This is a genomic window from Streptosporangium sp. NPDC048047 (assembly GCF_040653115.1).
Classification (GTDB): Bacteria; Actinomycetota; Actinomycetes; order Streptosporangiales; family Streptosporangiaceae; genus Streptosporangium.
This window is the reverse complement of record NZ_JBEZNH010000014.1, coordinates 1-55723: the sequence shown is the minus strand read 5'-3', so window position 1 is coordinate 55723 and position 55723 is coordinate 1. Positions and strand designations below refer to the sequence as shown.

At 74.0% G+C, this 55723-nt stretch carries 54 protein-coding genes (1 of these 54 cut by a window edge); 19 read left to right on the top strand and 35 right to left on the bottom strand.

The annotated features are described in order from the left end of the window. The 8 genes from allB to AB0D67_RS15020 all read right to left on the bottom strand — a co-directional run. Nucleotides 1–667, bottom strand: partial view of an allantoinase AllB gene (allB, locus tag AB0D67_RS15055; RefSeq protein ID WP_362934493.1) — the start only. The gene continues 707 nt to the left of window position 1, outside the view; 667 of the gene's 1374 nt are visible here — the first part of the coding sequence; the start codon lies at nt 665–667; the stop codon falls past the left edge of the window. Nucleotides 668–800: 133 nt separating this feature from the next. Next, nucleotides 801–1982 (bottom strand): glycerate kinase, encoded by a 1182-nt coding sequence (locus AB0D67_RS15050; RefSeq protein ID WP_362934490.1) that lies wholly within the window; start codon nt 1980–1982, stop codon nt 801–803. A gap of 139 nt (nt 1983–2121) precedes the next feature. Continuing rightward, nucleotides 2122–3510, bottom strand: coding sequence for an 8-oxoguanine deaminase (locus AB0D67_RS15045; protein WP_362934487.1), 1389 nt, complete (start codon nt 3508–3510; stop codon nt 2122–2124). After that, a complete protein-coding gene (locus AB0D67_RS15040) occupies nt 3507–3980 on the bottom strand; it encodes a (2Fe-2S)-binding protein (RefSeq protein WP_362934484.1) in 474 nt (157 codons plus the stop codon). Before AB0D67_RS15040 ends, AB0D67_RS15045 begins: the two co-directional genes overlap by 4 nt. Then, nucleotides 3980–4840, bottom strand: coding sequence for an FAD binding domain-containing protein (locus tag AB0D67_RS15035; RefSeq protein ID WP_362934481.1), 861 nt, complete (start codon nt 4838–4840; stop codon nt 3980–3982). Before AB0D67_RS15035 ends, AB0D67_RS15040 begins: the two co-directional genes overlap by 1 nt. Nucleotides 4841–4842: 2 nt before the next feature. Then, a complete protein-coding gene (gene pucL / locus AB0D67_RS15030; RefSeq protein WP_362934478.1) occupies nt 4843–5805 on the bottom strand; it encodes a factor-independent urate hydroxylase in 963 nt (320 codons plus the stop codon). 8 nt (nt 5806–5813) lie between these two features. Beyond that, entirely contained in the window at nt 5814–6128 is a 315-nt protein-coding gene (gene uraH / locus AB0D67_RS15025; RefSeq protein ID WP_362934475.1) for a hydroxyisourate hydrolase, read from the bottom strand. A gap of 109 nt (nt 6129–6237) precedes the next feature. Further along, nucleotides 6238–6888: a 2-oxo-4-hydroxy-4-carboxy-5-ureidoimidazoline decarboxylase gene (locus tag AB0D67_RS15020; RefSeq protein ID WP_362934472.1), complete on the bottom strand. Its 651-nt coding sequence runs from the start codon at nt 6886–6888 to the stop codon at nt 6238–6240. Nucleotides 6889–7041: 153 nt separating this feature from the next. Between AB0D67_RS15020 and AB0D67_RS15015 the strand changes: the two genes are divergently transcribed. Continuing rightward, on the top strand, nt 7042–7890 hold the full coding sequence (locus AB0D67_RS15015) for a deoxyribonuclease IV (protein WP_362934469.1): 849 nt from the start codon (nt 7042–7044) through the stop codon (nt 7888–7890). 560 nt (nt 7891–8450) lie between these two features. On the opposite strand, the gene AB0D67_RS15010 is transcribed toward AB0D67_RS15015, so the two are convergent. The 3 genes from AB0D67_RS15010 to AB0D67_RS15000 all read right to left on the bottom strand — a co-directional run bounded on the left by AB0D67_RS15010 (nt 8451) and on the right by AB0D67_RS15000 (nt 11199). Continuing rightward, a complete protein-coding gene (locus AB0D67_RS15010; protein ID WP_362934466.1) occupies nt 8451–9218 on the bottom strand; it encodes a LytTR family DNA-binding domain-containing protein in 768 nt (255 codons plus the stop codon). Between the two features lie 93 nt (nt 9219–9311). After that, a complete protein-coding gene (locus AB0D67_RS15005; RefSeq protein ID WP_362934463.1) occupies nt 9312–10529 on the bottom strand; it encodes a histidine kinase in 1218 nt (405 codons plus the stop codon). Between the two features lie 49 nt (nt 10530–10578). Beyond that, the gene (locus AB0D67_RS15000) at nt 10579–11199 is read right to left on the bottom strand and encodes a molybdopterin-dependent oxidoreductase (RefSeq protein WP_362934773.1); all 621 of its coding nucleotides are present in this window, start codon (nt 11197–11199) and stop codon (nt 10579–10581) included. 436 nt (nt 11200–11635) lie between these two features. On the opposite strand from AB0D67_RS15000, the gene aroF reads away from it, so the two are divergent. Further along, nucleotides 11636–12673 carry a 3-deoxy-7-phosphoheptulonate synthase gene (gene aroF / locus AB0D67_RS14995; protein WP_362934460.1) on the top strand — a complete coding sequence of 346 codons (1038 nt, stop codon included), beginning with the start codon at nt 11636–11638 and terminating at the stop codon, nt 12671–12673. Nucleotides 12674–12702: 29 nt separating this feature from the next. Here the strand turns inward: aroF and thiI are convergent, their stop codons facing one another. Together thiI and AB0D67_RS14985 are read right to left on the bottom strand one after the other, a co-directional pair. Continuing rightward, nucleotides 12703–13905, bottom strand: coding sequence for a tRNA uracil 4-sulfurtransferase ThiI (gene thiI, locus AB0D67_RS14990; RefSeq protein ID WP_362934457.1), 1203 nt, complete (start codon nt 13903–13905; stop codon nt 12703–12705). Between the two features lie 512 nt (nt 13906–14417). Continuing rightward, a complete protein-coding gene (locus tag AB0D67_RS14985; RefSeq protein ID WP_362934454.1) occupies nt 14418–14660 on the bottom strand; it encodes a hypothetical protein in 243 nt (80 codons plus the stop codon). 77 nt (nt 14661–14737) lie between these two features. Between AB0D67_RS14985 and AB0D67_RS14980 the strand changes: the two genes are divergently transcribed. Beyond that, nucleotides 14738–14911 carry a hypothetical protein gene (locus AB0D67_RS14980; RefSeq protein WP_362934451.1) on the top strand — a complete coding sequence of 58 codons (174 nt, stop codon included), beginning with the start codon at nt 14738–14740 and terminating at the stop codon, nt 14909–14911. A gap of 609 nt (nt 14912–15520) precedes the next feature. Here the strand turns inward: AB0D67_RS14980 and AB0D67_RS14975 are convergent. The 3 genes from AB0D67_RS14975 to AB0D67_RS14965 form a co-directional block, all read right to left on the bottom strand. Then, the gene (locus AB0D67_RS14975; protein WP_362934448.1) at nt 15521–16546 is read right to left on the bottom strand and encodes a 6-phosphofructokinase; all 1026 of its coding nucleotides are present in this window, start codon (nt 16544–16546) and stop codon (nt 15521–15523) included. A 374-nt stretch (nt 16547–16920) separates the two neighbouring features. Further along, nucleotides 16921–18465 carry a N,N-dimethylformamidase beta subunit family domain-containing protein gene (locus tag AB0D67_RS14970; RefSeq protein WP_362934445.1) on the bottom strand — a complete coding sequence of 515 codons (1545 nt, stop codon included), beginning with the start codon at nt 18463–18465 and terminating at the stop codon, nt 16921–16923. Nucleotides 18466–18540: 75 nt separating this feature from the next. Then, the gene (locus AB0D67_RS14965; protein WP_362934442.1) at nt 18541–19530 is read right to left on the bottom strand and encodes a beta-propeller fold lactonase family protein; all 990 of its coding nucleotides are present in this window, start codon (nt 19528–19530) and stop codon (nt 18541–18543) included. A 186-nt stretch (nt 19531–19716) separates the two neighbouring features. On the opposite strand from AB0D67_RS14965, the gene AB0D67_RS14960 reads away from it, so the two are divergent. Together AB0D67_RS14960 and AB0D67_RS14955 are read left to right on the top strand one after the other, a co-directional pair. Continuing rightward, nucleotides 19717–20628 (top strand): helix-turn-helix domain-containing GNAT family N-acetyltransferase, encoded by a 912-nt coding sequence (locus AB0D67_RS14960; RefSeq protein ID WP_362934439.1) that lies wholly within the window; start codon nt 19717–19719, stop codon nt 20626–20628. A 374-nt stretch (nt 20629–21002) separates the two neighbouring features. Then, the gene (locus AB0D67_RS14955; protein ID WP_362934436.1) at nt 21003–24284 is read left to right on the top strand and encodes a P-loop NTPase fold protein; all 3282 of its coding nucleotides are present in this window, start codon (nt 21003–21005) and stop codon (nt 24282–24284) included. A gap of 166 nt (nt 24285–24450) precedes the next feature. Here the strand turns inward: AB0D67_RS14955 and AB0D67_RS14950 are convergent, their stop codons facing one another. Next, a complete protein-coding gene (locus tag AB0D67_RS14950) occupies nt 24451–24654 on the bottom strand; it encodes a DUF6203 family protein (protein ID WP_362934433.1) in 204 nt (67 codons plus the stop codon). A gap of 188 nt (nt 24655–24842) precedes the next feature. On the opposite strand from AB0D67_RS14950, the gene AB0D67_RS14945 reads away from it, so the two are divergent. From AB0D67_RS14945 to AB0D67_RS14930, 4 genes are all read left to right on the top strand, one after another. Then, nucleotides 24843–25268 carry a YciI family protein gene (locus tag AB0D67_RS14945; protein WP_362934429.1) on the top strand — a complete coding sequence of 142 codons (426 nt, stop codon included), beginning with the start codon at nt 24843–24845 and terminating at the stop codon, nt 25266–25268. Nucleotides 25269–25358: 90 nt separating this feature from the next. Further along, complete coding sequence (locus AB0D67_RS14940) at nt 25359–26600, top strand: DUF6596 domain-containing protein (protein ID WP_362934426.1); 1242 nt, start codon at nt 25359–25361, stop codon at nt 26598–26600. A 186-nt stretch (nt 26601–26786) separates the two neighbouring features. After that, a complete protein-coding gene (locus tag AB0D67_RS14935; protein ID WP_362934423.1) occupies nt 26787–27455 on the top strand; it encodes a DUF998 domain-containing protein in 669 nt (222 codons plus the stop codon). A 235-nt stretch (nt 27456–27690) separates the two neighbouring features. Then, on the top strand, nt 27691–28500 hold the full coding sequence (locus tag AB0D67_RS14930; protein ID WP_362934420.1) for an endonuclease/exonuclease/phosphatase family protein: 810 nt from the start codon (nt 27691–27693) through the stop codon (nt 28498–28500). A gap of 219 nt (nt 28501–28719) precedes the next feature. Here the strand turns inward: AB0D67_RS14930 and AB0D67_RS14925 are convergent, their stop codons facing one another. Continuing rightward, nucleotides 28720–29262: a GNAT family protein gene (locus AB0D67_RS14925; RefSeq protein ID WP_362934417.1), complete on the bottom strand. Its 543-nt coding sequence runs from the start codon at nt 29260–29262 to the stop codon at nt 28720–28722. A 75-nt stretch (nt 29263–29337) separates the two neighbouring features. Here AB0D67_RS14925 and AB0D67_RS14920 point away from each other — a divergent pair, with 75 nt between their 5' ends. Next, nucleotides 29338–29820, top strand: coding sequence for a hypothetical protein (locus AB0D67_RS14920; protein ID WP_362934414.1), 483 nt, complete (start codon nt 29338–29340; stop codon nt 29818–29820). A 48-nt stretch (nt 29821–29868) separates the two neighbouring features. On the opposite strand, the gene AB0D67_RS14915 is transcribed toward AB0D67_RS14920, so the two are convergent. Further along, nucleotides 29869–30966: a Scr1 family TA system antitoxin-like transcriptional regulator gene (locus AB0D67_RS14915; protein ID WP_362934411.1), complete on the bottom strand. Its 1098-nt coding sequence runs from the start codon at nt 30964–30966 to the stop codon at nt 29869–29871. 340 nt (nt 30967–31306) lie between these two features. On the opposite strand from AB0D67_RS14915, the gene AB0D67_RS14910 reads away from it, so the two are divergent. Further along, nucleotides 31307–31510 carry a hypothetical protein gene (locus tag AB0D67_RS14910; protein ID WP_362934408.1) on the top strand — a complete coding sequence of 68 codons (204 nt, stop codon included), beginning with the start codon at nt 31307–31309 and terminating at the stop codon, nt 31508–31510. Between the two features lie 25 nt (nt 31511–31535). Here the strand turns inward: AB0D67_RS14910 and AB0D67_RS14905 are convergent, their stop codons facing one another. Together AB0D67_RS14905 and AB0D67_RS14900 are read right to left on the bottom strand one after the other, a co-directional pair. Continuing rightward, nucleotides 31536–32252, bottom strand: a complete 717-nt coding sequence (locus tag AB0D67_RS14905) for a hypothetical protein (protein ID WP_362934405.1) — start codon at nt 32250–32252, stop codon at nt 31536–31538. A gap of 275 nt (nt 32253–32527) precedes the next feature. Continuing rightward, nucleotides 32528–32995: a DNA starvation/stationary phase protection protein gene (locus AB0D67_RS14900; protein ID WP_362934402.1), complete on the bottom strand. Its 468-nt coding sequence runs from the start codon at nt 32993–32995 to the stop codon at nt 32528–32530. Nucleotides 32996–33104: 109 nt separating this feature from the next. Here AB0D67_RS14900 and AB0D67_RS14895 point away from each other — a divergent pair, with 109 nt between their 5' ends. From AB0D67_RS14895 to AB0D67_RS14875, 5 genes are all read left to right on the top strand, one after another. After that, nucleotides 33105–33968: a MerR family transcriptional regulator gene (locus AB0D67_RS14895; RefSeq protein WP_362934399.1), complete on the top strand. Its 864-nt coding sequence runs from the start codon at nt 33105–33107 to the stop codon at nt 33966–33968. Then, complete coding sequence (locus AB0D67_RS14890) at nt 33965–36655, top strand: VIT domain-containing protein (RefSeq protein ID WP_362934396.1); 2691 nt, start codon at nt 33965–33967, stop codon at nt 36653–36655. Before AB0D67_RS14895 ends, AB0D67_RS14890 begins: the two co-directional genes overlap by 4 nt. 90 nt (nt 36656–36745) lie before the next feature. Continuing rightward, complete coding sequence (locus AB0D67_RS14885) at nt 36746–38374, top strand: DUF885 domain-containing protein (protein WP_362934393.1); 1629 nt, start codon at nt 36746–36748, stop codon at nt 38372–38374. Nucleotides 38375–38540: 166 nt separating this feature from the next. Continuing rightward, nucleotides 38541–39404: a homocysteine S-methyltransferase gene (mmuM, locus tag AB0D67_RS14880; protein ID WP_362934390.1), complete on the top strand. Its 864-nt coding sequence runs from the start codon at nt 38541–38543 to the stop codon at nt 39402–39404. A 217-nt stretch (nt 39405–39621) separates the two neighbouring features. Further along, entirely contained in the window at nt 39622–40593 is a 972-nt protein-coding gene (locus tag AB0D67_RS14875) for an acetylxylan esterase (RefSeq protein WP_362934387.1), read from the top strand. 69 nt (nt 40594–40662) lie between these two features. On the opposite strand, the gene crcB is transcribed toward AB0D67_RS14875, so the two are convergent. The 3 genes from crcB to AB0D67_RS14860 all read right to left on the bottom strand — a co-directional run bounded on the left by crcB (nt 40663) and on the right by AB0D67_RS14860 (nt 42407). Beyond that, nucleotides 40663–41037 (bottom strand): fluoride efflux transporter CrcB, encoded by a 375-nt coding sequence (gene crcB, locus AB0D67_RS14870; RefSeq protein ID WP_362934384.1) that lies wholly within the window; start codon nt 41035–41037, stop codon nt 40663–40665. Beyond that, nucleotides 41034–41483 (bottom strand): CrcB family protein, encoded by a 450-nt coding sequence (locus tag AB0D67_RS14865; protein ID WP_362934381.1) that lies wholly within the window; start codon nt 41481–41483, stop codon nt 41034–41036. Before AB0D67_RS14865 ends, crcB begins: the two co-directional genes overlap by 4 nt. Nucleotides 41484–41588: 105 nt before the next feature. After that, nucleotides 41589–42407: a lysophospholipid acyltransferase family protein gene (locus AB0D67_RS14860; RefSeq protein ID WP_362934378.1), complete on the bottom strand. Its 819-nt coding sequence runs from the start codon at nt 42405–42407 to the stop codon at nt 41589–41591. 149 nt (nt 42408–42556) lie between these two features. Between AB0D67_RS14860 and AB0D67_RS14855 the strand changes: the two genes are divergently transcribed. Both AB0D67_RS14855 and AB0D67_RS14850 read left to right on the top strand, forming a co-directional pair. Further along, nucleotides 42557–43321 (top strand): alpha/beta fold hydrolase, encoded by a 765-nt coding sequence (locus tag AB0D67_RS14855; RefSeq protein ID WP_362934375.1) that lies wholly within the window; start codon nt 42557–42559, stop codon nt 43319–43321. 66 nt (nt 43322–43387) lie between these two features. After that, nucleotides 43388–43876 carry a hypothetical protein gene (locus tag AB0D67_RS14850; RefSeq protein ID WP_362934372.1) on the top strand — a complete coding sequence of 163 codons (489 nt, stop codon included), beginning with the start codon at nt 43388–43390 and terminating at the stop codon, nt 43874–43876. A 108-nt stretch (nt 43877–43984) separates the two neighbouring features. On the opposite strand, the gene AB0D67_RS14845 is transcribed toward AB0D67_RS14850, so the two are convergent. From AB0D67_RS14845 to AB0D67_RS14810, 8 genes are all read right to left on the bottom strand, one after another. Further along, entirely contained in the window at nt 43985–45118 is a 1134-nt protein-coding gene (locus AB0D67_RS14845; RefSeq protein WP_362934369.1) for a hypothetical protein, read from the bottom strand. An 80-nt stretch (nt 45119–45198) separates the two neighbouring features. Further along, nucleotides 45199–45906: an endonuclease/exonuclease/phosphatase family protein gene (locus tag AB0D67_RS14840; protein ID WP_362934366.1), complete on the bottom strand. Its 708-nt coding sequence runs from the start codon at nt 45904–45906 to the stop codon at nt 45199–45201. After that, on the bottom strand, nt 45903–46028 hold the full coding sequence (locus AB0D67_RS14835) for a hypothetical protein (RefSeq protein WP_362934363.1): 126 nt from the start codon (nt 46026–46028) through the stop codon (nt 45903–45905). The genes AB0D67_RS14840 and AB0D67_RS14835 overlap by 4 nt, the downstream gene beginning before the upstream one ends. Nucleotides 46029–46088: 60 nt before the next feature. Beyond that, complete coding sequence (locus AB0D67_RS14830) at nt 46089–47033, bottom strand: ROK family glucokinase (protein ID WP_362934360.1); 945 nt, start codon at nt 47031–47033, stop codon at nt 46089–46091. Nucleotides 47034–47084: 51 nt separating this feature from the next. Further along, on the bottom strand, nt 47085–47711 hold the full coding sequence (locus AB0D67_RS14825) for a hypothetical protein (protein ID WP_362934357.1): 627 nt from the start codon (nt 47709–47711) through the stop codon (nt 47085–47087). 67 nt (nt 47712–47778) lie between these two features. Then, nucleotides 47779–48948 carry an ArsA family ATPase gene (locus AB0D67_RS14820; protein ID WP_362934354.1) on the bottom strand — a complete coding sequence of 390 codons (1170 nt, stop codon included), beginning with the start codon at nt 48946–48948 and terminating at the stop codon, nt 47779–47781. Nucleotides 48949–49084: 136 nt separating this feature from the next. Beyond that, nucleotides 49085–49522 carry an SRPBCC family protein gene (locus AB0D67_RS14815; protein ID WP_362934351.1) on the bottom strand — a complete coding sequence of 146 codons (438 nt, stop codon included), beginning with the start codon at nt 49520–49522 and terminating at the stop codon, nt 49085–49087. A 52-nt stretch (nt 49523–49574) separates the two neighbouring features. Continuing rightward, the gene (locus tag AB0D67_RS14810) at nt 49575–50342 is read right to left on the bottom strand and encodes a metallophosphoesterase (RefSeq protein WP_362934348.1); all 768 of its coding nucleotides are present in this window, start codon (nt 50340–50342) and stop codon (nt 49575–49577) included. A gap of 200 nt (nt 50343–50542) precedes the next feature. On the opposite strand from AB0D67_RS14810, the gene AB0D67_RS14805 reads away from it, so the two are divergent. Next, nucleotides 50543–52336 carry a long-chain fatty acid--CoA ligase gene (locus AB0D67_RS14805; RefSeq protein ID WP_362934345.1) on the top strand — a complete coding sequence of 598 codons (1794 nt, stop codon included), beginning with the start codon at nt 50543–50545 and terminating at the stop codon, nt 52334–52336. Between the two features lie 48 nt (nt 52337–52384). On the opposite strand, the gene AB0D67_RS14800 is transcribed toward AB0D67_RS14805, so the two are convergent. The 3 genes from AB0D67_RS14800 to AB0D67_RS14790 are packed head-to-tail and all read right to left on the bottom strand — an operon-like array spanning nt 52385 to nt 55610. Next, on the bottom strand, nt 52385–53491 hold the full coding sequence (locus AB0D67_RS14800) for a glycosyltransferase family 4 protein (protein WP_362934342.1): 1107 nt from the start codon (nt 53489–53491) through the stop codon (nt 52385–52387). Next, nucleotides 53488–54825 (bottom strand): M48 family metallopeptidase, encoded by a 1338-nt coding sequence (locus tag AB0D67_RS14795; protein ID WP_362934339.1) that lies wholly within the window; start codon nt 54823–54825, stop codon nt 53488–53490. The genes AB0D67_RS14800 and AB0D67_RS14795 overlap by 4 nt, the downstream gene beginning before the upstream one ends. Beyond that, entirely contained in the window at nt 54822–55610 is a 789-nt protein-coding gene (locus tag AB0D67_RS14790) for a hypothetical protein (protein WP_362934336.1), read from the bottom strand. The genes AB0D67_RS14795 and AB0D67_RS14790 overlap by 4 nt, the downstream gene beginning before the upstream one ends. Nucleotides 55611–55723: the final 113 nt, after the last annotated feature.

Here is a 55723-nt window from a genome sequence, read left to right as displayed (position 1 = left end):
CCGCCCGGCTTTCGGCCTCGCCGGGCCGGGAGCCGAGGAAGTCGGCGTAGCCGGGTCCCGAGGGGTCGGCGAGCAGCGCCGGATCCTCGGCGTGGACGATCAGCAGGCCGTCGAAGGAGGCGATCTCCGTCATGGCCCGCCGCAGCCCCTCGTCGTCGAGCGGCGGGAACTCCTCCACGCCCGACGGCGACAGGAAGCACTTGAAGCCGAACACCCCGGCCTCGTGCAGCGGCCGCAGGGCGGCGGCGTTCCCGGGGACCGCGCCGCCCCAGAAGCCGACGTCCACCGCGCACCGGCCCTCGGCGGCCCGCCTCTTGACGTCGAGCGCGGCCACGTCCACGGTCGGCGGCAGCGAGTTGAGCGGCATGTCCACGATCGTGGTGACGCCGCCGGCCGCGGCGGCCCGGGTGGCCGACGCGAAGCCCTCCCAGTGGGTACGGCCGGGCTCGTTGACGTGCACGTGGGTGTCCACCAGGCCCGGCAGCAGCGCGACGTCGCCGAGGTCGGCCCGTTCGGCGGCGTCCGGGGGCGCGTCGTGGGGGTGCAGGCCGGTGATCCTGCCGTCCCGTACGGCGACGGCCGCCGGGGCCTCGCCGCCGGGCAGCACCACCCGGCGGGACCGGACCACCAGGTCCGGCCGCCGGCCGTCCGCTCCCCACCTGGTCACGGGCCGTCCTCCTCTTCCGTCAACGGCGCTCCCCGGCTGCTCCCCGGCTCTCGTCACAGGCGTTCCCCGGCTCCTGCGGACTCCCGGCTCTCGTCACAGGCGTTCCCCGGCTCCTGCGGACTCCCGGATCCGGTCACAGGCGTTCCGCGGCGATCCGGCGCGCGAGGCGCTCCAGCAGGGGGCCCGCCTGCGCCATGCACACCTCGGGGTCGGGTTCGAGGTCGGTGAGGGCGTAGGCGGCCGAGATGCCCGCCGCGGCCAGTTCCTCGTCGCCCAGCGACCGGCGGCCGCACACCGCGACGACCGGGATCCCCGCCTTGGCCGCCGCCGCCGCGACGCCCGCCGGGGCCTTGCCGCGCAGGGTCTGCTCGTCCAGCGACCCCTCCCCGGTGACCACCAGGCGGGCGCCGGGGAGCCGGTCGTGGAAGCGCAGCAGGTCGAGCAGGTACTCGATGCCGGGCCGCAGGTCCGCCCCGAGGAAGGCCAGGGCGGCGAAGCCCACTCCCCCGGCGGCGCCCGCGCCCGGCCGGGCCGCCACGCCCATGGCGCGCACGACGCCGTCGTGCTCGGCGGCGCCGCCCAGGCCGTGGGTGTGCGCGGCGACCGCGGCGAGCCGCCCCAGCGCCTTCTCCAGCAGCGCGACATCCTCGGGCCCCGCGCCCTTCTGCGGGCCGTACACGGCGGCGGCGCCGTGCGGGCCGAGCAGCGGGTTGTCCACGTCGCTGGCGATCACGTACTCCACGCCGCCGGACGGGCCGAGCCCGGACGCCTCGAACCCGGAGTCGTCGATCCTGTCGAGGTCCGCCAGGGCCGCGCCGCCCGGGGGCAGCTCCCGCCCCTCGGCGTCCAGGAACCGGACGCCGAGCGCCGCCATCATGCCGGTGCCGCCGTCGGTGCAGGCGCTGCCGCCCAGTCCGAGCACGACGCGCCGCGCGCCGCGCCGTACGGCGTGGGCGATCAGCTCGCCGGTTCCCCGGCTGGTCGCGGTGAGCGCCCGCGGGCCGCCGGGCAGGCGGCGCAGCCCGGACGCCTCGGCCAGCTCGACCACGGCCGTCGCCGTCCCGGCGTCCTCACGCCAGGCGTAGGCGGCGAGGACCGGCTCCCCCGTGGGCCCGGTGACCTCGGTCTCGACGCGGCCGAACCCGGCGGCGACGGCCGCGTCCACGGTGCCGTCACCGCCGTCGGCCACCGGCACCGCGACCGTGGCGACGTCAGGGCCGAACCCGGCGGCGACCCGCGCCGCGACCTCGGCCGCGGTCAGCGACCCCTTGAACTTGTCCGGGGCGATGACGACATGTCTCGACGAATAAGACAACCCTGCTCCTTGGTGTGCGGCGGGCCGGCGCGGTCCGCCCGGCGCACCCGGGCGGCACCGGCCCGGGTCCGGTGAGGTGGGTCACCATCATCACATCATCTCGGAAAAGGGTTTCCAGACGTCCCGGGTCGTGCGGCCGTCACGGACCGGAGGCCGGGAGGGAGACGCCCCGCGCGGCGGCCAGGCGCATGAGGCGGCGGTGGGCCTCGGCGCCCGCCCGGCCCAGCTCGTCCTGCGGCGCCGTGCGCAGCTCGTCGTCCGCCACGACCGTCTCACCGCCGACCAGGAGCCGGACCAGCGGCGGCTGCCGGGTCCCGAGGACCAGGGCGTGCACCGGATCGGCGACGGCCCCGGCGAAGGAGTCGATCCGCCACAGCGCGATGTCGGCGAGCTTTCCCGGCTCCAGGGAGCCGAGTTCCGCCTCGCGTCCGAGGTTGCGCGCCCCGCCGAGGGTGGCGGCCGAAAGGGCCTGCCGGGCGGTCAGCGCCTCAGGGCCGTGCCTCGCCCGCTGGAAGAGCAGCGTCTGGCGCATCTCCCCGGCCATCGAGGTCAGCTCGGCCGAGGCGCTGCCGTCCACCCCGAGGCCGACGTTCGCTCCGCGGCGGAGCAGCTCGGAGACCCGGGCGATCCCCGCGCCGAGCCGTCCGTTGGAGCTGGGGCAGTGCGCGACGCCGGTGCCGGTGCGGGCGAGCCGGTCGATGTCGGCGTCGCTCAGGTGGACGGCGTGGGCGAACCACACGTCCGGGCCGAGCCAGCCGAGCTTCTCCATGTGGTCCACCGGGCGCACGCCGTACCGGGCCAGGCAGTGCTCCTCCTCGTCGAGGGTCTCGGCGAGGTGGGTGTGCAGACGCACACCCCTGTCCCTGGCCAGCGCGGCGGACTCGGTCATCAGCTCCGTGCTGACCGAGAACGGCGAGCAGGGCGCGACCGCCACCCGCAGCTTCGAGGAGAAGGAGGGGTCGTGGTGGGCGTCGATCGCCTCGGTGGTCGCGGCGAGGATGGTGTCGAGGTCCTCCACCACGTCGTCCGGCGGCAGGCCGCCGTCGGAGGCTCCGCGGTCCATGGAGCCCCGGGCGGGGTGGAAGCGGACGCCGACCGCGCGGGCCGCGTCGATCTCGGCGGCGAGCAGGTCGCCGCGCCCGGCGGGGAAGACGTAGTGGTGGTCGGAGGACGTGGTGCAGCCGGACAGCGCGAGGTGGGCCAGGCCGGCGCCGGCGGCTCCCCTGACGACCTCGGCGTCCATCGCCGCCCAGACGGGGTAGAGCGCCACCAGCCACTGGAACAGCGTGGCGTCCCGGGCGAACCCCTGGGAGGCCCACTGGTAGAGGTGGTGGTGGGTGTTGACCAGGCCCGGCGTGGCCAGGCAGCCGGTGCCGTCGACACGACGCGCGCCGGGGAGGTCCGGCGCCGGTCCCGGGCCGATCGCCTCGATCCGGTCGCCCCGGACGACGATGTGGCCCGAGGGGATCTCCGGGCCGGTCACCGGGACGAGATAGGCGTTCTCGATCACCAGCGCGTGGCCGGTCACCGGGCCTCCGCCTTCCGGGTGGCGGCGAGCCGTACCGCGTCGAGGATCTTCTCGTAGCCGGTGCACCGGCACAGGTTGCCCGCCAGCGCCTCGCGGATCTGGGCGTCGGTGGGGCGGGGCGTCCGGTTCAGCAGGTCGTGGGCCTGCACGACGAGGCCGGGGGTGCAGAAGCCGCACTGTACGGCGCCGCACTCGGTGAACGCCTCCTGCACCGGGTCGAGCCGGCCGTCCCCGGCCAGCCCCTCGACCGTGCGGACCTCGCGGCCCTCCGCCTGCCCGGCCGCGACCAGGCAGGCGCAGACGGGCAGACCGTCGAGGTAGACCGTGCAGGAGCCGCACTCGCCCTGCTCGCAGGCGTTCTTGGAGCCGGGCAGCCCCAGCCGCTCGCGCAGGACGTACAGCAGGCTCTCGCCCTCCCATACGTCGTCGGCCGTACGGCGCCGGCCGTTGACGGTGAGGCTGACGCGCATCAGCCCTCCTTCCACAGATCGTGCCAGGCCCAGGTCAGGGTGCGGCGCGCCAGCACGGCGACGGCGTGCCTGCGGTAGTCCGCGGTGCCGCGCACGTCGTCGATGGGCGAGGCGGCCTCCGCGGCCAGCTCGCCGAAGCGCCGGGGCAGCCCGGGGTCGAGCCGGCCGGTGTCCCAGTCGAGCTCGGCCGCGAGGAACTCCTCCGCCGCGACCGCCCGGCGCGGGGTGGGGGCGGCCGACCCGACGCCGGTCCCGGCCCGCCGCTCGGCGGGGTGCAGGGCCAGCGCGAACGAGCAGACCGCGATCACCATGGCGTTGCGGGTGCCGACCTTGGAGAAGTACTGCGGGCCGCCCGCCGGACGCGTCCAGAACGCCCGGATCAGCTCGTCGGCTTCCAGTGCGCTGCGCTTGACGCCGAGGTAGAACTCCCCGGCCGGGATCATCCGTACCCCGCGGGCGGCCGACTCGACCTCGATCTCGGCGCCGGCGGCGAGCAGCGGCGGGTGGCCGTCCCCGGCGGGCGAGGCCGCGCCGAGGTTGCCGCCCACGGTGCCCCGGTTGCGGATCTGCGGCGAGCCGACCGTGCGGGCGGCCTGCGCCAGCCCGGGAAGCCGGTCCCCCAGCTCGTCGATCAGCCGCGCGTACGTCACGCCCGAGCCGACCCGGAGCCGCCCGTCCTCCTCGGCGCTCCACTCGCCGAGCGCGGCCACCCGGTTCAGGTCGAGCAGCGCGTCGGGCCGGCGGACGTCGAAGTTGAGCTCGACCATCACGTCGGTGCCGCCCTGGACGGGCACGGCCCCGGGCCGCTCCGCCTTGGCCTCCAGCGCCTCGGCCCAGGTCGCGGGTCTCAGGAAGTCCATCGTCACTCCCACGCGAAGCGGGCGTCGGGGGCCGCGTCGTCGAGGACCGTGCCCTCGATCAGCCCGTAGGGGCGGTCGGCGGCGTGGAAGACCTCGCCCGGGTTGTCCAGCCCGAACGGGGTCAGGTCCACCGCGAAGTGGTGCCGGTTGGGCATCGCCAGCCGTACCTCGCAGATCCCGGGGCACGTCCGGAGCACCAGGTCGCCCATCGCGTAGAGGGTCTGCTGCAGCGACAGGCTGTAGGTCCCGGCGAACGCCTCCAGCAGGCGGCTCCGCACCTCCTCGTACGACTCGCCGAACCCGTACGGCCGGGGCGGCCCTGACGCGCCGGATGACCCGGACGGTTCGGGCGGATCGGGCGGTTCGGGCGGCCCGGCGGATCGGAAGCCGTCCGGCAGGTGCCGCCAGCGGGCCGAGACCTCGGTGGCGAGGACGCGGTCCCGGGTGGGCGGCAGGGTGGTGTACTCGTCCTGGATGAAGCCGTGGAACTCCGAGCCGGTGGAGTTCAGCACCACCAGGTCCCGCAGGCCGGAGACCACGGTGGAGGAGCCGTCGCGGTCGTGGTGGACGACGCAGGTGCGCGTCTCCCGCCCCGAGCGGACGAAGGAGTGCCGCTCGTCCCGGCCGTCCGGCGGGGGGATGCGGTCCCAGAAATACTCCTCGATCTCCACCCGGGCGTGGTGGATCGAGGGGTGGGAGTCCACGTGGTGGCGGGCCAGCAGCAGCGCGAAGTCCTCGATCTGGTCCACGCCGTGCTTCCTGGCGAAGGCGTAGACGATGTTCTTCTGCGTGTCGGTCGGCAGGACCGCGGAGTTGTCCCCGGTCAGGTGGGCGTCCTCCATGGCCCCGGAGAGGGACGTGCGGACGTTGAGGTCCTTGAGGTGGTGGACGGCGCCGTCCCTGACGACGCGGACCAGGCGGATCTCCGCCTTGCCGTAACGGTTGGGTCCCAGCACGACCGCCATGCCCCGTCTCAGCTCCCTCGGTACGTCGAATAGGCGAACGGGCTCAGCAGCAGGGGGACGTGGTGGTGCTCGGCGGGGTCGGCGACGGTGAAGTCGACCGTCACCTCCGGGTAGAAGGTCGCGATCCCCTGGGCGGCGAAGTACTCGCCGGTGGCGAAGACCAGCCGGTGGGCGCCCGTCTCGGTCGTCTCCCAGCCGCCGATCCGGCCGTCGGCGCCGGTGACGCCCTCGGCCAGCACCTTCCCGCCGTGCTCCAGCCGTACGGGGACGCCCGGGGCGGGCCGGCCGATCGATGCGTCCAGGAGGTGGGTGGACAGGCTCACGTGCTCTCCTCTCCCGTGTCCGGGTGGTTTCCCGTGCCGGAGTCTCCGGGTCCTCCGGATCCTCCCGATCCGGCCGCCCGGTGGGCGCCCGTCCGGGGACGTCCGGCCGTCACGCCGTTCCCTCCGGGCCCTCCAGCAGCCGCGCCACGCGCAGCCGGGCGATCCCGGCCAGCTCGGCCCGGACGACGTCCCGCTCGGTCCCCTCGTCGTTGCGCAGCCGTTCCCGCAGGCGGTCCAGCATCTCCCCGGCGGTCAGGCCGGCGGCGCGGACCAGGTAGACGTGGCCGAAGCGCGCCTCGTAGGCGCGGTTGCCCTCGGCCAGCGCGGCGAGCACGGCGGGGTCCGCCCCGGCGACCCCGGACTGCTCCCGCCGCGACCAGGACGCCTCCCGCCCGCCCGCACCGGAACCGGACGCTCCGGGGCCGGACGCTCCGGGGCCGGACGCGCCGGAACCGGCCGCATCGGGGCCGGTCACGCCGGGACCGGGCGCGCCGGGCGCGGCTCCGTCGTCGCGGGGCGGCTCGCCGATCCTGGGGTGGGCGGCCAGCGCCGTCAGCACCTCCGGCCAGCTCAGGCCGAGCACGGCCGCCTCGACCGCCGACTCCAGCGCGGCGAGGTCGCGGCAGGGGCGCCGGGCGGCCACCTCCCGCGCGAAGACCGGGGACGCGCAGCACGACAGCAGCCCGGCCTCGGCCTCGGCGGCTCCGAGCGCGTTGAACCCGGCGAGTCCCGCCTCGGCGGGGGCGTCGATGTTCGGCATGTGAGCAGTACACACAGTGCCGCCGCGCCGGTCCAGCAGCGGGAACTCCCAACCGGGCCAAAGGTTGGTCCCGGATTTTCGTGTCATGCTCCAAAACGCCGACGACGGAGGCGGCCGGGAAACGTCGGGGCCGGCGCATAAACTGACGGCACCATGTCTTCTCTCTCCCTCATCGGCGGACACGTCTCCGTCACCGGCGGCCTGGGCAAGGGCGGCCTGAAGTGCGCCGCCGACATCGGCGCCGAAATGATCCAGGTGTTCGTCACCAACCCGCGGGGCTGGGCGCTCGCCGACGGCGACCCCGCACAGGACGCCCTGCTCCGCGAGTCGGGCATGCTGTCCTTCGTCCACCTTCCCTACCTCGTCAACATGGGCACGCCGAGCGCCGAGACCCTGGAGAAGTCCACGACCGTCGTCCGGCACGGTCTCCGGCGGGCGTACGCGATCGGCGCCCCCGGCGTGGTGGTCCACACCGGCTCGGCGGTCAGCCAGCCGCGCGACGACGCCATGCGCCAGCTCCACGAGCACCTGCTCCCCCTGCTCGACGAGATCCCCGAGGACGGCCCCGACCTGCTGCTGGAGCCGATGGCCGGGCAGGGCGCGATGCTGTGCGCGACCGTTCAGGACCTGGAGGCCTATCTCGCGGCCCTCGACTGGCATCCCAAGGCGGGCGTCTGCTTCGACACCTGCCACGCCTTCGCCGCGGGCCACGACCTCTCGACCGCCGAGGGGGTCGCCGAAACGCTCGACGCGCTGCACGCGATCGCCCCCGGGCGGCTCCGGCTGATCCACGTCAACGACTCGAAGGACCCCCACGGGTCGAAGAGGGACCGCCACGAGAACATCGGCGCGGGTCACATCGGCATCGACCCGTTCGCCGTCCTGATGCGCCATCCGGTCGCGGCGGGCATCCCGCTGTGCGTGGAGACCCCGGGCGGCCCGGAGAAGCACCGCGAGGACATCGAGCTGCTGAAGAAGCTCCGCGACACGCCCGGCGCCTGACGCCCGCCGTCCCCTCCGGGCCGCCGCGCCCCCCGTGGCGCGGCGGCCCCCGCCGCCCGCGTCACCCCCCGTGGCGCGGCGGCTCCCGCGCCGCCGGGCGGGTCGTGCCCGCCGGCGGGGCGGAACGGGACGCCCGTTCCCGCGATCCGGCCGCCCCCGCGGACCGGATCACGGCTCCCCGCCGCCTCAGGGCGGCGCGGGCGTCCCGTCACACCGGAGCCGGCCGGGCCCTCCCCCGATGTCGGAGCCCGGCGCGGGTGGCCGCAGGAATCGGCCACCCGGAAATCCCGTCGCGTCAGACCACGTCAGGGGCCTTGCAGGCCCCTCGTCCCCCCGCTGACCCGGCGGTTTCGGCTCTCCGGTGTGTGAGAACACTAGAGCGGCGCCCCGGCGGGTGAACCGGGGTTCCCGCGCAGCGCGGTCAGCGGCGCGTAGTTGTCGCCGTACGGAGGGTGGCGGCGCGACGAGCGGCGTCCGGGAGACGACGAGCGGTCGCCGGAGACCCCGTGAACCCCATCCGCACCATGAGACACATGAGCATCGAGCGCCCGGACTCACGATCAGCCGACCGCGCCGGAGGGCACCGGCCGGTCCTGGAACTGGCGGACGAGCCGCTCGCGGACCTGCCGGGTATGGCGGCGGCTGACCGGCAGGGTCTCCTCGCCCACCTGGAGCACCACCCGGCCGCCGTCGAAGCGCAGCTCGCTGACGTGCCGCGCCGAGACCAGCGTGCTGCGGTGGACGCGGATGAAGCCCGAGGCGGCCCAGCGCCGCTCCAGCGCGGCCAGCGACATCCGTACGAGGTAGGCGCCGTCCACGGTGTGCAGCCGGACGTAGTCACCTTTGGCCTCGGCGAACCGGACGGTCTGCCGGGCGACGAACCTGGTCCGCCCGCCCAGCTCCACCGGGATGACGTCCTCGGCGGGCGGCTCCGCCTGGGCGGGCTGCGGGGACGCCGCGGACTCCAGGCGGCGCACGGCCTCGGCCAGCCGGTCGGCCCGCACCGGCTTGAGGAGGTAGTCGACCGCCTCCACCTCGAACGCCTGGAGCGCGCAGTCCTCGTGGGCGGTGACGAACACCAGGCGGGGCGGGTTGGGGAAGGCGCCGATGAGCCGGGCCAGGTCGAACCCGCCGAGACCGGGCATCCGGACGTCGAGGAACACCCCGTCGAGCCGCGCCCCGGAGCCGACCATCTGCACCATGTCCTGGAGCGCGGTGACCCCGCCCTCGGCGGTGGAGACGTGCTCGATGCGGGGGTCCTGGCGCAGGAGGTAGGCCAGCTCCTCCAGCGCGGGGACCTCGTCGTCGACGGCCAGGACTCGCAGCATGCCCCCACGCTGCTCCCGAACCGCGCTCACCGCAAGAGACATGTCAACTTTAGGTAATGCTATGACTACAAATAGCTATTGGAGGCGAGCGGCTCAGGAGACGAGCTTGGGGACGCGCAGCCGGACGGTCGTCCCCGCGCCCGGCGCGGTCTCCAGGACCAGCCCGTACTCCTCACCGTAGATGCGGCGGAGCCGCACGTCCACGTTGGACAGGCCGATGCCGCCCTCGCCGCGCCGGTCGTCCCGCCCGGCGCCCGGAATCGTCCCGGCTCCGGCGCCCAGGAGCGTCCTGGCGCGCTCCGGATCCATCCCGAGGCCGTCGTCGGCCACGCTGATGTGCGCCTCCCGCCCGGCGTCCACGGCCACCACCCGCACCCGCCCCGCACCGCCGCACAGGGCGGTGCCGTGCTTGATGGCGTTCTCCACCAGCGGCTGCACGCACAGGAACGGGACCGGCACCGACAGCACCTCGGGGGCGACCTCGACGGTGAAGTGGAGCCGGTCGCCGAACCTGGCCCGTTCCAGCTGCAGGTAGCGGTCCACGCAGTGCAGCTCGTCGGCCAGGGTGGTGAGGTCGCCGCCGCTGCGCAGCGCGTACCGGGTGAAGTCGGCGAAGTCGACCAGCAGCTCGCGGGCGTGCTCGGGGTCGGTGCGCACGAAGGAGGCGATGGTGGTCAGGCAGTTGTAGACGAAGTGCGGGGAGATCTGCGCGCGCAGCGCCCGCGTCTCCGCCTCCGTCGCGCGCCGCCGGGAGGAGTCCAGCTCGGCCAGCTCCAGCTGGGCGGAGACCCAGCGGGCCAGCTCGGCGACGGTCCGGACCGGCGGCTCGCCCGCCCCGGCGCCGTAGGCGGCCAGCGCGCCCACCACCCGGCCGTCCACCGTCAGCGGCGCGACCGCCGCCCCCCGTACGGCGCAGCCCGGCGTGCCGCAGGCCGCGGCGTCCCCCGCCACGGCGAGCGGACGGCCGGCGGCGAGCGCGGCGCGGGCGTGCCGGACCGCGTGGCCGCGGTGGCAGCCGGCCGCGCCGTCCCAGGCGAGGACCTCCTCGGTGTCGATCACCGCGACGGCGTCGGCGCCCAGCAGGGCGCGCAGATGGCGGACCGACTCCCGGGCGGAGCCGCGGCTCAGGCCGGTCCGCAGTGACGGGGCCGCCCGGGCCGCGACGCGCAGGGTGGCGAAGGTGGCCGCCGCCGCGTCCGTCGCCTCCTCCGGTGGCCCCTGCGGGTTCCGGCGGGTGGCCGCCCACCGGGACAGGACGAACCCGAGGAGCACACTGGCGGCGCACAGGAGCGCCCAGCCGCTGGTCGACATGACGCAAACCGTAGTCAAACCATTACGGTCCATCACGGGAAAACCTGGATCAGGGGGGACCTTCGCCTGGTTCCTCCTGATACGAGTAGCGCTGCTCGCTCCAGGGGTCGGCGACGTTGTGATAGCCGCGGTCCTCCCAGAAGCCGCGCCGGTCCTCGACCATGTACTCCACGGCCCGCACCCACTTGACGCTCTTCCACGCGTACAGGTGCGGGACGACGAGCCGGACCGGGAAGCCGCGCTCGGGGGACAGGGGCGCGCCGTCCAGCTCCAGCGCGAAGAGCGTGTGGTCGCGGGTGAAGTCGGCCATCCGTACGTTGGCGCCGTAGCCGTACTCGGCCCAGATCATCACGTGCCTGGCCTCGGGCGCCGGCGGGGCCAGCTCCAGCAGCGTCGCGGCGGCCACCCCGCCCCACTCGTTGCCCATGATCGAGAACTTGGTGACGCAGTGGAAGTCGGCGAGGACCGTGGCGCGGGGCAGCTCGGAGAACTGCGGCCAGGTGAACCGGTGCTGATCCCCGGAGGCGGTCGCCCCCATGACCTGGAACGCCCACGTCGCCGGGCGGAACGTCGGCACCCTGCCGTAGTGGATCACCGGACGGCCCCGGGGGACGTACTGCCCCGGAGGCAGGCGAGGTTCCTCCCGTGGAGGTTCGGACTGCTCCACCATCATTCCCCTCGCCTTCCCCGACGGCACGGGGTAATCCTGCCACCGCGCCTCCGGCGGCCTTCCGGTGCCCCCTCCCGCGGTCGGCGGCGCGGACCGGCGGCACGGCGCGGGGCGAGGCGGCACGGCGGCACGACGCGAGGCGGCGCGGGGCGAGGCGGAGGATCACCGGGGCGGCCGGTCCACGGCGCGGGGATGACGGTCCGCGGCGCCGGACGCCGGCCGTGCGCTAGTATTGCCCGCGATGCGTACTGCGTTCTGGTTTTGGTATGGCGACGGACCCGTAGGTCGGACCGATCGCCACCGGATGCTGCGCTGACATCCAGGCGAACGAAGGCCCCGGGTCCACCAAGGACCCGGGGCCTTCGCTTTCCCCGGGGCCCCTCGGAGGATCTCCCGCCGGCCTTCGGCGAACTTCCAAAGGTTCCTAAGGAGAGACATGGTCATCGTCATGAGCCCCGGCGCGACCCCCTCGGACATCGAGGCGATCGTGGAGACCATCGGCACGGCGGGCGGCGAGGCGTTCGTCAGCCGGGGCGTGAACCGCACGATCATCGGCCTGGTGGGCGACATCGTCCGGTTCGAGGCCCTCGACCTGCGCGCCATACCCGGGGTGGCCGACGTGATGCGGGTGAGCACGCCGTACAAGCTGGTCAGCCGGGAGAACCATCCGGAGCGGTCCACGGTCCGGGTCGGCGGCGTGCCCATCGGCCCCGGCACGGTGACCCTCATCGCCGGTCCGTGCGCGGTGGAGACACCCGAGCAGACCCTCCAGGCCGCCGAGATGGCGAAGGCGGCCGGCGCGACCCTGCTGCGGGGCGGCGCCTACAAGCCCCGCACCTCCCCCTACGCCTTCCAGGGTCTCGGCGAGGCGGGACTGCGCATCCTGGCCGACGTGCGCGAGGAGACGGGCCTGCCGGTGGTGACCGAGGTCGTCGACGCCCACGACGTCGACCTGGTCGCCTCCTACGCCGACATGCTCCAGGTCGGCACCCGCAACGCGCAGAACTTCGCCCTTCTGCAGGCGGTCGGCGGGGCGGGCAGGCCGGTCATGCTCAAGCGCGGCATGAACGCCACCATCGAGGAGTGGCTGATGGCGGCCGAGTACATCGCCCAGCGCGGCAACCTCGACGTCGTGCTGTGCGAACGCGGGATCCGCACGTTCGAGACCGCCACCCGCAACACCCTGGACGTCTCGGCCGTGCCGGTCGCCCAGCGACTGTCGCACCTGCCGGTGATCGTCGACCCGTCCCACTCCGGCGGCCGGCGCGACCTGGTGCTCCCGCTCGCCCGCGCCGCCATCGCGGTCGGCGCCGACGGAGTGATCGTCGACGTCCACCCGCACCCGGAGCAGGCGCTCTGCGACGGGCCCCAGGCGCTGGTGGACGGCGACCTCACCGAACTGGCCGACGTCATGCGACGCTTCCCGGCGCTGCTGGGCAAGACGGCCGCCGGTGAGCTGCTGACGCCCGCCTGACCCCGCCCTCCGCGCCCCGCCGGACCGGCTCAGCCCTCGATCTTGTACTCCTGGAGGGAACCGGCGAGCTGTACGGCGAGCTCCTCGGCGTCGAGCCGCTGCTCGATCCGCCTCAGGTCGGCGACCTTCGCGGCGGTCTCGGCCCGGCGGGGCGCCAGGAGGGTGCAGCAGTCCTCGTCGGGGAGCTCGGAGATCTCCAGGGTGCCGATGCGCCGGGCCTCGGCCATGATCTCCGTCTTGTCCAGGCCGATGAGCGGGCGCAGGATCGGCATGTCCACGGCGTCGTCCTGGGCGGTGATGTTCTGCAGGGTCTGTGAGGAGACCTGGCCGAGGGAGTCGCCGGTGACCAGCGCTCCGGCGCGGAGCCGCCGGGCGACCTCCTCGCCCGTCTTGAGCATCAGGCGCCGCTGGGCGATCACCGCCAGGCGGTCCTGTCCGGACGCCTTGATCGACTGCTGGGCCTTGCCGAACGGCACGACCCACAGCCGGGACCGGCCCTGGAACTTGTCCAGCGCCCGCACCAGCGCGTACGCCTTGTAGATCGACTCCGACGTGGTGAACGGGATGCCGGAGAAGTGCAGGAAGTCGACCCGCAGGCCGCGGCGCATCATCCGGTAGGCCGCCACGGGCGAGTCGATGCCGCCGGACATCAGGACCAGGCCGCGGCCGCTGACGCCGACCGGCAGGCCGCCCTGGCCGGGCAGGCCGCCGGTGAAGACGAACACCTCGTCACGGTCGACCTCGATGGAGACCACCAGGCCGGGGTTCTTCAGGTCGACGGGCAGGCCGTAGATGTCGTTGAGCTCTCCGCCTACCGTGCGGTCGAGCTGCATGGACGTCAGCGGGAAGCGCTTGTCGCGGCGGCGGGAGCGGACGGCGAAGGAGACGCCGCGCCGGACGTCCTCCCGGTCGGCCAGCAGCTCGATCGCCGCCTTGGTCACGGCTCCGGGGTCCTTCTCCACCCGCCAGGCCCGGTGGACCCAGACCAGTCCGGGGACGTGGGAGAGCCGCCGGGCCACCTCGTCGGCGACCTCGACGCCGGTGCCGTCCGGCAGGAAGACCGCGATGACGCCGTGGCGCTGGCGCACGTCCGGTTTCGGGCCGAGGTCCTTCAGCGCCGCCTTGATGTTGGACTGAAGCCGCCGTTCGAAAAGCTCGCGGTTGTCCCCCTTGAGGACGACCTCGCCCAATTTGAGCAGCACGCAGGGCTCGCCCAAGGCGGACATGGTCATGGTGCAACCTCCGGTGGCGCTTCGAGGGGAATGTAGGGGTATGGCCAAGTCTGGCGCGGTACCGCGTAAAGGCAATGGCTCGACCTCGCCACTTTAGTCGCCGTCATGACCTGTCAGCGCCCGCGCGGAGGCGCGACGGGGCCGGGAAGCGGGTGTGCGAACGGGACACGGGCGGGGCGCGGGCGGAACCGGGGCGGGGCGGGACCGGGGCAGGGTGGGATGCGTCCGGGACGGGGCGGCGCAGGCAGGGCGCGAGCGAAGGGCGGGGCACGGGAGTACGGGAGCGCGGGGACAGGCCGCGGACGGCGCGGGAGCAGGCCACGGACGGCGCGGAAAACGCCGAATGGGAGAACACCGCGCGAGAGAACACGGCGCGGGAAAACCCGAGCGGAAATCCTGGGCGGAAATCCTGGGCGGAAAGAACGGACCGAGGGCGCGCGGAACGGCTCCGCGGCGCGGGCGCTCCTTCCCCGCACCCCTCGGGGCGGGCGGAAAAGGAGCGCAACGGCCGTTCAGCGGCTCTTCGGCATGGGCGCCGGCCGGGGCGGGTCAGCCGCCGCCACCACCACCGCCACCGCCTCCACCGCCGCCTCCACCGCCACCGCCTCCACCGCCGCCACCACCGCCGCCGGCGGTGTTGATGTTGGTATTGGTGTTGGAGACGTTGGCGCCACCACCACCGCCTCCACCGCCGCCTCCTCCTCCGCCGCCTCCTCCTCCGCCGCCGCCGCCACCGCCTCCACCGCCACCGCCACCGCCGCCTCGGCGGGCGTAGCACCTGGCGGGATTCCTCTTCTTCCAGCAGGGCGTCGCCGCGGAGACGAAGGCGGACGTGGAGGAGACGGTCTCGACTGTGGTTCCGGCGCTGGCCGGCTGGGCGGACATCGTCACGGGGACGGCGAGAGCGGAGGCCAGCAGCGCGCCGGCGGCGATCGCGTTCTTCGTCTTGATCATGGGAGATCACTCCATGTCGTACGGGGCCGGCCCGGCCGACACCCGGGGCTGAGTGAGACGTGGAATCGGCGCCGGAGAAGGCGCCGGAGCGGCACAGAACCGCAAGTCCCACGGTAAATCGCAGCAAGTCCGGCGCTTATCACACCGAAGCAAAAGCATTGATCCGCACGAATTACCTTTCGATTCAACCGCGAAACAGAAAGGAATCGACCGGTCACCTTATGTGACAACGATTCGGTGGAGGGCTTTCCCGGCGAAGATTCTCAGCGGCCCCGGAAGGCAACGGCCGGGTAGGTCGTCACGACCCGGCCCGGCCGTCTGGGGGAAATGATTCCGTCCGGCTTCTGGGACGGAAAGGCGGGGGTTACCGCCGTTTGGGAATGACGACGGCGTCCGTCGCGGGCGCGCGTCCCACGGGAGGGGCGGAACGGAGGAGGGGCGGAACGGAGGAGGGGCGGAACGGAGGAGGGGCGGAACGGAGGAGGGCCCGCGGGGACGTCGTCCTCCGCGGGCCCTCACCGGCGGCCGGCCGGCACCGGATCCGCCCGTTCGACCGGCCCCCGGCGACTCCCGTCGGCAGGCCCGGCGACCCCGGTCATCCGATCCGGTGATCTCCATCGACCGGCCCGGAGACCTTTGCCGTCCGGCCCGGTGGCTCCCGTCAGCCGAAGAAGACCTCCGCCTCCTCGTAACGGCCGACCGGCACCGTCTTCAGTTCCTTGGTGGCCTCGCCGAGACCGGCCCGGACGATGTCGGTGCCCCGGAGCGCCACCATGACGCCGAACTCGCCGTCGTGGACGGCGTCGATGGCCTGCAGCCCGAACCGGGTGGCCAGGACCCGGTCGAAGGCCGTGGGCGTGCCGCCGCGCTGGATGTGGCCGAGAACGGTGGTGCGGGCCTCCTTGCCGGTCCGCTTCTCGATCTCCTTCGCCAGCATCTCGCCGATGCCGCCCAGCCGGACGTGGCCGAACGCGTCGAGCTCGCCGGCCTGGAGGGTCATCTGACCCTCGATCGGGTGGGCGCCCTCGGCGACCACGATGATCGGCGCGTACCGGGTCTGGAAGCGGGACTCGACGTAGGCGCAGACCCGGTCGATGTCGAACGGCTTCTCCGGGATGAGGATGACGTTGGCGCCTCCCGCCATGCCCGCGTGCAGGGCGATCCACCCGGCGTGGCGGCCCATGACCTCGCAGATGAGCGCCCTGTGGTGGGACTCGGCGGTGGTGTGCAGGCGGTCGATCGCCTCCACGGCGATGTTGACGGCCGTGTCGAACCCGAAGGTGTAGTCGGTGGCGTTCAGGTCGTTGTCGATGGTCTTCGGCACACCGACGACCTTGACGCCGCGGTCGAAGAGCTGCTTGGCGACGCCGAGGGTGTCCTCGCCGCCGATGGCGATCAGGGCGTCGACCCCGGACTCGGCCAGGTTCGCCTTGATCCTCTCAACGCCGCCTTCGATCTTCAGGGGGTTGGTCCGGGAGGAGCCCAGGATGGTCCCGCCACGTGGCAGGATCCCCCGGACCGCATTGATGTCCAGCGGCACCGTCTCACCTTCGAGCGGGCCGCGCCAGCCGTCGCAGAATCCGACGAACTCATGTCCGTAGACGCCCACACCCTTGCGCACGACGGCGCGGATCACGGCGTTCAGTCCGGGGCAGTCGCCGCCCCCGGTTAGCACTCCGATACGCATGGCATCCTCCGGTGGTTCCGAAACAAGACAGCCAGAACGAGTGGGGTGACACGACCGGCGAGGTCTCCCGCGCCGACCTCACGCATTCTGCCTGCTGAAAGACCAATGGTCTAGACCAAATGGAGGAGACTTCGACGTTGTCCGCGCCTCCCGTGCCGGTACGCCGCGGGCCCGCGCCCGGATGTCCGCCGCGACGGGCGGGGACGGTGCGGCCCGGGATGCACGAGGAGGTACCTTCCCGCATCCGGGCCGCGCGACACGGGTACGGCCGTACGTTCCGGGCCGTCCCGATGCCGCTCGGGGACCGGCCGGATCGGGCCGCGACCATCTCACGGGGGCGACCGTACGGGCCGCCATCCCCTCCTCCGGGCCGGTCAGCGCGCGCCGAGGCCCGCCGAGGCGAGGTTGTCCACCGCCGGGTGGCTGCGCCCGGCCGGGCCGGCGGCGAAGGCCCGCAGGATGTTCACCGTGCTGCGGCGGACGAACGCCCTGGCCCGCCCGGTGACGCCGTGCCCGCATCGGGCGCCGCGCAGCGCGCAGACCCAGCGCATCGTGCCGGAGTTGAACACCCCCGCGCCGCTCGGCGCGGTGTAGTAGGCGCTGTGCGCGACCGTGGACCGCCCGCCGCAGTCGACGGGCGAGACCGACAGCACCTCCACGGGGCGGGGCGCGTTCAGGCCGATCCGGTCGGTCTCCACCCCCGCCATTCCGGGGAAGCGGGTGCCGCGCCGTACGCCGGTGCCCTGGAAGATCCAGCTCCGCGGGCGGTGGACCACGTAGGCCGCCTCGGCGGGATAGCAGTCGTACATCGGGCCGGTCAGCGAGCTCTCGGGACGGCGGTCGCGCCACAGGCCGGTGCGGGGGTCCTCGGCGGTGTCCTTGTGGCAGACGACCAGCCGGCCGGGGCCCAGCGGCGTCGCGGCGAACCTGATCCGCCAGTAGACGGCGTTGGCGCCGAGGAAGGCGACGTTGACGCCCCGGTCGCGGGCGGTCTCGACGGCGCGGCGCATGCGCGGCGACCAGTACTCGTCGTGTCCGAGGGAGACCAGGCCCCGGGCGCCGTCGAGGGCGTGCGGGTCGTCGTCCAGGTCCACACTGGTGAGGTAGGCGAGCGGGACGCCGGTGCGCTCGGCGAGGGCGATGGCGTCGTACTCCATGTCCAGGAAGAGCCGGGCGCCGGAGGTGTCGTAGGGGCGGTCGAAGCTGACCGCCCGGGAGCGGTCCTCGAAGCCCCCGGGACCCAGGTAGAGGCTGCGGCCGCCCCAGTCGTTGTACGCCTGCCAGGTGGTGACCGCGTTGACGACCGTCATCCGCCCCCGCGCCGAGGCGGACCTGACGGTGACGGGGACGTAGCGGCCGCCGCCGGTGGCGGCGTCCAGGCGGATCAGGTAGGAGCCCTCGGGCCAGCCGGTGGTGTCCACCTCCGGGCCCGGCCGCCAGCGGGCGGCGGTCACCGTGCGGGTCGCGGCGACGACCTTGGGCGCCGGCTGCCGGACGCCGGGCAGCCCGGCCACCCGCCACACCCGCCGCGCGCCGGCTCCGCCGTACCAGCCCATCCGGAAGGCCGTGGCGGTGTAGCGGTCGGCCGTGGTCGAGACGTACAGCCGGAACCTCTCCCCCGGCAGCACGCTGACCCGGTCGGCGAACCCCTCGATCTCGTGCGCGGCCCCGAGGCGGCGCAGCCGCCAGTGCGGGTCTCCCGGCCTGGCGTTCTCGGCGGCCGTGTCGTTCCCGGCGGCGCCGCCGGGATTCCCGGAGTCCCCGGCGGCGCTCCCGCCGCGGGCGTCACCGGGCGCGGCGGGCCGGGAGCCGGAGGGCGCGAGAGTGCTCGCGGGGTGGTGGGCGGCGGTCGCGCACCCCATGACCAGTGCCGTGGTCACCAGCAGGGTGACCACCAGATGCGAGGGCGTGCGGGACATGCCCGGCATCATCGCCGCCCGGCGTACGCCCCGTCCGCGACTTGACCGGCCCCTGCCCCGTCCGTGGGGAAACCGTCAGGACGGCGGCAGGACGCACGAGGGCGTGCCGACGGCGAACGTCTCCTCGGTGTCCCCCGGGACGCCGTCCCTCATCGGCAGTACGGCCACGCCCGCGGACCGCTGGTTGGCCACGTACATCCGGTCCCCGGCGACGGCGAAGTGCCGGGGCCACGCGCCGCCGCAGGGCACCTCGGCGACCGGCTCCAGGCCGGGCGCGGAGAACACCGAGATCGTGTCCGGGCCCCGGTTGGCGACGTAGACGAAGCTCCCGTCCCCGGACAGTTCCAGGTGCGAGGGGTGGTTCTCGCCGGCGGCCGCGCTGGCCGGGACGGCCCGGACCTCCCGCCAGCCGTCGTCTCCGGCGTCGTAGGCGCGGACCGTGCCGTCCAGCTCCCCGGCGACGTACCAGCGGTTCCCCGCCCTGGCCATGTGCCGGGGGCCCATGCCCTCGGCCAGCCGTACCGGGCCGCCGGGGTGCGGGGTCACCCGGGCCGCCGCCCGGCCGGGGTCCGCGACCAGGTAGCGGCGGATCTCGCCGGCGCCCAGGTCGGAGACGTACAGCACGCCGTCGGGCCCGAAGACGGACTGGTGGGCGTGGGAGTCCTCGCGGTGCGGGAAGACCTGGGGGGCGGCGAGGGCGCCGGTCTCGTCGATCGGGTACACGCTGACGACGCCGTCGCCGTAGTTGGCCACCGACAGCAGGGTCCCGGAGGGATCGACGGCCAGGTGGCAGGGGGTGTCCCCCTCGCTGGGCCGTCGGTCGGTCTCGGTGAGCGTCCCGTCGGCGGCGCGGGCGAAGACGGCGACCGTGCCGGGCTCGCCCTCGCCCACCGCGTACAGGACCGGCAGCCGGGGATGGACGGCGAGGAACGACGGGCTCGGAGCGGGCGTCTCCGCGACCCGGGTGAGCCCGGCCGGCTCCATCAGGGTGATCCCCGGGCCCGTGCCCTCGGTCCCCGGCGTGTCGCCCGGTGTGTAGCCGCCGATGTACGCGATCTCCGCCATCACTCTCCTACCGTCGTGGGGGCGGCCCGTGCCGCCCCCGAACCTTTCCGCCGCCCTGGGCCCTTCCGGGCCCTCAGGGCCTTTTCGCCCGTCACGGCCAGGTTGAGAACCTAGCGCACCCGGCCTTCCCACGAGAGGACGCTTAATTCATTGACTCGGTCATAGAAATGGTTGATCGTGTCAGGCATGGTTTCGGACATCGACCGCCGCGTGGCGGACATCCGCGCGTTCAACCGCTTCTACACCGGCGTCATCGGCGTACTCCACCAGGGCATCCTGGACACCCCCTACTCCCTCACCGAGGTGAGGGTGCTGTTCGAGCTGAACGGCGGAGACCGGACGGAGACCGGCGAGCTGCGGCGGCTGCTCGGCCTCGACGCCGGCTACCTGAGCAGGATCCTCGGGCGGTTCGAGAGCGACGGCCTGGTCACCCGCGAGCGGTCGGCGGCCGACGCGCGGCGGCAGGTGGTCTCGCTGACCGCCGCCGGCCGCGCCACGTTCGCGACCCTCGACGAGCGCTCGGCGGCCGAGGTGCGGGGCCTGCTGGAGGGGATCACCGAGGAGGACGCGCGGCGGCTGGTGGCGAGCATGGCGACGATCCGGGAGATCCTCGCCCCCGCCCGGCGGGCGGAGCCGTACGTCATCCGCCCGCCGCGCCCCGGCGACCTGGGGTGGGTGGTGCACCGGCACGGCGTGCTCTACAGCCAGGAGTACGGCTGGGGCGCCGACTTCGAGGCGCTGGTGGCGAGGATCGTGGCCGACTACGTCGACCACCACGACCCTCGGCGCGAGGCCGGGTGGATCGCCGAGGTGGACGGCGAGCGGGCCGGGTGCGTGTTCTGCGTGCGCAAGGACGACGGGACGGCACTGCTGCGGATGCTGCTGGTCGAGCCGTCCGCCCGGGGCATGGGGATCGGCGGGAGGCTCGTCGGCGAGTGCGTGGCCTTCGCCCGGACGGCGGGCTACCGGCGCATGGAGCTGTGGACCAGGAGCGTGCTGACCGGCGCCCGGCGGATCTACCGGGCGACGGGCTTCGAACCGGTCGAGGAGCGGCGGGCGGGCGACGTCGTCGAGGAGGTCTGGGCGATGGATCTCTGACCCGCTCCGCCCGGGAGCCGTGACGGGACCCGAGCCGGGGCCGGGGGCCGAGCCGGGCCGGGCCGGGCCGGGCCGGGGACCGGACGGGTGAGGGTGACCGGGATCCGGGGCGGGCGGTGGCCGATGCGGTGGAGCCGACCCGGCGCGAGGCCGCACGCCGGGCGAAGGCAAAGTTCCAGCAAGGACACGGGCGGGCGTCCTCCAAATCGGACCGTCCCATCCCCAAGATCCGCATCCGGGGACCCCCGGGGGTCCACAGTGGATCTACGCAGATCTCGCGCGGACCCCGCGTGGGCCGTGGACCCCCGTACAGGGACCCGCGGACCCCGCGCGGGTCCCGCGTGAGATCCCTCGCCGCCGCCCCGGGAGGACCGTTGAGCGAAGGACTCGCGTTCGCCGAACCGATCCCCGAGGTCCCCGAGGCCCCCGAGCCCTCCGGGACCGCCACCCGGACGGGCGCGCGGCGGGCCCTCGTCCTCCTGGACGCGCCGCCCGCCACACCCGACCGGCCCTTCGACCCCCCGGCCGCCGGACGGCCGGACATCCGCCTGGCGGCGGTGCTGCGCGCCGAGGGCTTCGCAGTCGACGCCCGCCCCGGCGAGGGCGCGCGGGACGACGGCGAGCGGGTGTGGGAGTTCCTGCGGTCGGCCGGGGACGGCGACGTGCTGATGATCCGGCTGCCCGGAGGCAACGCCTGGACCTCCGGCCAGCTCGGCTCCATGATCGGCGCGTTCGGCCGGCGGGTCGGCGATTCGGCCGCGGCGGCCGTGCTGCTGGTCATGGACTTCGGCTGGAGCGCCCTGGACGGCTCGGCCCCGCCGGTCAGGCAGCTCGGCGTGGCCGGGGAGCCCCGCCTGTCCGCGGCGGCGCTCACCCTGGCCCTGCGGTTCGGCGAACCCGCCCACGGGCCCGCCCCCAGCCTGACCGGTGTCCTGGCCGACGGCCTGGCCGCCCTGGCCGCCGATCCGGCGCGCGGCCCGGTCACCGTCGGAGACCTGCACGCCCACGCGCTGCGCCACTACGCCGCCGTCTCCTCCCCCCGCACCCCCATCCTGCTGGCGTACGGCCCCGCCGCGGCCGTCCCGCTGACCCCGCCCCGCCCGCCCGCCGCACCCGCGCCCTCACCGGTGCACGCCGCCTTCGCCCGCACCCTCACCGTGCTCGGCGACCCCGCTCCCCCGGCCTCGGGCACCGAGATCGTCCGGCGGGTCTACGAGCTGCACCTGAGCGAGCACGCCCGGCAGGTGCTGCGCGGCGCCTCCCTGCTGGAGGAGGGCGAGCCGGTCGAGGAGATCCTCGGCGACGCCGCCGAACTGCGGCACTGGGGACTGCTCGGCGAGACGGCCCTGTTCGCCCACCCCGACGTGCGGGCCTTCGGCTACTCCCGGCTGAGCCCGGCGGAGCGGGCGCGGACGTCCGCGCTGCTGCGGCGATGGCGGGCCGGGCGGCGGGCCGTACAGCCACGGGCCAGGCTCACCGCCGACCGGTGGACCACCGACGACCAGCTCGGCCACCGGGTCTACGCCGAGGCGATCGCCGCGTTCGTCCGCCACCCCGAGACCCGGCCGCCGCTCACCATCGGCGTCAAGGGCCCCTGGGGCGCCGGCAAGACCTCCCTGATGCGGATGATCCAGGACCTCCTGGACCCGGGGGCCGCCGGGGACGGCCCCGCCGAGATCCACCTGCCGGACCCCGGCGGAGCGGGCGACCTCACCAACGCCGAGGTGCTGTCCAGGGCCGGGCGGCGACGGCGCGGCGACGCGGGCCGGGCCGAACCCGGAGCCCTGCCGGTGCGGCGGGCCGACTGGCGGCCGACGGTGTGGTTCAACCCGTGGATGTACCAGAGCGGGGAGCAGGTCTGGGCCGGGCTGGCGCACGAGATCATCAGCCAGGTCACCCGGCGGCTGCCCCGCACCGAGCGGGAGCGGTTCTGGCTGGAGCTGAACCTGTCCAGGATCGACCCCGAGGCCGTCCGCCGCCGCGCCTACCAGCTCGCGGTGACCCGGCTGGTGCCGCTCGCCCTCGGGCTGCTCGCCGCCCTCGTCCTCACCGGCGCGCTGCTCGCCGGGGCGGCGCTGCTGACGGCGTTCGACGCCCTGCTGCGGAGCACGGCCGCCGCGGTCGGCGCGGCCGGGGCGGTCACCGCGGTCGGGGCGGGAGCCGTACGGCTGGCGAGGTTCTTCGGCGAGTCCGCCGGAAACGCCTTCTGCGACCTGGTCAGCCAGCCGGACCTGTTCGCCCCCGGACCGGCCGACGGCCCGGCCGGCGAGCTGATGGGCGGCCCCGGTTACCGGTCCAGGGCGGGTTTCCTGCACCTGGTGCAGACCGACATGCGGCAGGTGCTCGACCTGGTGGCCACCGAGGAGCGGCCCCTGGTGGTGTTCGTCGACGACCTGGACCGGTGCTCGCCTGGGACGGTGGCGCAGGTCATCGAGGCGATCAACCTGTTCCTCGCCGGGGAGTTCCCCAACTGCGTGTTCGTGCTGGCCATGGAGCCGGAGGTGGTGGCCGCGCACGTCGAGGCCGCCTACCGGGATCTGGCCGAGACACTGCCGGCCGACGGGCGGTCCGGGCTGGGCTGGCGGTTCCTGGAGAAGATCGTGCAACTGCCGCTGAGCGTGCCGCTGCTCGACGACGCCGACCGGCTGCCGGCCTTCGTCCGGGCGCTGCTGGGCCTGCCGGAGGCCGCCGACGTCCCGCCGACGTCCCCGTGCGGCGAGCCCGGGAACGGCCGCCGCACGGCCGGCGGCGGCCGGGACGCGACCGGAGACGGGGACGGCGGGGCGGCGGGGGCCGGAGACGGGCGGGGCGGCGCGGGCGATGGAGGCGCGGGCGGGGACGGGGCCGCCGGGACGGCCCGCCCCGACGTGCCCGGGGCGCGCGCACCGGTCGGCGTGCCGCTCGCCGTATCCCGGCCGGGACCGGTGAAGCCGCCGGACCCGTCGCTGGTGAGCCGCCTGGAGGACGCGATCTGGGCGCTCCGCCCGACCGCCGCGACCCTGGACGAGGCGGCGCGGCGGGCCCAGGAGGAGCTGGGCGTGGACTGCCCGGACGCGATCGGCGGACTGGCCGCGGCGACCCGCGAGGCGGCCGACCGGGTCTTCGACGAGCTCTACAGCGACGAGAACGCCTACCGGGCCATCGAGTTCGTCCTGCCTGCCCTGATGTTCTTCAACCCCCGGGAGATCAAGCGCTACGTCAACGTCTTCCGCTTCTACTCGTTCATCGCCTACCGGCGGACGCTCGCCGGGGCGGATCCCGCAAGCGACGGGGAGGTCGCCAAGCTCGCCGCGCTGACCATCCACTGGCCGCACCTGCTGACCTCCCTGGCCAGGGAGACGGGCGGGACGACCGCGCTGGAGCGGCTGGAGGCGGCCGCGGGCGACGACGCCGCCTGGGAGCGGGCCGTACGCGAGTGCGGGCTCGCGGCGGTCCGCGAGGCGGGGTCTCCGGGGCCGTTCCCTCCGGAGCCGTACGGACCTCCGGGACCGTACGGACCCCCGGGACCGGCCGGGCAGTGGGGAGCGCCGGGGCTCTGGGGACCGTCGGTGATGCCGGGGGCGGACGGCGACGGGGACGTCGTCCACCTGGACCCGCTGCGGAACCTGCTGCGTTTCCCGCACCCCGTCGCCGCCCTGGCCCGCCACCTCCTCTGACGGCAGGTACCGAGCCGGACCCGCCCGCGGACCCGCCGCCGCGTGGACGCACCCGCCCGTGAGGACCGGGAGACCTTCGGCTTCAAGACCTGACCGGCCAGGACCGGACGCCCTCGCCCGTGAGAACCGGGAGCCGCCCGGCCGAACCCGGCGGCGCGGCCGGGGCCTACCGGCGGCCGGCGGACGAGGGGCCCCGCCACGCGGAGGGGTTCCGGGAGTTCCGGCGCGGCTGGCGCAGAGTGTCCTTGCGGACGTCGCCCTGCTTCTGGCGGCGCTTGCGCATGAACAGCCATCCCGCCCCGAGGGCGACCATCCCGAGGGGCGTCTTGGACAGCCAGCGGGTCGCCACGAGCTGCAGAATCCTCTTCATCTTCTCCCTCTTCCCGGTAGCCTCCGCCCCCTCTACCCAGGCCCCCGCCGCCCATGCGGGGTGACGCTCCCGGCCGTCCGGCGTGGATCCTTGGATTCGGCGGCGGCCGGGTGTCCGGACCGGGGCGGCGGCTCCGACGTATCCGGCGGAAGGCACCCGAGGGGGTGCCGGCGGAGGAGGAGAAGACGATGAAATACATGATCATGCTGTACGGCTCGCAGCGGGACTACGACACCCTGTCCGGCAAGGACTCCGGCGACCGGCCGGGCTGGACCGCCGAGGAGGTCGCGGCGATGCACGAGTTCATGGGGGCGTGGAACGCCGAACTGGCCGAGTCGGGCGAGTTCGTCGACGCCCGGGGCCTGTCGGCCCCCGTGCACGCCAGGAGGGTCGAGCTGCGGGACGGCGTCCCCGTCGTGACGGACGGGCCGTACGCCGAGACGCAGGAGGTCATCGCCGGATACACGATCGTCGAGTGCGCGAGCTTCGACCGGGCGACCGAGATCGCCGCGCGGCTGGCCCGCACCCCTGCCCCGGAGGGGGCGACGCTGGACCACGCCTGGTACGTGGACGTGCGGCCGCTCGACGACGGTCCCGGCGAGTTCGACGCGTAACGGCGGACGCGGTAGACGGGATCGGTGGGCGGCATGGCGGCTCCGGCACACGGAGGAAGATCATGAGAGGTCCGGCGCGGGGCGGCGGCCGTGGCCGGTGACGGTGTGGAGGACCTGCTGCGCCGGGAGGCGCCGCAGGTCCTCGGCGCGCTGGTGCGCCGCTACGGGCACTTCGACACCGCCGAGGACGCGGTGCAGGAGGCGCTGCTCGCCGCCGCGACCCGGTGGCCCGCCGACGGCGTCCCGGACAACCCGCGGGGCTGGCTGATCACGGTCGCCTCGCGGCGGCTGACCGACCTGCTCCGCGCCGAGCAGGCCCGCCGCGCCCGCGAGGACACCGTCGTCCGGTGGACGCTTCCGGAGGACTGGCTGACACCCCCCGCGGACGCCGGGACGCCGGACTCCGACGACACGCTCGTCCTGCTGTTCATGTGCTGCCATCCGGCGCTGTCCCCGGCGTCGCAGATCGCGCTCACCCTGCGGGCGGTCGGCGGCCTGACCACGGCGGAGATCGCGCGGGCGTTCCTCGTGCCGGAGGCGACGATGACCCGGCGCGTCAGCCGGGCCAAGCAGCGCGTCCGGGACAGCCGCGTGCCCTTCGGCCCGCCGTCGGCCGCTGACCGGGACGGGCGGCTCGGCGCGGTCCTGCACGTCCTCTACCTCGTCTTCACCGAGGGCTACGCCGCCCCCTCCGGGCCGTCCCCGGACCGCGCCGGCCTGTCCGCCGAGGCGATCCGGCTGACCCGCATGGTCCACCGGCTGCTGCCCGGCGACGGCGAGGTTGCGGGGCTGCTGGCGCTGATGCTGCTCACCGAGGCGCGCCGTCCGGCGCGGACGGGCCCCGACGGCGCGTTGATCCCCATGGCCGAGCAGGACCGGGACCTGTGGGACGCCGGGCTCGTCGCCGAGGGCGTGTCACTCGTCACCGGGGCGCTCTCCCACCGCAGGCCGGGACCGTACCAGTTGCAGGCGGCGATCGCCGCGGTGCACGACGAGGCGCCGAGCGCCGGGGAAACCGACTGGCCGCAGATCACGGCGCTGTACGAGCTGCTGCTGCGGATCTCCGACAACCCGGTGGTGCGGCTGAACCACGCCGTGGCGGTGGCCATGGCCCGCGGCCCCCGCGCCGGTCTCGACCTGCTCGCGCCGCTGGAGGACGACGAGCGGATCTCCGGGGACCACCGGCTGCCCGCCGTACGGGCCCACCTGCTGGAGATGAGCGGCGACCGCGCCGCGGCCCGCGCCGCCTACCTGGAGGCGGCCTCCCGCGCCACCGGCTTCCCCCAGCGCCGCCACCTCCACACCCGCGCCGCCCGCCTGACGGACGACTGATCCACGGTGGTGTCCCTTTTCGGGCCGGGTCGACGGATGATTCGTCAGCTCCACCTGGGCCGACGGCTTCGGCCCAGGTGGAGCTGTGATCCCAAAGAGTCAGATGTCCGGATCTGGTCCCCGGCTCCGACGTCCCCGCTGAGCGGCACCCGGAAGGGGTGCCTTTTCCGGAAAGAGGAGATATCGGTGCGAGACAGGCTGCTGATGTGCGGGGTGATCGCCGGTCCGCTGTTCCTGGCGACGGTCCTGGTCCAGGCGCTCACCCGGGAGGGGTTCGACGTGACCCGCCACCCGCTGAGCCTGCTGAGCCTGGGGAACGCGGGGTGGGTCCAGATCGCGAACTTCACGGTGACCGGCGCGCTGTACGTTGCCTGCGCGGCCGGTCTGCGGCGGGCCCTGCGGCCCGGCCGGGCCGGCACCTGGGGGCCGCCGCTGATCGGCGTCCTCGGCGTCGGTCTGGTCATGGGCGGGGTCTTCCTCACCGACGCGGGCGCCGGGTTCCCGCCGGGCGCTCCGGCCGGGGCGCCCGAGATCACCTGGCACGGCGCCCTGCACGGCGCCGGGGCCATGGTGGCGTTCACCGGGATGAGCGCGGGCTGCCTGGTCTTCGCCCGCCGGTTCGCCGCGCTGCGCCGGTGGGGGTGGGTGACGGCGTGCGCGGCGACCGCCGTGGCCGTCCTCGCGCTGAGCTCCTGGCCCGACCCGGAGGGCATGAGCGTACGGCTCCTGCTCGCCTCGGCGATCCTCTTCGGCTTCGTGGCGGCCCTGGCGGTCCGCGTGACGCGCGGCCTCCCGGACGCCCCCGCCCACCGGCGGACCGTCGCCCGGCGGAAAAGCCCGGTCCTTCGCACCTGACACAGTCGGCGAACTCCTCGGCTCGGCCCCCTTCCCCGGTGACTCCACTGAGGCTTTTCCAACCTGATCGGGCTGATCAGCAGGAGAGAACCGGGACGGGTTGGCATGAGAAGAGGCTCTTGGCAGCTCGTACGCCCGGGTCTGACCCCATGAAGACCAGTAGGCTCCTGGTTGCCGTATGTGCCGGTTGAGCGGTCTTTTGACGGCTCGGATCATGTGTGGAGGGATCCCGGTGATGATGATCAGCCAGCTCCTGATCGCCGGACTGTTGTCACCGAACCTGCCCGTACAGGCACAGCCGCCTCTCCTCCACGTGATGACGTGGAACGTCTGTGCGGGCACCAACGCCGGGTGCGCGCTCTTCCGCCGCTCGAACGCCGAGCTGGCCTGGCACGTGGCAGTGCTGGCGACCGAGGCGGACGTGGTCTTCCTTCAGGAGTTCTGCACGGGCGCCGACGCCGACCTGGAACACGAGCTCGAACGCCGTACCGGCCGGAATTGGAGCGTCCGGTCGGCGGGGCTGATGTATCCGGACGGTTCTCCGTACCAGTGCCTGCCCGACAGAAACGGCAGGCCACGCGGGGTGCTGAGCGTCACCCTGGCCGTGGCCGGAACGGACACCGGCCTCGTCGTGCACGCGCTGACCTCGCCGCCGTGGGGAGCCCGCAGGTACGCCGTCTGCACGACCGACCGGACGTTCTGCACCGCGCACTTCTCGTCGGGATCGAGCTACGACGACAGGCAGAAGGGCAGGCCCTACCGGCACATCCAGTTGCGCGAGCTGTTCAAGCTCGGCCGGGGTGTGATCGGTGGCGACCTCAACCTGGTGCCGCGCGACGCCGCCGCGGCCTACAAGGGCCGCGACGAATGCGACCCGCGCCGGCGCTGGACCTACGTGACCCGCAAGCGGAAGATTGATTACGTGTTCGCCGGCGAGGGCCGCGTACGGAAATGCTTCGTCGATTACGCCCGGAGCACGTGGTCTGATCACGTCCCGCTGCACGCCTGGGTGAGAGCAGGATCAACGCCGCCTGCACCACGTTGAGCCGGCCCGGCACCAGGTTGTTCATCATGCCCTACCAGCGAAACGCGGATTTGCGCATCCATCTCACCGGCCAGGGACGAATTGGGATGCGCCCTCACTGATTCACCGGGCTGGAGTCGTTCCCCAATGCCGGGTCGGCGCGTGTACCGGCGACGTCGATTTCACAGCGATCCTAAATGAGACTCATCCCGACGACGGTGCCCGCCCCGGCGTCGCCGCTTAACCCTTCGAGCCCGGATTCCAGTCCTGGACGAGAAGTCCCAGCAGCACCTCGTCCAGGAACTCGCCCATCACCCAGGCCGAGGAGCGCAGCACGCCCTCGCAGACGAAGCCGTTGCGCTCGGCGGAGCGCAGCATCGCGGCGTTGTCCGCCAGCGTCTCGATCTGCAGCCGCCGCAGGCCGCGCACGACGAAACCGTAGTGGCACAGCACCGCGACCACGTCGGTGCCGTAACCCTTTCCGCGGGCCGACGGCAGCAGCCCCAGCCCGATGTGCGCGGACCGGTTGTGGTCGTCGATGCCCCACAGCGTCGCTGCCCCGACCAGCGTGCCGCCGTCCAGCTCCACCACGGAGAACGGGACGTGCCCTTCCTCCTTGTCGTCCACCACGAACTGCGAGTGTTTCGAGCCGGGCGTGATCGGCCGCCACGGCCGGCCCGCGGACCGGGAGGCGTTGACCACATCGTCGTGGAGCTCGGTCTGCAGGATCGGGATGTCGTCCTCGCGCCGGGCCCTGAGCCCGACCTTGTCACCTCTCAGCACGCAGGCTTCCTATCGGACCGGGCCGTCCGGCGGCAAACCGAGCTTCTCCGCCGGCCCAGCGAGACAGCCGAGCGGTTGTCACGGGTGCGCGCCGTACGGCTGCGCCGGCGTGATGCCGATGACCTCGTCCTCATGACCGCCGAGCGCGTGGAGGGCGAGAACGAGGTGATCGACCTCACCGCGAGGCTTCTCGCCGCCCTCTTCCGGGACGAGGCGGGTGGCGCCGAGATTCTGCGACGCGTGCTCCCGGACGTCCTGCCCTGGACACGGTTCCTCCCCGCGCCGGCTGTGGAGGAGTTTCTGGCCTCTCTCAGTGAGACCGCACCCGCCGCCGCCAGCCTGGGCAATCTCGCCCCGGTCACCCAGCTCCTCGTGGAGTGGCGGCACACCGCCGAGATCCACGCCGATCCTCGGCTCCTCGCGGCTCTCACCGCACCACGCGGGAACGACTTCGGCCCGGTCCCCCGTCCGAAACCGTCCGCGGGCGGCTTCCACAGTGACCACCCGCTTGACGCGGAGGAGATCGACGCCGAGCTCGCAGGGCGCTTCGGAACGTGACGGCCACCGGGAACCGGACCTGTCGGCGAGACCGGCTCGACGGCTCTGTCAGGAGGCGGGGAAGTCGAACTCGCCGTCCTTGACGCCGCCGACGAACGCCTCCCACTCGGCGCGGGTGTAGACGATCACTGCGTCATCGGGATGACGGCTGTGCCGTACGGCGACGCGGCCGCTGCCGTCCGGCAGAGGGCCGGCCTCGACGCACTGGCCACCGCCATCGGCGCTACGGGTGCTGATGTACCAGGCGACGCCCGCCAGTTCCTCCGGGATGATCACCGAACGGTTCCTCGCTCGTCCGACCCGGTTGACCGCGTTTCGGAGAACGGTCGCCGAATCTTCTGGAGTAAGTGCGACATTACGCAATGAATCGTACGCTCGGGTGAAGACCTCGGCCCCTTCCGCTTCGGTGTAGACGGCACCTCCCCGGGTCTCCACATAGGTCGCATCCGAGTAAGGCTCCGGCATGTCGAAAATCGCGAAAGATCCTTCGGGGCTGGCGTGTGCCCCTATGGCGAACGGAAGAACCCGGAGGGTCACGTTCGGCCTCGCCATGACCTCCAGCAGACGTTCCATCTGATCGGCCATCACTCCCGGACCGCCGGTCAGGCGATGCAGTACGGCCTCGTCCAGGACGATCTCCAGCCTCGGGCCCGTCTCGGCGTCGAGCACGCGCTGCCGATCCATCCGGAACTCCACCCAGCGCTCGATCTGCTCTCCGGAGGCGTCCGCGTCACCCGCCGAGATGACCGCGTGCGCATAGTCCCGGGTCTGGAGGAGCCCGGGAACGACCATCGCCGCATAGCAGCAGATCGTCTTCGCGCGGGCTTCGAGCCAGGCGTGGTCGAACAGCTTGCCCAGGGAGTCGGCGGCGTAGCCGTCCCACCAGCCCTTCCGCCAGATGTCCCGGCTGAGCTGCTCCAGCCCGCTTCGGACCTTGTGGTCGTCGACGCCGTACAGGTTGAGGAGTGCCAGCACATCGGACGCTCTCGCCGGGATGACGCCGGTCTCCAGGCGGCTGATGGTGGCGATGTCCCGCTGAAGATAGTCACCCGCCTGCCGGAGGGTCAGCCCGGCCGACTCCCGGTACTCCCGCAGATGCTTGCCGAGCCATTGCGCCCGCAGCGTCGCCCCACGCCTGCCAGCCATCACATCTCCCCTCGAACATCTCTTTACTCGGTCACAATGGAGAAATTTTGGACAAAGTAAAAAAGCTTTTAAGCAAACTTGCGCGGCTCGAATTTCGATGTCACGCCACCAAAGCAATGACGGTCACGAAAGGTGATCACGCAAAAGCCAAGAGTAAGATATCGGCGGAGAATGGGGCTTTCCCGCCTCCGCCGGGTCCCGAATCGGGAGGGAGCACCACACCACGGACCGCCACACCACGACCGAAGGCCCGCAGAACCCGGCTCCGCAGGCCGGAGAAGGTCGCCACCAGGGTCCGGAGCCGGAGTGCGCACGCGCGCCGATCAACGATCTCCTACGGATGTTCGCCCTGGTCAGGATGCACGAGGATCCCGACGGGGTAAAGGATCATGAGCGGGTGGTGGCGTACGGGCTGGAGCTGCCGGACGGCACGGCGGCGACCGTCGGCGCGGACGGTCACGGGTTCGGCAGCTGGACGAACGCCGAGCGCGCCGCCCTGCGCCTCGACTCCGATCTCGTCTGGCTCGGCGGCGGCGAGAACTGATGCGCGGACGCCGCGACGAGACGGCTCAGAAGTCGGCGCGCCACTCGTACCAGGGGCCGCGCAGGTGCGTGTAGCCGCCCTCGTGGCGGTGCGGCGGGCCGCCCGGGGGACTCCAGGCGAAGCCGTGCGTGCCCAGGAATCCGGTGTTCCTGACCATGAAGATCACATCGCCGTCCACCCGCCTGGCGTACACGGGGTAGAGCCCCACCCACCCCTCGTGGTAGGCGGGCCCGTTCCCGGCCGTCATCTTCTGGGCCAGACGCTCCAGGCCGGGTTCGGACAGGGCGAACCGCACGTCGTAGGGGACGTGGAAGCCGATGAGCGCGGCGGTCACCGCCCCCATGGCCGGCAGCGCGGCCCAGCGCGCCCGATGCCGGAGCAGGCCGGGGCGGCCCTCCTGCCGCAGCAGCCCCGCCAGGAAGCGCGGCACCCAGGCGACGGCCAGGGTGAGGCCCAGCAGGATTCCGGAGCCCACCTCCGTCAGGTGGCCCCCGGGTGCGCTGGCGCCGTACAGCAGGCAGGCGCAGGCGAACGCGGCCAGCGGGATCATCATGAGACCGGGGGGACCGGTGAACATCCGCCCGAGCGAGACACGAACCGGTACGGCGCGCCGCGGCCGGACGGCGTCTCCGGTGACGGAGGAAGCGTCCTCGGGTGCGGAGGAGGCGTTCTCCGGCGACAGCGGGACGTTTCCCGGCGGCCGGGAGGTGTTTCCGGGGGTGCGGGGGGCGTTTCCGGGCATGCCGCAATCTAGCGCGGCGGTGATCACATGGCGAGACGGATCCGGTGTCGGCGGGGGCGGACACGGACGAGGCGGGGGCGGACACGGACGACGGCCGGCCCCGTATCGGCGGGCCCGCGCCGGTGAGGCGGATCCGGCGTCGTCGGGGCCGGGCGCGGAACGGACCCGGACGTGGAAAGGCGCCCCGGCGGCCGGGGCTCCCGGGAGTGCGCCCCGGCCCTGGCCGGGCCGGAGCGCCGGTGACGTGCCGGACGGATCCGGCGCGGAGAGGCGGTCTAGCGCTGGGCCTCCAGCATCCAGTGGTGCTTCTCCAGGTCCTGGGTGATCGTGATGAGGATGTCCTGGGTCACCGGGTCCGGCTCCTCGGTGGCGGCGACGCGCTCGCGCATCCTGCGGATCATGGACCCGAGGATGTCCGTCATCGCGGCGACGACCTTGCCGTCGTTGATGTAGCCCGCTTCCATCTGCTGCAGCTCGTTCGTGTTGGCCAGCGTGGACGGCCGGCCGTCGGGGTTGCATCCCAGGGCCACCGCGCGCTCGGCGACGGTGTCGGCGTGCTCCCGGGCGGCCGCGACGATCTCGTCGAGCTGCAGGTGCAGGGAGCGGAAGTTGTGACCGATCACGTTCCAGTGCGCCTGCTTGCCCAGGAGCGAGAGGTTCAGCAGGTCGACGAGCGAGCCCTGGAGGGTCTCGCCGACGACCTTCTTGTTCTCGGGAGTGAGCGGGCTGGTGATCGTGGACATGAGATATCTCCCCGTTTTGGCTTTATGTCCCTCTCTGTCGGAAACGGCCATACCCATCGAAGCGCTCCTTATGTTGACAGTGTCATGATGACAGTGTCACTGTAGGGGCATGGAGGCCATGGAGTGGACGATCGGTGAGCTGGCCGAGCGGGCGACGACCCTGCTGGGTCCCACCGCCCAGCTCAGCGGGCGTGTCCGGGACGCGCCCAACGAGCGCCTCATCCGGTGGTACGCCACGATCGGGCTTCTCGACCCGCCCCTGACCCGCAGGGGCCGCGTCGCCCTGTACGGCAGGCGCCACCTGCTCCAGCTCGTCGCCGTCAAGCGGCGTCAGGCCGAGGGCCGGACCATCGCCGAGATACAGGCCGAACTGGCGGGTGCCACCGACCGGACGCTGGAGGCGATCGCCGAGATCCCCGAGCCACCGGCCGCACCGCCCGTCCCACCACGTCCCGCGCGCCCGCGCTTCTGGGCCGAGCCACCCGCCGCGACCGGCGCCGGGGCCACCCCTCCCCCGTCGCCCGCCGCGCCGCCTGGTGCACCGCCGGGCATCCCGCGGTCACCCACCGGCCGGCCGCCCGTCACCGCACCCGCCCCTCCCCCGCGCCCGGCGACGCCCGGGACCGCCGGGCGGTCCCTCCGGCGCGCACCCCATCCCGCCGGGGCACGACCCGCGCCGCTCCCTGAAGCCGGGCCGCCTCCCTCCCCTCCCGCCGCCGCGAGGCCGCCGGCACCGGACGCGCCCGCCGGGCCGTCCACCGCGCCGGGACCGCGAGCACCCGCCCCGCCCCCGGGCGGGCCGCAGGCCGTGGCCGTCCACGGCGTACGGCTCGCACCGGGCGTGACGCTGCTGCTCGACGGCGGCCGCGCGCCCTCCCCGGACGACCTCACCGCGATCGGCGCCGCCTCCCGGGCGCTCCTCGCGGTCCTGCGTGAACACGACCTCGTCCCTCCGGAAGGAGAGCAGTCATGATCAGCTCGATAGGAACGCTCAGCCCGGAGGAGTACGCGCCGGTACCGGACACCGGGCTGGGCGCGCTCGAAACCGAACGTGGCAACCTGCCGCTCGAGGCCGTGGACGTCACCGCCGCGGTGTCCGGGCTGGTCGCCGGGGCCGAGGTGACCCAGGTCTTCCGCAACCCGCACGACGTCGCACTGGAGGCCACCTACGTCTTCCCGCTGCCCGACCGGGCCGCCGTCACGGCCTTCCGGATGGAGGCCGACGGCCGGGTCGTCGAGGGGATCCTCAAGGAGCGGGGCCAGGCCAGGGCCGACTACGACCGGGCCCTCGCCGAGGGCAGGCGGGCCGCGATCGCCGAGGAGGACCGGCCCGACGTCTTCACCATCCGGGTCGGCAACATCGTGCCCGGCGAGCGGGTCACCGTACGCCTGACGCTCAGCCAGCCGCTGCCGTACGAGGACGGCGCCGCGACCTTCCGCTTCCCGCTGGTCGTGGCTCCCCGTTACATCCCCGGCGCCCCTCTCGACGGTGAGCGGTCCGGCGACGGCCGGTCCCCGGACACCGACGCGGTCCCGGACGCCTCCCGGATCTCGCCCCCGGTGCTGCTGCCCGGTTTCCCGGCCCCGGTACGGCTCTCGCTCTCGGTCACCGTCGATCCCGCCGGGCTGGAGCTGCGGGAGATCCGTTCCAGCCTGCACGCGGTCCTCCAGGAGGACGGCGGGGAGGGCGTCACGGTCAGCCTGCGGCCCGGCGAACGGCTGGACCGCGACTTCGTCCTGCGCCTGGCCTTCGACGCCTCGACCTCCCTGACGCTGGTCCCCGACCCGGCCGGACCGGCCTCCGGAGCGCACGAGCCGTCCGCCGGTGCGGACGGGGCGGGCGCCGGTGCGGACGGGGCGGGCGCCGAAACGGCCGGACAGGTCCCCGGCGCGGACGGAACGCCATCCGGCACGACCGGCACGGCCGGAGCCGCCGATACGGCCGAAGCCGCCGGAGCGTCCGGGGGGACGTTCACGCTGACCGTCGTGCCCGGACCGTCCCCCGCCGCGACCGGCCCCAAGGACGTCGTGCTCGTCCTCGACCGCTCGGGCAGCATGGGCGGCTGGAAGATGGTCGCCGCCCGGCGGGCCGCCGCCCGCATCGTCGACACGCTCACCACCGGCGACCGGTTCGCCGTGCTGTCCTTCGACCACGTGGTGGAACGGCCGCCCGGACTGGGCGAGGGGCTGGTGGAGGCGACCGACCGCAACCGCTACCGGGCGGTCGAGCACCTGGCCCGGCTGGAGGCGCGCGGCGGCACCGAGATGCTGTCCCCGCTGGAGGAGGCCGTCGCGCTGCTGAACGGCCGTCCGGAGCCCGTGTCCCCCGGACGTCCCGGCGCGACCGGAGCGTCCGGGGACCCCGCCGGGTCGGCAGGCGCCGTACCGGCCGGGTCGGCCGACCGCGTCCTGGTCCTGGTGACCGACGGCCAGGCCGGCAACGAGGACCAGATCCTGGAGCGGATCGGCGGCGGTCTGGCGGAGACGCGGGTGCACACGGTCGGCATCGACCGCGCGGTCAACGCCGGGTTCCTCGGCAGGCTGGCCGGGCTCGGCGCGGGCCGCTGCGAGCTGGTGGAGTCGGAGGACCGGCTGGACGAGGCGATGGAGCACATCCACCGCAGGATCGCCGCCCCGCTGGTCACCGACCTGTCCCTCGATGCCGACGGGCTCGACGTCGTCCCGGACACGACCGGCCGCCTCGGCTCGATCCACCACGGCGTGCCGCTGACCGTCCACGGCCGGTACCGGGGGGACGCCGCCGGGGCGCTGACCGTCCGCGGGCTGGACGAGGCCGGGCGGCCGTGGGAGCGCAGGGTCACCGGCGTCCGCGGCGGCAACCCGGCCGTGCGGGCGATCTGGGCACGCGCCCGGCTGCGCGAGCTGGAGGACCGCTACGCCGTCGGGGACCGGTCGCTGGAGGAGGAGATCGTGGCGACCTCCCTCGGGTACGGCGTGCTCTGCCGGTTCACCGCCTTCGTCGCGGTCGACTCCAGGGTGGTCGCCGAGGGCGGTCCGGAGCACCGCGTGATCCAGCCGGTGGAACCGTCCTCGGGCTGGGAGAACGCGGGCGGCGCGCCGATGGCGATGATGCAGGCCGCGATGCCCATGATGCCCGCCGCCGCCTCCGGGCCGATGCCGGCGCCCGGCGGCCCCGCCCCGTCAGGCCCTCCCCTGGCCTTCGCTCCCGCCCCGGGTTCCGCTTCCGCCCCCGGCTTCGCGCGCGCGATGGGCGCCCCGCCGAGCGGCCCTCCGAGCGGTACGGCGGGCCGCCCCGGCTCGCCCGCCCGCGCGGCGAAGGCTCCGGCCCCGCGGGCGTCCGGTACGGCCCGGCGGTCGGAGACGCTGCGGGTCCGGCTCGGCGAGGAGCTGGAGCGGCTGCGCGCCGCGGAGTCCCTCCCGGCCCCGGCGAAGCTGCGCTACCTCGACGACCTGGGCAGCCGTCTCGCCGCCCTCGCCGCGTACCTGGGCGGTCACGCCGAACTCACGGCCCTCGCCGAGGAACTGCAGGCCGGCGGCGACCCGGACGCGCTGTGGCGCAGAGCCGTCGAGGCGCTGTCCGCCCTCCGCGACCCCGGCGGCTCCGGCGGCTCCGGCGGCTCCGGCGGATCGGGTGAGCCGGGCGGACCCGGCAGGCGCAGGCCGTTCTGGAAGCGCTGAGGACCGTTCCCTCCGGGTGGCCGGGCCGATGGGCCCGGCCACCCGGAGAACGCCGGGCTCCCCGGCGTACCGGTCGGTTAAAGTGCCGGGATGACCAGCCCGATTTTTGCGCTCTGCGATGAGTACGTGACCCGTTCGGCGGCCCTCGACCCGGTCGGCGCCGGCATGGAGGGCGTGGACGTCCCGTTCGCCCCGGCCACCGACTACAGCCCGGAGGGCCACGCCGCCCGCGCGGCGCTGATGAAGGACACCCTGGCCAGGCTCTCCTCCCTGGAACCGCTCGGTGAGGCCGATGTGCGGGCCGCCGCCCACCTGCGGGAACGGCTGGAGGCCGAGCTGGCCCTGCACGAGACCGGCGAGCACCTCCGCGCGGTGCGCGCGCCGTTCGGGCTGGTCTGCGAGCTGTGGGAGAGCACCGACCTGTTGCCGCACCGCACCGAGGACGAGTGGCGCGACGTCGCGACGCGGCTCGCGGCCATCCCGGGGATGCTCCGGGGCTGGCAGGCGAGCCTCTCCGCCGGACTGGACCAGGGGCTGCGCGCCGCGCGCCGGCAGGCGCTGGAGTCGGCCGTCCAGGCCGCGCGCTTCGCGGAGGACCGCACGCACCGGTCCCTGGTGGACGCCTACGGCGACGGCCCGCTCCGGGACGAGCTCGCCGGGAGCGCCGACGCCGCGCACGCGGGCTACGCCGAGGCCGCCCGCTACCTGCGCGAGGAGTACACGCCCCGGGCGAGCGAGACCGACGGGGTGGGCGCCGAGCGGTACGCCGTGCACTCGCGCCTCCAGCTCGGCGCCGACATCGACCTGGCCGACGCCTACGAGTGGGGCTGGGCCGAGCTGGCCCGCATCGAGGCCGAGCTGGCCGTCGAGGCCGACCGGGTGCGGCCGGGCGCCTCGGTGGAGGAGGCGACCGCGATCCTCAACGAGACCTGCTACGTCGAGGGGCGGGACGCCTACCGGGAGTGGCTGCAGGAGCGCCACGACCGGGCGATCGAGCGGCTGCACGGCACCCACTTCGACATCGCCGAGCCGCTGCGGCGGGTGGACGTCGTGCTGTCCTTCGACGCCAGCGCGGGCGCGGCCTCCTACATGAGCCCCAGCGAGGACCTGTCCCGGCCGGGCCGTACCAACTGGCCGGTGACCCCGGACCGGAACCGGTTCGAGGTCTGGAACGAGCTGACCACCGTCTTCCACGAGGGCGTCCCGGGTCACCACCTCCAGATCGGCACCACGCGGGTCGTCGGCGAGGGCCTGTCGCGCTTCGGCCTGGCCTCCTGGGTGAGCGGGCACGGCGAGGGCTGGGCGCTGTACGCCGAGCGGCTCGCCGACGAGCTGGGCTGGTTCGACGAGCCGGGCACCCGGCTGGGCATGCTGGCCGGGTCGGCCCTGCGGGCGGCCCGGGTCGTCATCGACCTCGGCGTCCACCTGGACCTGCCGCTGCCCGACGGTTCCCGGTGGACCTTCGAGCGGGCGTGCGAGGTGCTGCGGGACCGCGGCCGTTGCGAGCCGCACCGGGTGCACAACGAGGTGGTCCGCTACTTCGGCTGGCCCGCGCAGGCCCCCTCCTACAAGCTGGGCGAGCGCGCCTGGCTGGCCGCCCGCGAGGAGGCCCGGCAGCGGCTGGGCGCCGGCTTCGACCTGCGGCGCTGGCACACCGCGGCGCTGGAGCTGGGCCCGGTGGGCCTGTCGAGCCTCACCGAGGCCCTGCGCCGGATCTGACCACCCGTCCGGGCCGGGGTAAACCCACACCGGTCACATGGATTTATTACCTCCGCGCCCAGTGATCCGCGGGGTTGCGGGAATGCTGTCCTCCCCGCCCCGGCGGGCCCTTTCCGAAGATCTTCGGGGCGGTGGCAGGTCGCCCCGAGTGCCTTAGGGTGGCGAGATGGTGATTCTGGACGGCGGACTGGCCACACATCTGGAGACGCTCGGCGCGGATCTCAAGGACGAGCTCTGGTCGGCGAAGCTGCTGGTGGAGGACCCTTCGGTGATCCGGCAGGCGCACCTCGACTACTTCCGCGCCGGAGCCAACGTCGCGATCACCGCGAGTTACCAGGCCAACGTCCCGGCGTTCATGCGCCGGGGGCTGAGCGCCGCCCAGGCCGAGAACCTCATCCTGCTGTCGGTGCGCCTGGCCGTGGAGGCCCGCGACCAGCACGGCGAGGGGACCGTGGCGGCCAGTGTGGGACCGTACGGGGCCTCCCTCGCCAACGGCGCCGAGTACACCGGCGACTACGACCTCGACGAGGACGGCCTTGTCGGCTGGCACCGGGACCGCTGGCACATCCTCGCCGGGAGCGGGGCCGACCTGATGGCCTGCGAGACCATCCCCTCCTACGCGGAGGCCAGGGCGCTGGCCCGGCTGTTCGCCGAGACCCCCCGGATGCGGGGGTGGGTGAGCTTCTCCTGCCGGGACGGCGAGCGCATCAACGACGGCACCCCGCTCAAGGAGGCCGCCGCGCTGTTCGCCGGCAACCAGCAGGTGATCACGGTCGGCGTGAACTGCACGGCGCCGCGGCACGTCGCCAGCCTCATCGGGCAGATCCAGGGCAAGCCCGTGATCGTCTACCCCAACTCCGGCGAGACCTGGGACCCGGTGGGCCGCCGCTGGCTCGGCCTGGCCGACCCGGTCGAGTTCGGCGCCGCGGCGGCCGGGTGGCACGCCGCCGGCTCGAACTTCATCGGCGGCTGCTGCCGTACCACGCCGGAGCACATCCGCCAGATCCGGCGGCATCTGCGGGCCGGCTGAGCGGAGGGTCCTCCCGGGTGCCCGAGTCTCCCGGGCGGCTCCGGGAAGGCCGCCACTTTCCAGGCTCTCCGGGCCGCTCCGGAGAGACCCCTCCCTGGCGCCGACAGCGACGAATCGCCACAATAGCCCCAACACCACCGTTCCGTGCCGCCGGTACGGCGCGGCACCGGCCGGGTCCTCCCGGCCTCTCCGCACACGCCCGATCCCGGGAGACCTCTTGTTCGTCGACATGCCGCTGGCACAGCTGCTGGAGTACCGTCCCGACCGTCACGAGCCCGAGGGGTTCGACGCCTTCTGGGAGCGCACCCTGGCCGAGACCCGCGCCCACGACCTGGGCGCGGTCTTCGCCGAGGTGGAGACCGACCTGGCGCTGGTGCGGGTGTTCGACGTCCGCTACGCGGGTTTCGGCGGCCACGAGATCCGGGGCTGGCTGCTGACGCCCGCCGCGGCCGAGGGGCCGCTGCCGTGCGTGGTGCAGTACATCGGCTACAACGGCGGCCGGGGCGTCCCGCACGACTGGCTGACCTGGCCGGTGGCCGGGTGGGCCGTCTTCGTGATGGACTCGCGCGGGCAGGGCGGCGGCTGGCGCGTCGGCGACACCCCCGACCCGGTGGGGGGCACCGGTCCGCAGGTGAGCGGCAAGCTCACCCAGGGGGTGCTCGACCCGGACGACTACTACTACCGGCGCCTGTACGCCGACGGCGTCCGGGCCGTCGAGGCCGCCCGGACCCACCCCCTGGTGGACCCCTCCCGCGTGGTCGTCTCGGGCGGCAGCCAGGGCGGCGCCATCGCGATGGCGGTCAGCTCGATGGTCCCGGACCTGCTGTTCGCCTTCATCGACGTGCCGTTCATGTCCCACATCCGCCACGCCGCCGTGATCACCGACGAGGACCCCTACGCCGAGCTCGGACGCTTCCTGAAGTCGCACCGCCACCGCCTCGACCGGGTGTTCGCCACCCTCGACCACTTCGACGGCGTGAACTTCGCGGCCCGCAACACCACCCCGGCGCTCTTCTCGGTGGGGCTGCGCGACGGCGTCACCCCGCCGTCCACGGTGTTCGCGGCCTACAACCACTACGCGGGCCCCAAGGACATCCGGGTGTGGCACTTCAACGGGCACGAGGGCGGGGAGTCCGCCCAGGTGGCCGAGCACCTGAAGGTGGCGCGGAAGCTCCCGGCCGGCCGCTGAGCGCCTGACCTGACCTGGCCGCCGGTCCGGAGCGTGTACGGGAACCCGGCGTGAACGGGACGGCGGCCGTCAGCCGGTGAGGGCGCGGGCGATCGCGAAGCCGACGGTCGCCGCGCCCAGGCCGGCGGCGACCGAGGCGGCGACGTTGGCGGCGGCGAGCGTCCTGAACCCGCTCTCGGCCAGCCGCAGCGTCTCGTAGGAGAACGTCGAGTAGGTCGTCAGCGCCCCGCAGAGGCCGGTGCCGAGCAGCAGCTGCGGGCCGGCGCCCACGGCCCCGGACAGCACCGCCCCGGTCAGCGAGCCCAGCACCAGCGAGCCGATCATGTTGACGACGAGGGTGCCCCAGGGGAAGGCCGTGGCGTGGCGGGCCTGGACGGCGCGGTCGGTGAGGTAGCGCAGGGGCGCGCCGAGGGCGCCCCCGAGCAGCACCAGCAGCCAGCTCACAGGATCGCCCGGGTGGCACGCGACCCGGCGGTCACCGCGATCAGGGCGACCACGGGGGTGGCCGCGAGGTAGGCGAGGGCGGCGCCGGGACGCCCGCCGATCAGCAGGCCCTGGATGTCCACGCTGAAGGCGGAGAAGGTGGTGAACCCGCCCAGCACCCCGGTGCCCAGGAGCGGCCGGATCCAGGCCGGGGCCGCCGGAGCCGCGGCCAGGGCCGCCATGAGGACGCCGATCAGCAGGCAGCCGGCCGCGTTGACGCCCAGCGTGGTCCACGGGAAGGAGCCGTCCGGGGTGGGCCACAGCAGGCCGGCGCCGTACCGGGCCGCGGCTCCGGCGGCCCCGCCGGCGGCGACGATCGCCAGGACGGCGTGGTGCGAGCGGCTCAGCTCGCCCCGCTGGCGTTCGTCGGTGAGATCGACGTCGGGATCGATGGGCTCGGCGGCCATGCCAGCCAGCTTAGGGTCCGTCCGGACCACGCGGCCCGGCGCCGCCGCCCGGCCCGGGTTCCGTTCCGCGGTTCTCCGCCGTGGCGAGGATCCACGGAACAGGACCTAGTCGTGCTTGGCCTCCCCGGCCTTCCTGATGTTCCTGGCGTCCTTGGTCGCGCGGACGGCGTCCTTCGCCGCGCCCTTGGCGGCGCGGGCCGCGCCCTTGGCCGCCTCCTTGGCGGCGCGGGCGGCGTCCTTGGCGGCGCGGGCCGCCTCGGCCTTGGCGGTGGCGGCGTACTTGTCGACGTACTCCTGGCCGGAGAGCTCCATCAGCGCGTACATGATCTCGTCGGTGACGGCCCGCAGGACGAGGTGGTCCTCCTCCATCCCGTAGTAGCGGGAGAAGTCGAGCGGCTTGCCGAACTTCACCCCCGGGCGGATGCCCAGCCTGGGCAGCGGGCGGCCGGGGGGCATCATCTCGAAGGTGTTGACCATCACCCAGGGGACGACCGGCACGCGGGACTCCAGCGCCAGGCGGGCCACGCCGGTCTTGCCCTTGTAGAGGCGGCCGTCGTGGGTGCGGGTGCCCTCGGGGTAGATCGCGAGCACGTGGCCCTCGGAGAGGATGCGCTTGCCGGTGCGCAGCGCGGCCTCGCTGGCCTTGCCGCCGGAGCGGTCGATCGGGACGGTGCCCACGCCGCTGAAGAACGCCTTGCTGGCGAGCCCCTTGAGGCCGCTGCCGGTGAAGTAGTCGGACTTGCCGAGGGTGATCACCTTGCGCGGCAGGGGCAGCGCCCCGAAGAAGTGGTCGGCGAACGACAGGTGGTTGCCGGCCAGGATCACCGGCCCTTCCACGGGTACGTTCTCCACCCCCTCCGCCCACGGGCGGAAGATGAGATGGAGGAAGGGCCAGAGGATGGCCTTCACCACCCAGTAGAACACGCGGGGCTCCTTCGGTTGACAGGCGTCGAACTGGAGTTATCTTCGCACTTTCAGACTCAGCCAACTACACCGCGAAACCACCCAAATCCACCCCTCGCAAAACACGGCCCACTCGTGCGACGATCGGGCGGACCTGACAAGGAGCTGCGATGCCAGTCATGCCTGGTGCGGAACCGTACCACCACAGAGGTGGGCAGATCGGCGTGCTGCTCTGTCATGGGTTCACCGGCTCGCCCCAGTCGCTGCGTCCCTGGGGCGAGTATCTCGCCGCGGCCGGCCTGACCGTGTCGCTGCCCCGGCTGCCGGGCCACGGCACCACCTGGCAGGAGATGAGCCACACCCGCTGGGAGGACTGGTACGCCGAGCTGGACAAGGCGCTGGCCCGGCTGCGGGCCGACTGCGCCGAGGTGTTCGTGATGGGCCTGTCGCTGGGCGGCTGCCTGGCGCTGCGGCTGGCCGAGGTGCACGGCCGGGCGATCAGGGGCGTGGTGGTCGTCAACCCTTCGGTGGCCAACGACGTCCCACTGCTGAGACTCGCGCCGCTGCTGCGGCTGGTGGTCTCCTCCGTGCCGGGAGTGGCCGGGGACATCAAGAAGGAGGGGGTGTCCGAGCTGGGGTACACGCGCACGCCGGTCAAGGCCGCCGCCACCCTCCCCCGGCTGTGGGCGCTGACCCAGGCCGACCTGGAAAGAATCACCCAGCCGGTGCTGGTATTCCACAGCCCGCAGGACCATGTGGTGAAACCGACCAGTGTGCGCATTCTGCGTGAGAAGCTGACGAGGGGGAATCTCGATGTGGTGGAACTCCGCGACAGCTATCACGTCGCGACGCTCGACAACGACGCCGAACAGATCTTTGCGAGGAGCCTGGAGTTCATCGACACGAACGCCTCTGTACCCTTGCAAGGAAGTTGAACGCGGGTGGGGGATGTGCGGTTTCCGGGAGAAAGAGGCCGCCCGATGAGTGACGGGCCCAGCTAGGTGACGCCGCAGAGCGATGAGGACGAGGTCTGGCGTCAGATCGTCGCGTCCTTCAATGACACCGCCGAGCGCGACTCGGCGGATCAGCCGTGGCCGGACAGCGAGAACCTCCCGGCGGAGCCCGCCCCGCGGGTGGTCCGGCGCTCGGACGAGGAACTCCTCGCCGAGGACGACTACGGCGACGGCGACGCTCCCGGCGACGACGGCCGGGAGGACCCGGAGGACCGCGAGGAGACGGACGAGGGCCACTACGTGCCCCCGCCGCCGCCCCCGCTGCCCAAGACCGACGCCACCACGAAGATCGCCTGGCTCGGCCTGTTCGGCGGTCCGGCCTACCTGCTGCTCAGCGCGGCTCTCGACTGGAGCCTGCCCGGCTGGGTGCTCTTCACCGCGGTCGCCGCGTTCATCGGCGGCTTCGTGGCGCTGGTGGTGCGGATGGGCGACGGGCCGCCCAGCGACTCCGGCTGGGACGACGGCGCCGTGATCTGACGCGGCGCGCGACCGGACCGGCCAGGCGACGCCGTGGTCCGGCGCCGCACACGGCCGGGCGGGCCGGACGGCGACGCCGTGCTCCGGCGCGGCGCCCCGCCGGGCGGGTCAGGACTTGGCCCGCTCCGGGAGGCCGAACCGCTCGATGACGTCGGTGTAGCGGCCCTTGGCGTCCACGACGTGGCCCACGGCCAGCACGCCGCCGTCCTTGGGGAGGTAGGCGACCGACTGGAGCCGGACGGTGCGCCGGGCCTCGGCCGGGGCGCCGCGCACGGACTTGAGCGTGCGGCCGTCGTACCGCAGCAGGAACGCCTCCCCCGGCCGTTTCAGGTCCACGCCGGAGATCCAGAAGTGCCCCTTGTGGTCGCCGGTGACCCCGTACAGGTTCATCCGGTCTCCGCGCACGCGCACCCGGGACCACTTCTTGCCGTTCCACGACAGGATCAGCGGACCGGCCTCGCCGGAGTCCCCCCGGTAGACGCCGCCGACCGCCAGTGCCCGCTTCGGTCCGTCGATGTGGACGTCGCGGAGGTAGCCGTCGGGGATGTCGGGGGCCTTGACGGTCTTCCACCGCCCGCCGGAGAGCCGGGCGAGCAGCGGCCCGTCGCCGTCGTCGCCCACCGCCCAGCCGTCGTCCTTGCCGGACAGCGCCACGCCGTACAGCGTGCCCTCGCCCTTGAGCGCGGTGACCTTCCGCTTGGCGGAGGTCACCGTGAGGATCATCGGCTGCTTGCCGCGGCGGCCGACCGAGACCATCCGGCCGCCGGTCGCGGCCACCCCGCCCAGCCAGTCGCCCACGCGCAGCCCGTCGACGGCGAACCGGTCGAAGCCCGTGCCGTCCCCCCGCGCGAGGTACGGCAGGCCGTCGTGGCCCTCGCCGACGGCCCACACCTCCGTCGGGGAGGCCGCCGCGATCGAGCGCAGGACGCCCGCCCCGGTGGGGTCGTTCCGGACGCCGACCTCGCTCCAGGCCGAGCCGTCCCAGTGGGCGATCGCCCCGCGGCTCTGCCAGATGTCCCAGACGCTCTGCTGGCCCACGGCCCAGGCGCTGCTCGCCGAGACCCCGGCCACGTCGGACAGCGACCCGTCGCTGCTCAGGCGAGCGCTGGTCGGCGTCTGCCAGACGACGCCGGCCGATGGAGGGTCGGCGGGCTCGGCGAACGCGGCGGGCGGGTGCGAGGACAGAAGGAGCATGCCTCCCGCGCACAGCGCCAGCGCACGCCGCGGAAGGCGACGGGTCATGCACCAAATGGTACGGGGCCGGAGGGGATCACGTGTGCCACTCCCCCTCCCGGGACGCCTTCGGGACACCGGGAGTGGGGTCATCCGCTCCGGCCTGCCGTACGGCGCAGCTCCGCGACCACCGGCAGATGGTCGGTGGCCGCCGTCAGATCGGCCGGGTCGGCCCCGCCCCCGCCGCGGGACACCACCCGGAGGTCCCCGGCCGCGAAGATCGCGTCGATGCGCAGCCGCGGCCCGCGCGCCGGGAAGGTGAGGCCGTCGCCGCGCGGCGAGACGGGGTGGCAGTCGGTCAGCCGCCCGGCGATGTGGCGCCAGGCCGGCTCGTGGGCCTGCTCGTTGAGGTCTCCGGCGAGCACCGGCAGGGCGTCGAAGCGGCGGGCCGTCGCACGCAGCAGGGCCAGCGCCTCGACCGCGTGGTACAGGCGGGCTCCCCGGTCGAGGTCGAGGTGGACCGAGCCGACCGCCAGCCGCTGCCCGCGCGCCTCCACCACGGCGATCGCGACCGCGCGGCGCTCCAGGCCGGGGAACCACCGCAGGTGGTGGCCCGCGCCGTGCAGCACCCGCACGTCCGGGCCGACCAGGACGGCCACCCCGCCGGAGCGGCGGCCGGCCGCCGGCGTCAGCCCGCCGAAGGCGGCCAGCTCCCGGCGTCTGCTCCGCCAGCGCAGGAACCGGGGCGCCTCCTGCACGCAGAGCACGTCGGCGCGGAGCGCGGCGATCACCCGGCCCAGGGCGGCGGTGTCGTCCTTCATGGAGCGCACGTTGTAGGCGGCGACCCTGATCGTCACCGCGTCACCGCCCGGCGCCCGCCGCCGCCGTCCCGCACCGGCACGGTCACCATCGTGGTCCCGCCGCCGTCCCGCACCGGCACGGTCAGCATCGTGGTCCCGCCGCCGTCCCGCACCGGCACGGCCGCCGTCCTGGTCCGGCGACCGTCCCGCACCGGGCGCCCGGCACCGTCCGGCACCCCTCAGCGCCTCCTGGCGAGGTCGGCCGCGCCGACCAGGCCCGCGGACGCGCCCAGCTCGGCGAGGCGGATCTCGGCCAGCGGGCGGTGCCCCCTGCCGGTCACGATCCGCGCGTAGGTGTCGCGGACCTCGTCGAACCAGAACTCCGCGGCGCGCGAGACGCCGCCGCCGAGCACGAAGCAGCCCGGGTCGAGGATCGCGGTGAGATCGGCCAGCCCCTGGGCGAGCCAGCCGGCGACCGAGGAGAACGCGGCCAGCGCGGCCGGGTCTCCCTCGCCCGCCGCCTCGGTGACCTCCTGGCCCTCGATGCGGTCGGGCGTGCCACCGGCGATCTCCAGCAGCCGGGCCGCCCGGCCCGGCTCGGCGCCGGCGATCTCCTTGGCCTCGTGGACGAGGGCGTTGCCGCTGGCGTACTGCTCCCAGCAGCCGAGGTTGCCGCACCCGCACAGGCGCCCGCCGGGGACCACCTGCATGTGGCCCAGCTCCGCGCCCATGCCCCAGCGCCCCCGGTAGAGGGAGCCGTCGAGCACGATGCCGCCGCCGATGCCGGTGCCGACGGTCAGGCACACCAGGTGGGTCTCGCCGCGCCCGGCGCCGAACCGCGACTCCGCCCAGGCCATCGCGTTGGCGTCGTTCTCCACCACGACGGGCAGGCCGACGAGGTCGGAGACCTTCTTCTGCAGCGGCTCCTCACGCCAGGCCAGGTTGGGGGCGAAGCGCACGACGGACCGCGTCTCGTCGACGAACCCGGCGGCGCCGAGCCCCACGGCCTCGATCGAGCGGTCCTTCGACAGCTCCTTGACCACCTCGGCGATGGTCTCGGCGACCTTCTCGGGGTTCTGGGCCGGGGTGGGCCTCAGCAGGTTCTCGACGATGTGGCCGTCCTCGTCCACCACACCCGCCGCGACCTTGGTGCCGCCGATGTCAACGCCGATGGTCAGCGCCATGTTCTCAACCTCTCTCGCCGGGGTCCGCCCCCGGCCGTTCCGCTTCGGGGGTCACCCCAGGTCGATGTGCTCCACCGGGGTCTCGTCGCGACGGCGCTCCCGGGCCCGCTGCGCGGGCGAGGGCCGGTTGAGGCCGTCCACGGCGGTCCTGAAGGCGGCGAACAGCTCGCTGCCCGCCTGCACCAGGTGGTCGGTGACCGCGACGCCCGACTCGCGTTCCCGGTCCCGCCGGTCCGCCTTCGCCCGGCAGACGGGGCAGGCCCGGCAGATGTACTCGTCGTGCCCGGACACCGCCTCCCCCCACACGTCCCGGCCGGCCGTACGGCCACCGCCGCCGCCACCGCCACCGCCACCGCCACCGCCGAAGACTCCGCCGACGGTGCCCCGGACGTCCCGGACGGCGCCCCTGACCAGGCTCTTGCCCAGCTCCCTGGCGGCCCGCTGCTGGAGGGAGTCGAAGAGCTTGAACGCCTCCTCGACGGCGCCGCCCAGCGGGTCCGCGGAGCCGCCGCGCGCGTCGTTCCGGGCGTGGCCGGGCGCGCCGTCCCGTGCGCCGCGCGGGTCGTTCCGGGTGCCGCGTGGAGCGTCCCGCACCGTGCCGCCCACGTCGTCGCTCACGTCGCCCCACACGTCGTCCCGCGCGTCGCCGCGTGATCCGCCCGGAGTGACGTCGCTCACGCCGCTCCACACGTCGTCTCGCGCGCCAGACCCGGCGCTTTCCGCTTTACCGGTCTTGTCGGTCATGTCAGTCATCTGGCCCTCCCGACTCGAACCGTACCCGGAGAACCCCGTCGCGGAGCACCGCCTCACGCACCCTTCTGCGGGACAGGGCGGCGGGCAGGGCCAGCACCCGCCGGTGTGAGCCCGCGGTGACGATCAGCTCGTCGCCCTTGCGCGCCAGGTCCACCTCGTCCCGCTCGGCGAGCGGCAGCGCCAGGACCAGCTCACCCTCCGGGGTGATCCGCAGCGGCGGGTCCCCGGAGGGCGGTGCGAAGGGGTCGGCTCCGCCGTACACGGCCTCGGCGACCCCGGCGAGGGAGTCGGCGCCGACCGGCTCGGCGTCGAGGTAGGGAACCGTGTGCAGGGGCAGCGGGGAGAACGACTGGCGGATCTCCGCCAGGTGGCCGGTCTGGGCCTTCACCCAGCCGCGCCGCCACGGGTCGGCCCCGTCCGCCGGGAAGACCCGGTTGGCGATCACCGCGTCGACGCGGTAGCCGTACAGGCTGAGCGAGGTGAGCGTACGGCGGGCCTCGGCCAGCACGACGGCCTCCGGGGTGAGGACGAGCCGGACGCTGGCGTCCGGGCCGGTGAGCAGTTCCCGGACCTCCATCAGGCCCCGGTGCAGGCGCTCCCCCGCGCCGAGCACGTGGTCCTCGGGCACGCTGACCTGGGCCACCCTTCGGACCACCGGCGAGAGCGCGCGCAGCAGCCGCCGGCCGGTCGGCAGCAGCCGGTTCACGTGCCAGTCGAGGGCCTCGGGCAGGGCGAGCAGCCGGAGCGTCTCGGCGGTGGGCGCGCAGTCGACGACGATCACGTCCCACCGGTCGTCGCGGGCCTGCTCACGCAGCTCCAGCAGCGCGATGACCTCCTCCGCGCCGGGCAGCACCGTGATCTCCTCGGCGGTGATCTCGTCAAGGCCGAGGTCCGCGAGGACGTCCCTGGCGTAGTCGCGCAGCTCGCCCCACTGGCGTTCCAGCGCCTTCTGGGTGTCCACCTGGTACAGGTGCAGACCGGGCTCGACCTCGGCGGGGCCGTCCCCGACCGTCACGCCCAGCGCGTCGGCCAGCGAGTGCGCGGTGTCGGTGGAGAGCACCAGCGTCCTCCGCCCCGAGCGGGCGGCGAGGACGGCGGTGGCGGCCGCCACGGTCGTCTTGCCGACTCCGCCCTTGCCGGTGAACAGCAGGACCCGGCTCACGCGGCCTCCAGGCCCGCCGCCGGAGCCTCGGCCGCCCCGACCCGGACACGGTCCGCCACGACACCGGTACGGGCCGCCGTGCCCCGGGGACGGCCCGGCACGGTCTCCCGGCCCGCCGGAGCCCGCCCGCCGCGGCTCATGCGGCCTCGACGCGCTTCTTCAGTCCCTTCAGGGCGGTGTCGACGATGACCTTCTCGGCCTTGCGCCTGATCATGCCGATCATCGGGACCTTGAGGTCCGCGGTGAGCTCGTACGTCACCTCGGTGCCGCCGCCCCGCTCCTCCAGGACGTAACGCCCGGTGAGCCCGGAGATCATCCGGCCCTCCTTCGCGATCCGCCAGCCGACCGACTCCTCGCCGTCCCAGGTGTAGGCGAGGGTGTACTCGTCGTTGATGACGCCCGCGTCCAGGACGAACCGGACCTCGGCCGGGCGGCCGTCCGGCCCGGTGGACAGGATCTCGGCCTCCTTCACCTGGCCGGCCCACCGGGGATAGGCGGGGAAGTCGGCGATCACGGCCATGACGGCCGGGCGGGCGGCGTCGATCGTGATGCTGGAGGAGGTGCGATCAGCCATGGGGTTACCGTACTCGTTTCCGCTCTCCCCGGATCACCGCCGCGCGCCCGGCTCACCATTCGAGGACGAAGGGCGTTCCCCGGCCGCGGAAGTGACCCACGTTGACGCACTCGGTCCGGCCGATCCGGGTGCGCGGCGACAGGGGCTGGTGGACGTGCCCGAACAGGGCGTAGCGCGGCTGCGTCCGCCTGATCGCCTCCAGCGTGGCCTCGCTGCCCCGCTCGAAGCGCCGGGCGACCACGTCGTAGAGCAGTTCGGGGACGGCCGGGGGGATGTGGCAGCAGAGGACGTCCACCTCGCCGACGGCCTCCACCTTGCGGGCGAACTCCTCGTCGTCGATCTCGTTCGGCGTCCGGTACTGCGTGCGCAGCCCGCCCCCGACGAAGCCGAACCGCAGGCCGCCGATCTCCACGGTCTCCCCGTCGAGCACGCGGTGGCCCTCGCGCAGGTAGTCGGGCCACAGGCGGGGCAGGTCGACGTTCCCGTGGGTGAGGTAGGCCGGGGCCGGCATCGCGGCGAAGGTCTCCTCGTACTGCCTGCGGACGGCGCGCTCGATGTGGTCGCGGGGGTCGCCGCCGAGCGAGGCCCACAGCGCCGCCGACATCTCCCGCGCCTCGCCGAACCGCTTGGCCGTGCGCAGGGCGATGAAGCGGGCGGCCTGCTCGGCGCCGAACAGCTCGGCGAAGATGCCCCGGGAGTGGTCGTCGTAGTCGACGAACAGGATGAGGTCCCCGAGGCAGACGAGCGCGTCGGCCCCCTCTCCCGCGCGGGCCAGGGCGTCGGTCCTACCGTGCACATCACTGACGACATGAACCCGCATGGCGGACATCCTAACCGGGCCAAGAAAGCGGACATAAGTAACAATCAATTCGCGACCGGTACGGTGCGACCGTCCCGGACGGCTGGGCTGATACCGTGAATCCGCCTCGGACAACGCCTGGTCGGCGGCCTTACCCACGCGTAACATGTCGCGTCGAACCTCAGGCAGACCCATCGATCCGTGTGACCTCAGGAGTGCCCGTGCGCGAGTACAGCGTCCCCGTGCTGGTGGATGTCCCCCCCTCCGCCAATCTGACCGACACGGTGTTCCAGCGTGCCGATCGGGAGCCGGGCGCCGTGGTCATGCGCCGCAAGGCCGGCGAGGAGTGGAAGGACGTCACCGCCGGGGAGTTCCGCGACCAGGTCGCCGCCCTGGCCAAGGGCCTGATCAGCGCCGGGATCGAGCCCGGTGACCGGGTCGCCCTGATGTCGCGCACCCGCTACGAGTGGACCGTCGCCGACTACGCGATCTGGGCCGCCGGCGCGGTGGGCGTCCCGATCTACGAGACCTCCTCCGCCGACCAGGTGAAGTGGATCGTCTCCGACAGCGGCGCCAGGGCCGCCTTCGTGGAGCTCGCCTCGCACGAGGAGACGGTCCGCGAGGTGACGGACGAGCTGCCCGGCCTCAAGGACGTCTGGCGCATCGACGGCGGGGCCCTGGAGGAGCTGAGCGCGGCCGGAGCCGAGGTGTCCGACGAGACCCTGACCGAGCGCAGGACCTCCCGCGGCATCGCCGACCTGGCCACCATCGTCTACACCTCCGGCACCACCGGCCGGCCCAAGGGCTGCCGGCTGACCCACGACAACCTGCTGTTCACCGCGCGGAACGTGGCGGCCGGCCCGCTGGAGGCCCTGTTCACCACCGAGGACCGGGCGGCGCTGCTGTTCCTGCCCCTCGCGCACGTCTTCGCCCGCATGATCGAGATCGTGCTCGTCGAGACGGGCACCGTCATCGCCCACACCCCCAACATGAAGAACGTCGCGCCCGACCTCCAGGCCACCAGTCCGACGTTCCTGCTGGGCGTGCCCCGGGTGTTCGAGAAGGTCTACAACGGCGCCGAGCAGACGGCCGCCGCCGGCGGCAAGGGCAAGATCTTCCACGCCGCCGTCGACGTCGCCATCGCCTGGAGCCGCGCCGAGTCCGCGGGCGGCGCCGGGCTCGGCCTGACGGTCAAGCGCGCCGTGTTCGACCGGCTGGTGTACCGGAAGCTCCGCGCGGCCACCGGCGGGAAGCTGTCGGCCGCGGTGTCGGGCGGCTCGGCGCTGGGCGAGCGGCTCGGCCACTTCTTCCGCGGCGCGGGCATCGAGGTCTTCGAGGGCTGGGGCCTGACCGAGACCTCCGCGCCGTCCGCGGTCAACATGCCCGGCGCCAACAAGATCGGCACCGTCGGCAAGCCGTTCCCGGGCGTCACGCTCGCCGTCGCCGACGACGGCGAGATCCTGATCAAGGGCCGTCACGTCTTCCACGGCTACTGGAAGGACGAGAAGGCCACCGCCGAGGCGATCGACGCCGACGGCTGGTTCCACAGCGGCGACGTCGGCGAGCTGGACGGGGACGGCTACCTCCGCATCACCGGCCGCAAGAAGGAGATCCTCGTCACCGCCGCCGGCAAGAACGTCGCGCCCGGCCCGCTGGAGGACCTCATCCGCGCCCACCCGCTGGTCAGCCAGGCGATGGTGGTCGGCGACGGCCGGCCGTTCGTCTCCGCGCTCGTGACCCTCGACCCCGAGGCCCTCGAGCAGTGGAAGAAGACCAACGGCAGGGAGGGGGCCTCCCTGGCCGACCTCAGCACCGACCAGACCGTCCTCGCCGAGGTGCAGAAGGCGGTGGACACCGCCAACCGGTCGGTGTCCAAGGCCGAGCAGATCAAGAAGTTCACGGTGCTCGACACCGACCTCACCGAGGAGACCGGGCACGTCACGCCCAGCCTCAAGATCAAGCGCAACCTCGTGATGCGCGACTTCGCCGACCGGATCGACGCCCTGTACGGCTGACACCGTACGGCCGGCGCCCAGGTCCCGCCGTACCCCGTACGGCGGGGCCTACAGCAGTTCGGCGAAGCGGGCGGACACCAGGTCCCAGCCCCACTCGCGGGTGACCCAGTCGCGCCCGCGCTCGCCCATCTTCCGCGCCCGCTCCGGATCCTCCAGCAGCCCGGTCACGGCCCGCGCCACCTCCCGCGCGCGGGTGCCGTCCACCACCACGCCGGTCTCCCCCGGCAGGACCGCGTCCGGCGCGCCGCCGGAGGAGCCCGCCACCACGGGCAGGCCGCTGGCCGACGCCTCCAGGTAGACGATGCCGAGCCCCTCGACGTCGATGCCGCCCAGCCTGGTACGGCACGGCATGGCGAACACGTCGCCCGCGTCGAGGTGGGCCGGCAGCGCCGCCCACGGCACCGGCCCGGTGATCCGGACCGCGTCGCCCAGCGGCCGGGCCAGCCGTTCCAGGGTGCGGCGGTACGGGCCGCCCCCGACGATCACCAGCACGGCCTCCGGCACGGCCCGCAGCACGAGCGGCCAGGCCCGCAGCAGGACGTCCTGGCCCTTGCGCGGCACCAGCCTGGACAGGCAGACCACGACCGGCCGGTCCCCCAGGCCCAGCGCCGCGCGCACCTCATGCCCGCCCGCGCCGGGCCGGAACGCCCCGGTGTCGACACCCGGCGCGAGCCGGGCCAGCCTGCCGGAGGGGATCACCCGCTCCAGCCTCCGCCGGGTGTACTCCCCCAGGTAGGTGACCACGTCGGCGTGCCCGCCGATCCTCGCCAGCAGCCCGCGGGCGCCGGGGACGCCGGCCCAGGCCGCCTCGTGCCCGTGGGTGACCATGACGATCCGGCGGGCCCCGGCGGCGCGCATCGCGGGCGCGAGCAGCCCGAGCGGAGCCGCCGCCCCGAACACCACCGTGTCGCAGCCGTACGCCGCCACGACCTCGGCGGCCCGGCGGGCGACCCCGCGCGTGGGCAGCATCAGCGAGGTGGGGTGGCGCACGACCGGGTACGGCCGGCGGGCGTCGAAGTCGTCGCAGCCGGGCCAGCGGGGGGCGTAGACGACCACCGAGTCCGGCGGGCGGCCGTCGGCCAGGCCGCGCACGAACGCCTGGATGCCCCCGGGCCGGGGCGGGAAGTCGTTGGTGAGGAACAGCGCGCGGCTCACGGCTCCGGGACGCCGTTCAGCCGGGCCCATGAGCGCGCCATGGCGATCCGTTGCGGCGTCGTCGGGTGAGAACCGTAGAGGACGTATTCCAGGAAGTCCGGCGACAGGTCGGAGACGTTGGTGACCGACAGGCGCCGCTGCATCGCGGCGAACGTCTCCGGGTCGCGGGTCAGCTCCAGCGCGTGCGCGTCGGCGCGGGCCTCGATCTGCCTGCTGACCAGGTTCTGGGCGGGTCCGGACAGGACCGTGGCCAGGCTCAGCAACCCCATGATCAGGCCCACGGCCCGCGGGTCGGCCGCCGAGGCGACGCCGGCGCGACGCCGTACGGGGCCCGCGGCGAGCACCAGGTACAGCAGGCAGGCGCCGAAGGCGGCGCCCAGCCCCCCGACGAGCGTGCCGTACAGCACGTCGCCCGCCTTCGCGTGGCCCAGCTCGTGCGCCACCACCAGCTCGACCTCTTTCGCGGGCGCCCGGAGCAGGGTGTCGTAGACCACGATCCTGCGGGTCGCGCCGAACCCGGAGACGTAGGCGTTGAGCGCGGTGGTGCGCCGGGAGGCGTCGGCGACCAGGACGTCCTCGACGGGCACGCCGTCGCGGGCGGCCATGGCCAGCAGGTCGTCGCGCAGCGGCCCGGCCGCCATCGGCGTGAAGTCGTTGAAGATCGGCTCGATGACCACCGGGTAGGCGAAGGACGCGGCCACGGTCAGCGTGAACGCTCCGGCCGCGGCGGGTATCCACCAGCGCCGGAAGCGCCGGGCCAGCGCCGTCACGGCGAGCACCATGATCGCGAGCAGCGCGGTCCGGACGCCGATGTCCTTGAGCCGGTCCGCGGTCCAGGAGGGCCACGTCTGGGTGGACAGGCCGTAGGCGCGCAGCTGCGTCTCCGACCACATGCCCAGCGGCCAGCGCAGGGCCTCGACCGCCGCGGACAGCCCGGCGACGCCGAGCAGCGCCCGCACCCACCGGGGCCCGCGCAGCCGTCCGAGCAGCCGGGCGCCCAGCGGGGTGGCCACCAGCACCCCGGCGACCAGGAGGGTCAGCCCGAGCGACAGGTAGGCGGGCGCGGTGAGCGCGGCGTCGAACGCCTCGGAGCGGGCGATCTGCCCGGCGGTGAAGTCCCGCGCCGGGTCGGGCGCGACGGCCGGGGCGGCGGACGGCAGGGCCCGCCAGGGCGTGGTGAGCGCCACGACCGCGACCGTGGCCGCGCCCAGGGCGGCCAGCGCCCATCCGGCGGGCCGCCACCCCCCGGGCACGACCGCCGCTGCTGCGGCGTCGGCCGCATCCGCCGCGGCCGATCGCCGGGACACCGCCCTCGGGCGTGGGGAGGACGTCAACCCAGCTCCCTTCTCAGGTGGTCGCGCCAGCCGGCGGCGAACTCCGCCGGGGACAGGCCCAGCACATCGCCGACATCGCTACCGTAGAGCCTCACCAGCGTCCGCTCGCCGTACCGCCGCGCGACGTAGTGGCAGGCGAGCCACGCCTCCTCGTACGCCTGCGCCCGCCGGGGGGCGTCCGCGGCGAAGTCGGCGGGGCCGGGGAGCCGCTCGGGCAGGCGGCCCTCGCGCACCTCGGCGGCCAGTTCGGCGGCGGCCGCCGGGACCGCGATCCCGGCGTCACGGTAACCGACGTAGTCGGCGAACCCCTCCGACAGCCAGACCGGCACCCGGCCGCCGCGGGTGGCGCCGGTGGCCACGTGGGTGAGCTCGTGGGCGAGCACCACGTCCCGGCCGGTCCCGCTCAGCCTGGCGTACCCCGACGGCAGGACGATCACCCGGCCCGCGTCGGCCAGCGCGGCCAGGCCGGCGACGGCGGCGGGCGCGGCGCCGGCCAGCGCCGCCGCCTCGGCGTCGTCCGCGGGGAACAGGACCACCGCCCGGACCGGTCCCCAGACGTCGAGGACCGTACGGCGGGCGCGGTCGGCGCCGGCCGCCAGGTCGGCGAGGCGGGCCGCCGGGACGCGGTGGCCGATCACGACGGAGTGCTCGCCGCGGACGGTGACGGAGCCGCCGGGCCACGGGTCGCGCGGCGCGGGGAACGGGCCCGCGCCGGTGGCCAGGGCGGCGACCGCCAGTGTCAGGGTTCCGGCGAGCACCGCACGACGCTCTGTCGGGACGCGCACACGCCCGATGGTAGCGACCGGCCCCGGACGCGCGGCGGCCCCGCCCGTCCCTTCGAAGGGAGACACTGTTGGCGAATTGATCAACAGGTCAGGCGGCCAAACACAGAGCCGCG

What these genes read in the sequence shown, in the direction of transcription:
- AB0D67_RS14950 (WP_362934433.1), bottom strand. Translation starts at nt 24,654, where the DNA reads ATGAAGAGGATTCTGCAGCTCGTGGCGACCCGCTGGCTGTCCAAGACG.
- AB0D67_RS14890 (WP_362934396.1), top strand. Translation starts at nt 33,965, where the DNA reads ATGATCAGCTCGATAGGAACGCTCAGCCCGGAGGAGTACGCGCCGGTA.
- AB0D67_RS15005 (WP_362934463.1), bottom strand. Translation starts at nt 10,529, where the DNA reads ATGTCGACCAGCGGCTGGGCGCTCCTGTGCGCCGCCAGTGTGCTCCTC.
- AB0D67_RS15010 (WP_362934466.1), bottom strand. Translation starts at nt 9,218, where the DNA reads ATGCTGCGAGTCCTGGCCGTCGACGACGAGGTCCCCGCGCTGGAGGAG.
- AB0D67_RS14905 (WP_362934405.1), bottom strand. Translation starts at nt 32,252, where the DNA reads ATGCCCGGAAACGCCCCCCGCACCCCCGGAAACACCTCCCGGCCGCCG.
- mmuM (WP_362934390.1), top strand. Translation starts at nt 38,541, where the DNA reads ATGGTGATTCTGGACGGCGGACTGGCCACACATCTGGAGACGCTCGGC.
- thiI (WP_362934457.1), bottom strand. Translation starts at nt 13,905, where the DNA reads ATGACCATGTCCGCCTTGGGCGAGCCCTGCGTGCTGCTCAAATTGGGC.
- AB0D67_RS14830 (WP_362934360.1), bottom strand. Translation starts at nt 47,033, where the DNA reads ATGGCGCTGACCATCGGCGTTGACATCGGCGGCACCAAGGTCGCGGCG.
- AB0D67_RS14815 (WP_362934351.1), bottom strand. Translation starts at nt 49,522, where the DNA reads ATGGCTGATCGCACCTCCTCCAGCATCACGATCGACGCCGCCCGCCCG.
- AB0D67_RS14915 (WP_362934411.1), bottom strand. Translation starts at nt 30,966, where the DNA reads ATGGCTGGCAGGCGTGGGGCGACGCTGCGGGCGCAATGGCTCGGCAAG.
- AB0D67_RS15035 (WP_362934481.1), bottom strand. Translation starts at nt 4,840, where the DNA reads ATGGACTTCCTGAGACCCGCGACCTGGGCCGAGGCGCTGGAGGCCAAG.
- AB0D67_RS14910 (WP_362934408.1), top strand. Translation starts at nt 31,307, where the DNA reads ATGTTCGCCCTGGTCAGGATGCACGAGGATCCCGACGGGGTAAAGGAT.
- aroF (WP_362934460.1), top strand. Translation starts at nt 11,636, where the DNA reads ATGGTCATCGTCATGAGCCCCGGCGCGACCCCCTCGGACATCGAGGCG.
- AB0D67_RS14945 (WP_362934429.1), top strand. Translation starts at nt 24,843, where the DNA reads ATGAAATACATGATCATGCTGTACGGCTCGCAGCGGGACTACGACACC.
- AB0D67_RS14900 (WP_362934402.1), bottom strand. Translation starts at nt 32,995, where the DNA reads ATGTCCACGATCACCAGCCCGCTCACTCCCGAGAACAAGAAGGTCGTC.
- AB0D67_RS14930 (WP_362934420.1), top strand. Translation starts at nt 27,691, where the DNA reads ATGATGATCAGCCAGCTCCTGATCGCCGGACTGTTGTCACCGAACCTG.
- AB0D67_RS15015 (WP_362934469.1), top strand. Translation starts at nt 7,042, where the DNA reads ATGTCTTCTCTCTCCCTCATCGGCGGACACGTCTCCGTCACCGGCGGC.
- AB0D67_RS14845 (WP_362934369.1), bottom strand. Translation starts at nt 45,118, where the DNA reads ATGACCCGTCGCCTTCCGCGGCGTGCGCTGGCGCTGTGCGCGGGAGGC.
- AB0D67_RS15040 (WP_362934484.1), bottom strand. Translation starts at nt 3,980, where the DNA reads ATGCGCGTCAGCCTCACCGTCAACGGCCGGCGCCGTACGGCCGACGAC.
- AB0D67_RS15000 (WP_362934773.1), bottom strand. Translation starts at nt 11,199, where the DNA reads ATGGTGGAGCAGTCCGAACCTCCACGGGAGGAACCTCGCCTGCCTCCG.
- AB0D67_RS14975 (WP_362934448.1), bottom strand. Translation starts at nt 16,546, where the DNA reads ATGCGTATCGGAGTGCTAACCGGGGGCGGCGACTGCCCCGGACTGAAC.
- pucL (WP_362934478.1), bottom strand. Translation starts at nt 5,805, where the DNA reads ATGGCGGTCGTGCTGGGACCCAACCGTTACGGCAAGGCGGAGATCCGC.
- AB0D67_RS14810 (WP_362934348.1), bottom strand. Translation starts at nt 50,342, where the DNA reads ATGCGGGTTCATGTCGTCAGTGATGTGCACGGTAGGACCGACGCCCTG.
- AB0D67_RS14970 (WP_362934445.1), bottom strand. Translation starts at nt 18,465, where the DNA reads ATGTCCCGCACGCCCTCGCATCTGGTGGTCACCCTGCTGGTGACCACG.
- AB0D67_RS14855 (WP_362934375.1), top strand. Translation starts at nt 42,557, where the DNA reads ATGCCAGTCATGCCTGGTGCGGAACCGTACCACCACAGAGGTGGGCAG.
- AB0D67_RS14885 (WP_362934393.1), top strand. Translation starts at nt 36,746, where the DNA reads ATGACCAGCCCGATTTTTGCGCTCTGCGATGAGTACGTGACCCGTTCG.
- AB0D67_RS14960 (WP_362934439.1), top strand. Translation starts at nt 19,717, where the DNA reads ATGGTTTCGGACATCGACCGCCGCGTGGCGGACATCCGCGCGTTCAAC.
- AB0D67_RS14965 (WP_362934442.1), bottom strand. Translation starts at nt 19,530, where the DNA reads ATGGCGGAGATCGCGTACATCGGCGGCTACACACCGGGCGACACGCCG.
- AB0D67_RS15020 (WP_362934472.1), bottom strand. Translation starts at nt 6,888, where the DNA reads ATGCCGAACATCGACGCCCCCGCCGAGGCGGGACTCGCCGGGTTCAAC.
- AB0D67_RS14865 (WP_362934381.1), bottom strand. Translation starts at nt 41,483, where the DNA reads ATGGCCGCCGAGCCCATCGATCCCGACGTCGATCTCACCGACGAACGC.
- AB0D67_RS14895 (WP_362934399.1), top strand. Translation starts at nt 33,105, where the DNA reads ATGGAGGCCATGGAGTGGACGATCGGTGAGCTGGCCGAGCGGGCGACG.